At 65.3% G+C, this 56,422-nt stretch carries 53 protein-coding genes and 4 tRNA genes (2 of these 57 only partly in view); 49 read left to right on the forward strand and 8 right to left on the reverse strand.

The window, feature by feature from the left end; all coding sequences use genetic code 11:
• The 5 genes from trpB to glmM form a co-directional block, all read left to right on the forward strand.
• On the forward strand, positions 1–447 hold the end of the coding sequence (gene trpB / locus ACTJI4_RS17640; RefSeq protein ID WP_440870087.1) for a tryptophan synthase subunit beta. The gene continues 780 nt to the left of window position 1, outside the view; only the last 447 of its 1,227 coding nucleotides appear in the window; the start codon falls outside the window, past its left edge; its stop codon occupies positions 445–447.
• The gene (locus tag ACTJI4_RS17645; protein ID WP_392920055.1) at positions 444–1,130 is read left to right on the forward strand and encodes a hypothetical protein; all 687 of its coding nucleotides are present in this window, start codon (positions 444–446) and stop codon (positions 1,128–1,130) included. The genes trpB and ACTJI4_RS17645 overlap by 4 nt, the downstream gene beginning before the upstream one ends.
• 1 nt (position 1,131) lies before the next feature.
• Positions 1,132–1,947 carry a tryptophan synthase subunit alpha gene (trpA, locus tag ACTJI4_RS17650; protein ID WP_440870088.1) on the forward strand — a complete coding sequence of 272 codons (816 nt, stop codon included), beginning with the start codon at positions 1,132–1,134 and terminating at the stop codon, positions 1,945–1,947.
• Positions 1,948–2,170: 223 nt separating this feature from the next.
• Positions 2,171–3,049, forward strand: a complete 879-nt coding sequence (accD, locus tag ACTJI4_RS17655) for an acetyl-CoA carboxylase, carboxyltransferase subunit beta (protein WP_392920049.1) — start codon at positions 2,171–2,173, stop codon at positions 3,047–3,049.
• On the forward strand, positions 3,049–4,416 hold the full coding sequence (gene glmM / locus ACTJI4_RS17660) for a phosphoglucosamine mutase (RefSeq protein ID WP_440870089.1): 1,368 nt from the start codon (positions 3,049–3,051) through the stop codon (positions 4,414–4,416). Before accD ends, glmM begins: the two co-directional genes overlap by 1 nt.
• A 59-nt stretch (positions 4,417–4,475) precedes the next feature.
• Here the strand turns inward: glmM and ACTJI4_RS17665 are convergent, their stop codons facing one another.
• From ACTJI4_RS17665 to ACTJI4_RS17675, 3 genes are read right to left on the reverse strand one after another with little or no spacing between them, the layout of a single operon-like run.
• Positions 4,476–5,330, reverse strand: coding sequence for a polysaccharide deacetylase family protein (locus ACTJI4_RS17665; RefSeq protein ID WP_392920043.1), 855 nt, complete (start codon positions 5,328–5,330; stop codon positions 4,476–4,478).
• Positions 5,317–6,468, reverse strand: a complete 1,152-nt coding sequence (locus ACTJI4_RS17670; protein WP_440870090.1) for a glycosyltransferase family 4 protein — start codon at positions 6,466–6,468, stop codon at positions 5,317–5,319. Before ACTJI4_RS17670 ends, ACTJI4_RS17665 begins: the two co-directional genes overlap by 14 nt.
• 32 nt (positions 6,469–6,500) lie before the next feature.
• Entirely contained in the window at positions 6,501–8,366 is a 1,866-nt protein-coding gene (locus ACTJI4_RS17675) for a DUF3413 domain-containing protein (protein WP_440870091.1), read from the reverse strand.
• Positions 8,367–8,566: 200 nt separating this feature from the next.
• Between ACTJI4_RS17675 and ACTJI4_RS17680 the strand changes: the two genes are divergently transcribed.
• From ACTJI4_RS17680 to ACTJI4_RS17845, 34 genes are all read left to right on the forward strand, one after another.
• The gene (locus ACTJI4_RS17680; protein ID WP_440870092.1) at positions 8,567–9,502 is read left to right on the forward strand and encodes an isopenicillin N synthase family dioxygenase; all 936 of its coding nucleotides are present in this window, start codon (positions 8,567–8,569) and stop codon (positions 9,500–9,502) included.
• A 297-nt stretch (positions 9,503–9,799) separates the two neighbouring features.
• Entirely contained in the window at positions 9,800–10,555 is a 756-nt protein-coding gene (tpiA, locus tag ACTJI4_RS17685; protein ID WP_440870093.1) for a triose-phosphate isomerase, read from the forward strand.
• 22 nt (positions 10,556–10,577) lie between these two features.
• Positions 10,578–11,021, forward strand: coding sequence for a preprotein translocase subunit SecG (secG, locus tag ACTJI4_RS17690; protein ID WP_392920028.1), 444 nt, complete (start codon positions 10,578–10,580; stop codon positions 11,019–11,021).
• Positions 11,022–11,083: 62 nt separating this feature from the next.
• Positions 11,084–11,168 (forward strand) — tRNA-Leu (locus tag ACTJI4_RS17695).
• A gap of 112 nt (positions 11,169–11,280) precedes the next feature.
• Positions 11,281–11,637 carry an NADH-quinone oxidoreductase subunit A gene (locus ACTJI4_RS17700; protein ID WP_026069699.1) on the forward strand — a complete coding sequence of 119 codons (357 nt, stop codon included), beginning with the start codon at positions 11,281–11,283 and terminating at the stop codon, positions 11,635–11,637.
• A complete protein-coding gene (locus ACTJI4_RS17705; protein ID WP_017354657.1) occupies positions 11,628–12,182 on the forward strand; it encodes a NuoB/complex I 20 kDa subunit family protein in 555 nt (184 codons plus the stop codon). Before ACTJI4_RS17700 ends, ACTJI4_RS17705 begins: the two co-directional genes overlap by 10 nt.
• Positions 12,183–12,214: 32 nt before the next feature.
• Positions 12,215–12,964 (forward strand): NADH-quinone oxidoreductase subunit C, encoded by a 750-nt coding sequence (locus tag ACTJI4_RS17710; RefSeq protein WP_068853414.1) that lies wholly within the window; start codon positions 12,215–12,217, stop codon positions 12,962–12,964.
• A complete protein-coding gene (locus ACTJI4_RS17715) occupies positions 12,961–14,268 on the forward strand; it encodes an NADH-quinone oxidoreductase subunit D (RefSeq protein WP_392920022.1) in 1,308 nt (435 codons plus the stop codon). Before ACTJI4_RS17710 ends, ACTJI4_RS17715 begins: the two co-directional genes overlap by 4 nt.
• A gap of 94 nt (positions 14,269–14,362) precedes the next feature.
• Complete coding sequence (gene nuoE / locus ACTJI4_RS17720) at positions 14,363–14,890, forward strand: NADH-quinone oxidoreductase subunit NuoE (protein WP_042614963.1); 528 nt, start codon at positions 14,363–14,365, stop codon at positions 14,888–14,890.
• A gap of 3 nt (positions 14,891–14,893) precedes the next feature.
• Positions 14,894–16,234 (forward strand): NADH-quinone oxidoreductase subunit NuoF, encoded by a 1,341-nt coding sequence (gene nuoF, locus ACTJI4_RS17725; RefSeq protein ID WP_392920017.1) that lies wholly within the window; start codon positions 14,894–14,896, stop codon positions 16,232–16,234.
• Complete coding sequence (nuoG, locus tag ACTJI4_RS17730; protein ID WP_440870094.1) at positions 16,231–18,474, forward strand: NADH-quinone oxidoreductase subunit NuoG; 2,244 nt, start codon at positions 16,231–16,233, stop codon at positions 18,472–18,474. The genes nuoF and nuoG overlap by 4 nt, the downstream gene beginning before the upstream one ends.
• Complete coding sequence (gene nuoH / locus ACTJI4_RS17735; RefSeq protein WP_093532776.1) at positions 18,471–19,562, forward strand: NADH-quinone oxidoreductase subunit NuoH; 1,092 nt, start codon at positions 18,471–18,473, stop codon at positions 19,560–19,562. Before nuoG ends, nuoH begins: the two co-directional genes overlap by 4 nt.
• A gap of 3 nt (positions 19,563–19,565) precedes the next feature.
• Positions 19,566–20,054 carry an NADH-quinone oxidoreductase subunit NuoI gene (gene nuoI, locus ACTJI4_RS17740; protein WP_068853404.1) on the forward strand — a complete coding sequence of 163 codons (489 nt, stop codon included), beginning with the start codon at positions 19,566–19,568 and terminating at the stop codon, positions 20,052–20,054.
• 6 nt (positions 20,055–20,060) lie between these two features.
• Complete coding sequence (locus ACTJI4_RS17745) at positions 20,061–20,720, forward strand: NADH-quinone oxidoreductase subunit J (protein ID WP_176472628.1); 660 nt, start codon at positions 20,061–20,063, stop codon at positions 20,718–20,720.
• Positions 20,717–21,022 (forward strand): NADH-quinone oxidoreductase subunit NuoK, encoded by a 306-nt coding sequence (nuoK, locus tag ACTJI4_RS17750; RefSeq protein WP_440870095.1) that lies wholly within the window; start codon positions 20,717–20,719, stop codon positions 21,020–21,022. Before ACTJI4_RS17745 ends, nuoK begins: the two co-directional genes overlap by 4 nt.
• Positions 21,023–21,029: 7 nt before the next feature.
• On the forward strand, positions 21,030–23,237 hold the full coding sequence (nuoL, locus tag ACTJI4_RS17755) for an NADH-quinone oxidoreductase subunit L (RefSeq protein ID WP_440870096.1): 2,208 nt from the start codon (positions 21,030–21,032) through the stop codon (positions 23,235–23,237).
• 23 nt (positions 23,238–23,260) lie between these two features.
• Positions 23,261–24,769: an NADH-quinone oxidoreductase subunit M gene (locus ACTJI4_RS17760; protein WP_068853397.1), complete on the forward strand. Its 1,509-nt coding sequence runs from the start codon at positions 23,261–23,263 to the stop codon at positions 24,767–24,769.
• Between the two features lie 15 nt (positions 24,770–24,784).
• Positions 24,785–26,245, forward strand: coding sequence for an NADH-quinone oxidoreductase subunit NuoN (gene nuoN, locus ACTJI4_RS17765; RefSeq protein WP_440870097.1), 1,461 nt, complete (start codon positions 24,785–24,787; stop codon positions 26,243–26,245).
• 109 nt (positions 26,246–26,354) lie between these two features.
• Positions 26,355–26,431: transfer RNA gene (locus ACTJI4_RS17770), tRNA-Met, on the forward strand.
• A 206-nt stretch (positions 26,432–26,637) separates the two neighbouring features.
• Positions 26,638–27,435 (forward strand): RHS repeat-associated core domain-containing protein, encoded by a 798-nt coding sequence (locus ACTJI4_RS17775; protein ID WP_440870098.1) that lies wholly within the window; start codon positions 26,638–26,640, stop codon positions 27,433–27,435.
• Between the two features lie 32 nt (positions 27,436–27,467).
• Complete coding sequence (locus tag ACTJI4_RS17780; protein ID WP_440870137.1) at positions 27,468–28,340, forward strand: RHS repeat-associated core domain-containing protein; 873 nt, start codon at positions 27,468–27,470, stop codon at positions 28,338–28,340.
• 61 nt (positions 28,341–28,401) lie between these two features.
• The gene (locus ACTJI4_RS17785) at positions 28,402–29,208 is read left to right on the forward strand and encodes an RHS repeat-associated core domain-containing protein (protein WP_440870099.1); all 807 of its coding nucleotides are present in this window, start codon (positions 28,402–28,404) and stop codon (positions 29,206–29,208) included.
• 3 nt (positions 29,209–29,211) lie between these two features.
• On the forward strand, positions 29,212–30,024 hold the full coding sequence (locus ACTJI4_RS17790) for an RHS repeat-associated core domain-containing protein (RefSeq protein ID WP_440870100.1): 813 nt from the start codon (positions 29,212–29,214) through the stop codon (positions 30,022–30,024).
• A 3-nt stretch (positions 30,025–30,027) separates the two neighbouring features.
• Complete coding sequence (locus tag ACTJI4_RS17795) at positions 30,028–30,909, forward strand: RHS repeat-associated core domain-containing protein (protein ID WP_440870101.1); 882 nt, start codon at positions 30,028–30,030, stop codon at positions 30,907–30,909.
• Between the two features lie 103 nt (positions 30,910–31,012).
• Positions 31,013–31,089, forward strand: a tRNA-Met gene (locus ACTJI4_RS17800).
• A gap of 394 nt (positions 31,090–31,483) precedes the next feature.
• Entirely contained in the window at positions 31,484–32,074 is a 591-nt protein-coding gene (gene rimP, locus ACTJI4_RS17805; RefSeq protein ID WP_392919987.1) for a ribosome maturation factor RimP, read from the forward strand.
• Between the two features lie 7 nt (positions 32,075–32,081).
• The gene (nusA, locus tag ACTJI4_RS17810) at positions 32,082–33,593 is read left to right on the forward strand and encodes a transcription termination factor NusA (RefSeq protein ID WP_339448850.1); all 1,512 of its coding nucleotides are present in this window, start codon (positions 32,082–32,084) and stop codon (positions 33,591–33,593) included.
• A 95-nt stretch (positions 33,594–33,688) separates the two neighbouring features.
• Positions 33,689–36,322 carry a translation initiation factor IF-2 gene (gene infB, locus ACTJI4_RS17815; protein ID WP_440870102.1) on the forward strand — a complete coding sequence of 878 codons (2,634 nt, stop codon included), beginning with the start codon at positions 33,689–33,691 and terminating at the stop codon, positions 36,320–36,322.
• A gap of 129 nt (positions 36,323–36,451) precedes the next feature.
• Positions 36,452–36,850, forward strand: a complete 399-nt coding sequence (gene rbfA, locus ACTJI4_RS17820) for a 30S ribosome-binding factor RbfA (RefSeq protein WP_392919980.1) — start codon at positions 36,452–36,454, stop codon at positions 36,848–36,850.
• A 75-nt stretch (positions 36,851–36,925) separates the two neighbouring features.
• Positions 36,926–37,834 (forward strand): tRNA pseudouridine(55) synthase TruB, encoded by a 909-nt coding sequence (gene truB / locus ACTJI4_RS17825; protein WP_440870103.1) that lies wholly within the window; start codon positions 36,926–36,928, stop codon positions 37,832–37,834.
• A gap of 162 nt (positions 37,835–37,996) precedes the next feature.
• On the forward strand, positions 37,997–38,257 hold the full coding sequence (gene rpsO / locus ACTJI4_RS17830; RefSeq protein ID WP_392919974.1) for a 30S ribosomal protein S15: 261 nt from the start codon (positions 37,997–37,999) through the stop codon (positions 38,255–38,257).
• Positions 38,258–38,407: 150 nt separating this feature from the next.
• Positions 38,408–40,516, forward strand: coding sequence for a polyribonucleotide nucleotidyltransferase (gene pnp / locus ACTJI4_RS17835; RefSeq protein ID WP_440870104.1), 2,109 nt, complete (start codon positions 38,408–38,410; stop codon positions 40,514–40,516).
• Positions 40,517–40,842: 326 nt separating this feature from the next.
• A complete protein-coding gene (locus ACTJI4_RS17840; protein WP_440870105.1) occupies positions 40,843–42,015 on the forward strand; it encodes a glycoside hydrolase family 18 protein in 1,173 nt (390 codons plus the stop codon).
• Between the two features lie 228 nt (positions 42,016–42,243).
• Complete coding sequence (locus tag ACTJI4_RS17845) at positions 42,244–43,836, forward strand: tetratricopeptide repeat protein (RefSeq protein WP_440870106.1); 1,593 nt, start codon at positions 42,244–42,246, stop codon at positions 43,834–43,836.
• Here ACTJI4_RS17845 and ACTJI4_RS17850 read toward each other — a convergent pair.
• The 4 genes from ACTJI4_RS17850 to ACTJI4_RS17865 all read right to left on the reverse strand — a co-directional run bounded on the left by ACTJI4_RS17850 (position 43,805) and on the right by ACTJI4_RS17865 (position 47,301).
• Positions 43,805–44,881, reverse strand: coding sequence for a serine hydrolase domain-containing protein (locus tag ACTJI4_RS17850; RefSeq protein ID WP_440870107.1), 1,077 nt, complete (start codon positions 44,879–44,881; stop codon positions 43,805–43,807). The genes ACTJI4_RS17845 and ACTJI4_RS17850 overlap by 32 nt on opposite strands.
• 278 nt (positions 44,882–45,159) lie before the next feature.
• A complete protein-coding gene (locus tag ACTJI4_RS17855) occupies positions 45,160–46,728 on the reverse strand; it encodes a PepSY-associated TM helix domain-containing protein (protein ID WP_392921015.1) in 1,569 nt (522 codons plus the stop codon).
• Between the two features lie 10 nt (positions 46,729–46,738).
• The gene (locus tag ACTJI4_RS17860) at positions 46,739–47,002 is read right to left on the reverse strand and encodes a hypothetical protein (protein WP_440870108.1); all 264 of its coding nucleotides are present in this window, start codon (positions 47,000–47,002) and stop codon (positions 46,739–46,741) included.
• Positions 47,002–47,301 carry a hypothetical protein gene (locus tag ACTJI4_RS17865; RefSeq protein ID WP_440870109.1) on the reverse strand — a complete coding sequence of 100 codons (300 nt, stop codon included), beginning with the start codon at positions 47,299–47,301 and terminating at the stop codon, positions 47,002–47,004. Before ACTJI4_RS17865 ends, ACTJI4_RS17860 begins: the two co-directional genes overlap by 1 nt.
• Before the next feature lie 421 nt (positions 47,302–47,722).
• Here ACTJI4_RS17865 and thrS point away from each other — a divergent pair, with 421 nt between their 5' ends.
• The 9 genes from thrS (at position 47,723) to ACTJI4_RS17910 (ending at position 55,607) form a co-directional block, all read left to right on the forward strand.
• Positions 47,723–49,627 (forward strand): threonine--tRNA ligase, encoded by a 1,905-nt coding sequence (thrS, locus tag ACTJI4_RS17870; RefSeq protein ID WP_392921023.1) that lies wholly within the window; start codon positions 47,723–47,725, stop codon positions 49,625–49,627.
• 48 nt (positions 49,628–49,675) lie between these two features.
• Positions 49,676–50,215, forward strand: coding sequence for a translation initiation factor IF-3 (gene infC / locus ACTJI4_RS17875; RefSeq protein WP_026070650.1), 540 nt, complete (start codon positions 49,676–49,678; stop codon positions 50,213–50,215).
• 367 nt (positions 50,216–50,582) lie between these two features.
• Positions 50,583–50,780 (forward strand): 50S ribosomal protein L35, encoded by a 198-nt coding sequence (rpmI, locus tag ACTJI4_RS17880; protein WP_017355265.1) that lies wholly within the window; start codon positions 50,583–50,585, stop codon positions 50,778–50,780.
• A gap of 10 nt (positions 50,781–50,790) precedes the next feature.
• Positions 50,791–51,150, forward strand: coding sequence for a 50S ribosomal protein L20 (gene rplT, locus ACTJI4_RS17885; protein WP_003484828.1), 360 nt, complete (start codon positions 50,791–50,793; stop codon positions 51,148–51,150).
• 192 nt (positions 51,151–51,342) lie between these two features.
• The gene (gene pheS, locus ACTJI4_RS17890; RefSeq protein WP_392921071.1) at positions 51,343–52,341 is read left to right on the forward strand and encodes a phenylalanine--tRNA ligase subunit alpha; all 999 of its coding nucleotides are present in this window, start codon (positions 51,343–51,345) and stop codon (positions 52,339–52,341) included.
• A gap of 79 nt (positions 52,342–52,420) precedes the next feature.
• On the forward strand, positions 52,421–54,799 hold the full coding sequence (pheT, locus tag ACTJI4_RS17895) for a phenylalanine--tRNA ligase subunit beta (protein ID WP_440870110.1): 2,379 nt from the start codon (positions 52,421–52,423) through the stop codon (positions 54,797–54,799).
• Between the two features lie 27 nt (positions 54,800–54,826).
• Positions 54,827–55,126 carry an integration host factor subunit alpha gene (locus ACTJI4_RS17900; RefSeq protein ID WP_005410432.1) on the forward strand — a complete coding sequence of 100 codons (300 nt, stop codon included), beginning with the start codon at positions 54,827–54,829 and terminating at the stop codon, positions 55,124–55,126.
• Positions 55,107–55,463, forward strand: coding sequence for a MerR family transcriptional regulator (locus ACTJI4_RS17905; protein WP_068853353.1), 357 nt, complete (start codon positions 55,107–55,109; stop codon positions 55,461–55,463). The genes ACTJI4_RS17900 and ACTJI4_RS17905 overlap by 20 nt, the downstream gene beginning before the upstream one ends.
• Positions 55,464–55,530: 67 nt before the next feature.
• Positions 55,531–55,607 (forward strand) — tRNA-Pro (locus ACTJI4_RS17910).
• Between the two features lie 433 nt (positions 55,608–56,040).
• Here ACTJI4_RS17910 and ACTJI4_RS17915 read toward each other — a convergent pair.
• The gene (locus ACTJI4_RS17915; RefSeq protein ID WP_440870139.1) at positions 56,041–56,229 is read right to left on the reverse strand and encodes a hypothetical protein; all 189 of its coding nucleotides are present in this window, start codon (positions 56,227–56,229) and stop codon (positions 56,041–56,043) included.
• Here ACTJI4_RS17915 and ACTJI4_RS17920 point away from each other — a divergent pair.
• Positions 56,197–56,422, forward strand: partial view of an AAA family ATPase gene (locus ACTJI4_RS17920; RefSeq protein WP_440870138.1) — the 5' portion only. It continues 527 nt past the right edge of the window; 226 of the gene's 753 nt are visible here — the first part of the coding sequence; its start codon is at positions 56,197–56,199; its stop codon lies off the right edge, out of view. The two genes, ACTJI4_RS17915 and ACTJI4_RS17920, sit on opposite strands and share 33 nt — an antisense overlap.

Below are 56,422 nucleotides of genomic sequence, written 5' to 3' on the forward strand. Positions count from 1 at the left end.
GATCGTGACGTGCGCATCGTCGGCGCCGAAGCGGCCGGTGACGGCATCGAGACCGGGCGCCACGCGGCCTCGATCGCTGCGGGGCGCCCCGGCGTGCTGCACGGCAACCGGACCTATGTGATCTGCGATGACGACGGCCAGATCATCGAAACCCACTCGGTCTCGGCCGGGCTGGATTACCCGGGCGTGGGCCCGGAACACGCCTTCCTGGCCGATGCCGGTCGGGCCGAATACGTGGGCATCACCGACGACGAAGCGCTGGCCGCGTTCCACCAGCTGGCACACAGCGAAGGCATCCTGGCCGCGCTGGAGTCCAGCCATGCGGTGGCCCAGGCGATCAAGATCGCGCGCGAGCTGCCCAGCGACAAGCTGGTGCTGTGCAACCTGTCCGGCCGGGGCGACAAGGACGTGCACACCATCGCCGCGCGTGAGGGCCTGGTCCTGTGAATCCGGTGCTGCGCCAGGGAAGTGCGCTGCTGATCGTAGTCGGCCTGGGCGGCTGCAAGCCGCCGGAACCGCCGGTACTGGCCCCGGCCGCGACGCCGATGGCCATTGCGCCCGTTCGGCTGCCGGCAAGTAATGACGATGCGGCGGATCGCCCCATCGAGGATGCGCCGCAGGGCGCAGTGCCCGCCGACGGTGGCACTGCGCCCGCGATTGTCTCGGTCGCGCTGGACCATGCGGGTGATGTACTCGTAGGCCAGCGTTTCAGCGAGGTCGAAGCGGACGGTACATGGCATTCGGCTGGCCTGAGCGACGGCGGGGGCAAGGGCCCGGGCGAATGCGAGTACTACGAGCGCGGCAGCCTGCCCGAAGGCGTGTCGATGATGGTCCAGGATGGCCACGTACAGCGCTTTGACCTGGACACCATCGACGGCTCCTACGAGGCGATTGTCCAGCCGGGGCCGTTCGGCGTGCGCCTGGGCATGTCGCTGGACGAAGCGCTCAAGCGCCTGCCCCCGGGCATCAGCCGCTCGCCGCATGCCGATGACCCGGAGGTGGGTGCGTACCTGACCTGGCAGGACCCCGGTTCGGATCTGGCCATCCGGCTGGAGATCTTCGACGGAGCGATATCGAAGCTGTACTGGGGCGCCAGTGGCGCCGTTGAATTGAAAGAAGGATGTGCCTGAGATGCCTGTTGCCCGTATCGATACCTGTTTCGCCCGCCTGCGTGCCAGCCACCGCAAGGCGCTGATTCCGTTCATCACCGCCGGCGATCCGGGCCTGGATGCAACCGTGCCGGTGATGCACGCGCTGGCGGCCGCCGGTGCCGACGTGATCGAGCTCGGGGTGCCGTTTTCCGACCCGATGGCCGATGGCCCGACCATCCAGCGCAGCTCCGAACGCGCGCTGGCGCGCGGGGCCGGCCTGCGCTACGTACTGGAAACAGTACAGGCCTTCCGCCGTGACGACACCACCACCCCGGTGGTGCTGATGGGGTACCTGAACCCGGTGGAGATCCATGGTACGGCGCGGTTTGCCGAGGCCGCGATCGCTGCAGGGGTGGATGGCGTGCTGCTGGTGGACCTGCCGCCGGAAGAGGCTGCCGAAACCCTGGAGATCTTCAACGCGGCCGGGCTGGCGCTGATCCTGCTCGCGTCGCCGACCACCGCTGACGATCGGTTGGACCTGCTTGCGTCGATGGCCAGGGGCTACCTCTATTACGTGAGCTTTGCCGGTGTCACCGGCGCGTCCGAGCGGCTCGACAGCAGCGCTGCCGGCGCACGCCTGCGCGACCTGCGCAGCCGCTCGACCGCGCCGGTAGTGGCCGGGTTCGGCATCAAGGACGCGCAGAGCGCCGCCGCCATGGCAGCGGAAGCCGATGGGGTGGTGGTCGGCAGTGCGCTGGTCGCGGCGTTGGCCGAGGCGGACGATGCCACCACGGCCGCGCGCGTGGCGCGCAGTTTTCTGCAGCCGCTGCGCGAAGCGCTGGATGGAATTTGCTGACCCGGCCGCCGCACGACCAACGGTCGTGCGCTACCGGTAGGACGCGACCGTTGGTCGTGCCGGGCCGCACGACCAACCCCGCCATCGCCCGGAACGTACGGCCCAGCATGGTTTTCACGCCGGATTTACGCGGCGGGGTGGGGGGTCCCGGCCGTGGAACGGGTGAGCTAGACTGTCGGCCTTTGCGGCCCACGGGCCGCCCTGAACGGAAGTGTCATCCCGCATGAGTTGGCTCAGCAAGTTGATGCCGTCGGGCATCCGCACCGACAACGTCCCCAGCAAGAAGCGCAGTGTCCCCGAGGGCCTGTGGGAAAAGTGCAGCAGCTGCGGCAGCGCGCTTTACGGTCCTGAGCTGGAAGAAAACCTGGAAGTCTGCCCCAAGTGTGGCCACCACATGGCCATCCGCGCGCGGGCGCGCCTGGCGTCGTTGTTCGACGCCGACAGCACCACGGAAATCGCCGCGCGCCTGGGGCCGACCGACCTGCTCAAGTTCAAGGACCAGAAAAAGTACGGCGAGCGCATCAAGGCCTCGCAGAAGAACACCGGCGAGTACGACGCGCTGATTGCCATGCAGGGCCTGCTCAAGGGCCGCCCGCTGGTGGCCTCGGCCTTCGACTTCGCCTTCATGGGCGGCTCGATGGGCTCGGTGGTCGGCGAGCGCTTCTCGCTGGCCGCGGAAAAGGCGCTTGAAATCGGCGCGCCCTACGTGTGCTTCTCCGCCAGCGGCGGCGCGCGCATGCAGGAGGGCCTGTTCTCGCTGATGCAGATGGCCAAGACTTCGGCCGCGCTGGGGCGCCTGCGTGCCGCGGGGCTGCCGTACATTTCGGTATTGACCCATCCCACCACCGGCGGCGTGTCGGCGTCGTTCGCGATGCTGGGCGACATCAACATCGCCGAGCCGCAGGCGCTGATCGGCTTCGCTGGCCCGCGCGTGATCGAGCAGACCGTACGCGAGAAGCTGCCGGAAGGCTTCCAGCGCTCGGAGTTCCTGCTCGAGCACGGCGCCATCGACCAGATCTGCGACCGCCGGGAAATGCGGGACCGTCTATCCGAGCTGCTGGCCATGCTGGGCCGCCAGCCCGCCCCGGGCGCTGCTGCCTGATGGGCGCGCGGAAGTATTTCGGCACCGACGGCATCCGTGGCCGGGTCGGGCAGGGTGTCATCTCGGCGGACTTCGTGCTGCGCCTGGGCAATGCGCTGGGCCGGGTGCTGACCGAGCGCAACGGGCATGGCCCGGGCCGCCGGCCGGTGGTGGTGATCGGCAAGGACACGCGCATTTCGGGCTACATGTTCGAAGCGGCGCTGGAAGCCGGGCTGGTGGCCGCCGGGGCGGATGTGCAGCTGCTTGGGCCGATGCCCACGCCAGCGGTCGCATTCCTGACCCGCACGCTGGGCGCCGACGCCGGCATCGTGATCAGTGCGTCGCACAACCCGCATTACGACAATGGCATCAAGTTCTTCTCTGCCGATGGCGAGAAGCTCGACGATGCCACGGAGCTGGCGCTGGAAGCGGCGCTGGATACCGACTTCACCACGGCCGATTCGGATCGGTTGGGCAAGGCGGCGCGCGGCCGCGATGCGGTGGGCCGTTACATCGAGTTCTGCAAGGCCAGCGTGCCGCGCGGGTTCGACCTGCGCGGATTGAAGATCGTGCTGGACTGCGCGCACGGCGCCACGTACCACATCGCCCCGCTGCTGTTCCGCGAGATGGGGGCGGAGGTGGTGGCCATCGGTGCCGAGCCGAACGGGGTCAACATCAACGATGGCGTCGGGTCCATGCACATCGACAACCTGGCGGCCAAGGTGCGCGAGGTGGGCGCGGACCTGGGCATCGCGTTCGATGGCGATGGTGACCGCGTGCTGATGGCCGATGACCAGGGCAACCCGGTCGATGGCGATGACCTTCTGTATGTGCTGGCCCCGTCGTGGCAGCGCAGTGGGCGCCTGCGCGGTCCGGTGGTCGGCACGCTGATGACCAACTTCGGCCTGGAGCAGGCGCTGGAGCGCCTGGGGCTGCCGTTCCAGCGCAGCAACGTGGGCGACCGCTACGTGCACCAGGCGCTGGTGGAAGGTGGCGGGGTGCTCGGTGGTGAAGCGTCGGGGCACCTGTTGTGCCTGGATCGCGCCACCACGGGCGACGCCATCATCAGTGCGCTGCAGGTGCTGGAAGTGCTGCGTCGCGAAGGCAAGAGCCTGCGCGGATCGCTGGTCGGGCTGACCCGGGTGCCGCAGAAGACGGTCAACGTGCGCCTGGGGGATGTTTCAGCCAAAGCGATCGTGCAGTCCGAAGGCGTGCAGACGGCGCTGGCCGCTGCGCAGCAGGCAGTCAAAGGTCGCGGTCGCGCGTTCCTGCGCCCGTCCGGCACCGAGCCGGTGGTGCGCGTCACCGTCGAGGCCGATACGGCCGAGCTGATGCAGGCGACGCTGGACAGTCTGTCCAGCGCAGTCAAGGCAGCCGCCGCAGCGTAATGAAAAACCTGGCTTCGGCCGGGTTTTTTTGTGCGGGAAGCCAGCCACGCAGGGTTGCCCTACGGCCCCGGCACCATCTTCTTCTGCTTCGCCTTGAACCGGTTGAACACCGGCGCGATTAACGGGTGGTAACTCCACGCGATGCGCTTGCGCAACCAGCTGGCGGGACGGTTGCGGATGGCGAACCGGTAGATGTGTTCCGGATCGCCGCCGACCACGTTGCGGCCGAACGGATGGGTGGTGTGCAGGTAACGGAAGCCCTGAGCGCGTGCGATCGGCAGGTAATCCTCGTCGAAATCGCCGTAGGGCCAGCACAGCGTGTCGGACACTTCGCCCAGCTGTTCCTGCAGCACGCTGCGCGCCATTTCCAGGTCGCGGGCGATGCCGTCGCGCTTCTGTTCGCGGCTGATGTCCTGCTTCATCCAGCGGGTGTGGGTGTGGGTGTGGCAGTGCACTTCGAAGGTGCCGGCCTCGATCATGGCGCGCGCTTCGCTCCAGCGCATCATCACATCGTCGTGGCGGTTCTCGCGCAGGATCGCGGCCTCGCACGCGCGGTGATCGGGCGTGGCCGGGAGCACGGCATCTGGCTGTCCGGCGTGCGGGCGCAGCGGGCCTTCGCCCATCCAGCCGGTGACCACGAACACCACCGCATGCATGCCGTACTTCTGCAGGATGGGGTGGGCGTACACCCAGTTGTCCAAGTAGCCGTCGTCGAAGGTAATCACGATCGATCTGCGTGGCACGGGTTTGCCGGCGAGGAAGCCGGCGTACTGCTCCAGTGTCAGCGAGGTCCAGCCGTTGCGCGCCAGCCAGGCAATCTGGCTTTCGAAGTTCTCCGGCGACACGGTGATCATGCCCGGGGAGGGCGACACGTGGTGGTGCATCAGCACCGGCACTGCTCTAGCGTTGGCCATGGCCCAGTTCCTTCAACCACTGGTGGTAATAGTGTTCGGTAGCTTCGGTATGCCCGGTCGGAGTGAAGCGATGCGCGCTGCGCATCCATTTCCAACCGGCCCTGCCCATCTGCCGACGGCGCTCCGGCTGTTCCACGAGGGCCTGCAGCGCATGGGTGAGCGCAGCCTGGTCGCCGAGTGGGGCGAGCAGGGCATTGCTGCCTTCCACCAGCATCTCCGGCACGCCGCCCACCCGGGTCGCTACGATCGGCACGCCGACATGCGCAGCTTCGAGGAACACCGTACCGGCGGCCTCCTTGTGGGTCGCCAGGGCAAAGATGTCGAAGCCGGTCATCAGCCGGCACGCACCGTGCCGGTAGCCGAGCAGATGGACCTGGGCGGCGATCCCGAGTTCCTCGCGCAGCGCCTGCAATTGGCGGAGCACGGGCTGGCCGTCGCCGACGATCACCAACTGCAGGTTCGGCTGCTTGCGGCACAGCGGGGCCACGGCGTGCAGCAGGTCGGCATGGCCCTTGGCCTCGCGCAGCACCGCGACGCAGCCCACGACGATCTGGTCATCGGTGAAGCCGAGTTCGCGCCGGACCTCGGCGCGGGTTTCCTGGAGGCACTGCCAGGCATCATCACCCTCCACCTGCGACCACTGCGGTGGCACGGCGATCGGCGGAACGATCCCGATCCGGGCGTCGGCAACGCCGCGATGGACCAGCAGCTGCTTCACGAAGCTGCTCACGGTCAGTACCCGGTGCGGCAGGCCCGTATAGGTGAGCAGTGAATTGACTGGACTCATGAGATGGCGTGAGCGCACCACCAGCGGCGCGCCCGCCAGGCGTGCACCTGCGGCGGCAATGAGCGCGTCACGGCGGCTGGTGGTGTTGACCACATCGTAACGATGCCGCCGCACCAGCCGTTTCACCGACCAGATACCGCGCAGCATCCGCAGCAGCCCGCCCATCTTCAGGGTATGCACGGCAAAGCCGGCCTCGCGCGCCAGTTCGCCCAGGCGCGCGTCGGGTTGGCACAGCAGCGACACGTCGTGGCCGCGTTCGCGCATGGCCAGCATGTGGCGGTAGATGTAGATCTCCTGGCCACCGAATCCCTTGGCGGCTTCCGTGTGCAGGATTTTGAGGGGCTTGTTCATCATGAACGTTCCAGGGGGCCGGACAGACAACGTCATTGCCTGCGGAAGTGGGTCAATGCGTGCCAGGCGGCGCGCACTGCGGCCGGGTCTGGCGACTGGTCGGGTACCGGCAGGTACCGCGCGTCGAGGGTGGTGGCGTTGCCGAACTTGTCGAACACATAGGTCCGGTCGCCTTCACGGATGCCGCGCTGCGACCAGCTTTCCACCAGTAGTGGGCGCGGCGGGCGCGTGGCGTCGAACAGGTCCTGGCCGGTGCTGAAATCCGCCAGTGGGTTCTCGCAGCCCAGCCCATGGCGCATCAGCGTGGGCACCCAGTCCTCGTGGCTGCTGGTCGCCTCATGCCGTGCGGGGGCGCGTCCGGGCCAGTGCAGCACGAACGGCACCTGCATCTGGTAGTCGGAAAAGTTGCCGTTGTGGCCCCAGTAGTTCAGGCCCAGGTCGTTGAATTCCTCGGCGTGGTCGCCGGTGACCAGCACGATGGTGCGGTCGGCCTGGCCACTCTCACGCAGGGTCGCCAGCAGCTGGCCGATCAACGCATCGGTGTAATGCACGGCGGTGCGATAGCGATTGCGCTCGGGGGTGGCGTCATGCTCGTTGTCGAAGGCCAGGAAGTTCACCTCCGTGGCCATCGGCGTGGCCAGTGCCGGATAGCCCTCCGGCAGGTGGTAGGGCGCATGCGTGCTGTCCAGGAACACCATGCCGAACCAGTGCTTGTCACGTGGCTGGCGGATGTCCGCATCGAATGCATCGACAATGTGCCGGTCGCGCGCGGCCACCGGCAGCGACGACGGCGCGGTGCGCAGCTGGTCGCGCACCTGGGCAAACACCGTGCGGTCGAACTCGGGGCTGTACAGCGGCGCACTGCCGTACAGGTGCAGGTCGTAGCCCTGCTGCTGCAGCACATCGAACAGGATCGAGCCGCGCTGTTCGCCGAGCATGCTGGGCCAGTAGCCGCCGGGCAGCCCGTAGAGCAGGCCGAACAGCCCATAGCGGGTGGCATTGCCGCTGCTGTAGTGGCGCGCAAACACGTCCGACTGCTGCGCCAGCGCCCAGGTGTTGGGCATGGTGGTGGCATCCAGCGCGTCATGCCGGAGCGATTCCAGCACCACCACCAGGACATTGGGTTGGGTGTGGCTCTGGCAGCGCAGCGGCTGCAGTGGGTACTGCAGCTGGCTGTGGCGTGGGTCGGGCAGGTTGGCCTGGGGCAGGCTGCGCACACCCAGCCGGTGCATCTGGCGCTTGGCGGTGATCGGCTGGGCCCATGGCAGGTAGGCCCATTGGCCGGTTACGGCGCGTTCGCCCAGGGCGTCGTAATAGGCCGTGGCGATCTGGCCGGTGCCCATCAGCGCCACTCCGGCAGCCCACGCCAACAGGAGGGGGCGGCGCCTCGCGTGGTCGGGCAGCAGTTTCCAGCAGGCCCACGCCAGCAGTACTTCGGCCGCAGCCACTGCCGCCAGCACGCCCAGCGACTGCAGCCACGTCTGCCAGGACAGCGCCACCTGGTCCTGCAGCGCGCCCCCGAACACCATGTTCATCACCATGGCATTGAGGTGGAAGCGGTACAGCGCGAAAACCTTGGCATCCACCAACAGCAGGCACAGCCACACGCCCTGCAGCAGCACGGCACTGACCACGAGTGGGCGCGGCGAGCGCGGCCACAGGCCGACGGCCAGGGGCAGCAGCGACACCAGACCGCCGAAGGCGAGGAAGTGACCCGGCAGGGCAAGGGCCAGGTAACCCAGCCCCAACGCGCCACCGGGGTTATCGGCCAGTGGCGTATTGCCCAGCGCGATGGCGATGGCCACGCAGGCATTGATGGCGGTGAACAGGCTCAGCCACGCCAGGCGCGTCCAGCGTGGCGATGCAGGCAAAAGGGCAGGGGTGCGCGGGTCGTCCATGCAGGGTCGGGCGGTAGGGGTGAGTCGGAAGACGTGGCGGCGGCGTCCATGGCCGCGCGGCCGGGTCGAGGCGGCGCGCGGCCGCATTGTATCGGTTTGTATCAACGTATCGGCAGTGTCTATTGTCCGATCTGGCACAATGTTCAGCCGGGCCACAGTCGTGGCCGCGCTTACCCACCTCGAACAAGCCAGGAACCGCAGTGAGCCAGATCCCCACCCTCGACATCACCCGTTTCGACAGTGACCGCGATGCCTTCGTCGCCGAGCTCGGCGCGGCCTACCGTGAATGGGGTTTCGCGGGCATCCGCAACCACGGCATCGCGCAGCAGGACATCGATGCGGCGTATGACGTATTCAAAGCGTTCTTCGCGCTGCCGGAAGCGACCAAGCTGAAGTACCACGTGCCGGGCACCGGCGGTGCGCGCGGCTACACGCCGTTCGGCGTCGAAACGGCCAAGGGCTCCAAGCACTTCGATCTGAAGGAGTTCTGGCACATCGGCCGTGAGATTCCGGACGATTCGAAGTACCGCGAGGTGATGGCGCCGAACCTGTGGCCGAGCGAAGTGCCGGACTTCAAGGAAAAGGGCTATGGGCTGTACCAGGAACTGGACAGGCTGGGCTCGCGCGTGTTGTCGGCATTGGCGCTGCACATCGGCCTGCCGATCGATTTCTTCGCGGACAAGACCAACAACGGCAATTCGATCCTGCGCCCGATCCACTACCCGCCGATCACCGCCGACGACATCCCGAACGTGCGCGCGGGCGCGCATGGCGACATCAACTTCATCACGCTGCTGGTGGGCGCCAGCGCGGCCGGCCTGGAAGTGCAGTCGCACGAGGGCAAGTGGGTGCCGTTCACGTCGGACGCGGACACCATCGTGGTCAACATCGGCGACATGCTGCAACGCCTGACCAACCACGTGTACCCGTCCACGATTCATCGCGTGGTCAACCCCCCGGGCGAGCAGGCCCGCCAGCCGCGCTACTCGGTGCCGTTCTTCCTGCACCCGAACCCGGACTTCCTGATCGACGTGCTGCCGACCTGCATCACCCCGGAAAACCCGAGCCGCTACCCGGAGCCGATCACCGCCCATGGGTTCCTCGAAGAGCGACTGCGTGAGATCAAGCTGAAGTGATTCTTGAAGGCCACCGCTAGGTGGCCTTTTTCTTTGGCGCGTTGTTGTTCGCGCGAACAGCTTGGCTTCTCGTTCCTATCGGCTGGGGCGAGGGCCGGCATGCCCCTCCGCGACACGCCGTGAACCCGTGTCCCGTAACCCCACCCGCCCCGGCCACGCAACCCATACGAGCGGGCAACCCTGATCTGCTCTGGCTCTGGCTCTTGCAATATCCATTTGAAATGTAAGCGTTTTCGGAAAACGCGCATTCGTTACATCCGGTATCATTGGCGGCTGATACCCCAAAGGAGCCCCGCCATGCGCCGCAAGATCGTCGCCGGTAACTGGAAGCTGCATGGCAGCCGTCAATTCGCGACCGAGCTGGTCAGCGATATCGTCGCCAGCCTGCCGAAGGAGGGGGTAGAGGTGGTCATCCTGCCGCCGCTGCCGTACCTGGGCGAGCTGGTCGAGGCCTTCGAGGGCCGTGCTGTCGCGTTTGGCTCACAGGACGTCAGCTCCAACGAGAAGGGGGCCTACACCGGCGAGGTGTGCGCCGCCATGCTGGCCGATGTCGGTGCCCGCTATGGCCTGGTCGGCCATTCCGAACGTCGCCAGTACCACGGTGAAAGCAGTGAGCTGGTGGCGCGCAAGTTCGCCGCCGCCGTGCATGCCGGGCTGGTGCCGGTGCTGTGCGTGGGTGAAACCCTGGAGCAGCGTGAGGCCGGCCAGACCGAAGATGTCATCGCCCGCCAGCTGGCGCCCGTGCTGGAACTGGTCGGCCCGGCCGGCTTCCAGCATGCCGTGGTCGCCTATGAGCCGGTCTGGGCCATCGGTACCGGGCGGACCGCCACCAAGGAGCAGGCCCAGCAGGTCCACGCGTTCATCCGTGGCGAAGTGGCCAGGCTCGATGCTAGAATTGCCGATTCGTTGCCCATCCTGTACGGCGGCAGCGTGAAGCCCGACAACGCAGCGGAACTGTTCGCGCAGCCCGATGTCGATGGTGGGCTGGTGGGCGGCGCCTCGCTGGTGGCCGCGGATTTCCTGGCCATCGCCCATGCGGCGGCCGCTATTTGACATGCCCGAGGGCGGATTCGAAATGCTGATGTTGATCCTCAATGTGGTCTACGTGCTGGTCGCGGTGTCCATGATCGCGCTCATCCTGATGCAGCGTGGTTCCGGCGCGGCCGCAGGCTCGGGTTTCGGTGCCGGCGCCTCGGGTACGGTGTTCGGCGCGCGTGGCGCGTCCAACTTCCTGTCCAAGTCGACCAAGTGGCTGGCCGTTGTGTTCTTCGGCATCAGTCTGTTCATGGCCTGGTACGCCAGCCACGGCGCGCGCCCGGCGGTCCAGCAGGATCTGGGCGTGATGTCCGCCCCGGTGGCGCCTGCCGCGCCGGCGGTCCCTGCCGGCGAGCTGCCGGCCGTGCCGAAGGCCCCGGAAGCCGCTGCCCAGCAGCCGGTTCCGCAGGCAACTGTGCCGGCTCAGGCGGAAACGCCGAAATCGGGTGAAGAAAAGCCTTCGGAAGGCTCCCAGACTCCCTGAAGACGGTTACAATATGCGGCGCGTCGGGGGAATCCGGTTGGAGCTTCCGGCGCGATACGTAAGCCCAGGTGGCGGAATTGGTAGACGCACTACCTTGAGGTGGTAGCGACTTAGGTCGTAGGGGTTCGAGTCCCCTCTTGGGCACCATTTTGTTTGTAAGCGGATACGTCTGGCGCGCAAAGCGCCAGGTGCGTTTTCCGTCCACTCCCCCATGCCAAGACGCCTGCAGGCGTGGCGGCAGAGGCAAGAGAGAATCGCTGTGCTGGCCGAATATTTGCCGTCTCTGCTGTTTCTGATTGTTGCCACCGGTATCGGCGTTGCGCTGATGCTGGTCGGCCGGTTCCTCGGTCCCCGGCGTCCTGATCTGAAAAAGCTCTCGCCGTACGAATGCGGCTTCGAAGCTTTCGAGGACGCGCGCATGAAGTTCGATGTGCGCTACTACCTGATCGCCATCCAGTTCATCGTCTTTGACTTGGAAATCATCTTCATCGTGCCGTGGACCCAGGTCTTCATGGAGCTGGGCGCACGTTCGCTGGTCACGATGGGCCTGTTCGTGGGCATGCTTTTCCTCGGTTTCATTTACGTCTGGAAGAAGGGAGCGCTGGAATGGGAGTGATTCAGACTCTCGATGGCCTGATGAACAATCCGGTCCCGGAAGGGCGGGTCGATGACATCCTGCGCCCCGAAGGCGACAACCCGCTGCTCGAAAAGGGCTACGTGACCACCAGCGTCGACGCGCTGTTGAACTGGGCACGTACCGGCTCGATGTGGCCCATGACCTTCGGTCTGGCCTGCTGTGCGGTTGAAATGATGCATGCCGGTGCCGCGCGCCTGGATCTCGACCGTTATGGCGTGGTGTTCCGCCCGTCACCGCGCCAGTCCGACGTGATGATCGTGGCCGGCACCCTGGTCAACAAGATGGCCCCGGCGCTGCGCAAGGTCTACGACCAGATGCCGGATCCGAAGTGGGTCATCTCCATGGGCAGCTGCGCCAACGGTGGCGGCTACTACCACTACTCGTATGCAGTGGTGCGTGGTTGCGACCGCGTGGTGCCGGTGGACGTATACGTCCCCGGTTGTCCGCCTACCGCCGAAGCGCTGGTGTACGGGATCCTGCAGCTGCAGAAGAAGATCTGGCGTACGCAGACCATCGCCCGCTGACATTCCTCCTGACAAGAGCACGCCAAGCCCCCATGGCAGAGCAAGCATCCTTCATCGACCGACTTTCCGCACGTTTCGCTGGTGCGCAGGTCTTCGTGGTCGAACCCCGCGGCGAAGTGACGCTGGAAGTGCCCGCCGCTGACTGGCATGCCACCGCTCTGGCGCTGCGCGACGAGTTTGGTTTCGAACAGGCCGTTGACCTGTGCGGCCTGGACTACCTCGGCTACGGCAGCGACGAGTGGGACACCTCCGATGTCTCCTCGCAGGGCTTCAGCCGTGGCGTCGAGGGCAAGTCTGTCGGTCGTTTCGCCTGGGGCGAGTTCCCCACCCGCGAAACCAGCGACGGCGCCCAGCCGCAGCCGGTGCCGCTGCAGCGCTACGCCGTGGTCGCCCAGCTGCGTTCCTACCAGCACAACCTCACCATGCGCATCCGCTGCTTCGCGCCGAACGAGGAACTGCCGGTGGTCGCCTCACTGACCAGCGTGTGGCCGGGCCTGAACTGGTTCGAGCGCGAAGCGTTCGACCTGTTCGGCGTGATCTTCGAAGGCCACCCGGACCTGCGCCGCATCCTGACCGACTACGGTTTCGTGGGGCACCCGTTCCGCAAGGACTTCCCGCTGATCGGCAATGTCGAAGTCCGCTACGACGAAGAAAAGAAGCGCGTGGTGTACGAGCCGGTGACCTCGGTGGAGCCGCGTGTCGGCGTGCCGCGCGTGATCCGTGATGACGCCCGTTTCCAGACCGCTGCCGGCGAAAGCGCGCAGACGGAGGCAAGCAAGTGAGCCAGATCCACCAAGCCCAGCAGGCGTTTGCGAGCAACCCGGCCGAACTGCGCCAGGAAATCCGCAACTACACCATGAACTTCGGTCCCCAGCATCCGGCTGCACACGGGGTGCTGCGCCTGATCCTGGAAATGGACGGTGAAACCATCATGCGCGCCGATCCCCATGTCGGCCTGCTGCACCGTGGTACCGAAAAGCTGGCCGAATCCAAGCCGTTCAATCAGTCCATCGGTTACATGGACCGCCTGGATTACGTGTCCATGATGTGCAACGAGCACGCCTACGTGCGCGCCATCGAAACCCTGATGGGGATCGAAGCGCCCGAGCGTGCCCAGTACATCCGCACGATGTTCGATGAAATCACCCGCATCCTGAACCACCTGATGTGGCTGGGTTCCAACGCGCTCGATCTGGGCGCGATGGCGGTGATGCTGTACGCCTTCCGCGAACGCGAAGAGCTGATGGACTGCTACGAAGCGGTCAGCGGCGCGCGCATGCACGCCGCGTACTACCGTCCGGGCGGCGTCTACCGCGACCTGCCGGACCAGATGCCGAAGTACAAGGAATCGCGCTGGCACAAGGGCAAAGCCCTTAAGAACCTCAACGCCGCGCGCGAAGGTTCGTTGCTGGACTTCCTGGAGAACTTCACCGTCGAGTTCCCCAAGCGCGTGGACGAATACGAAACCCTGCTCACCGACAACCGTATCTGGAAGCAGCGTACGGTCGGCATCGGCGTGGTCAGCCCGGAACTGGCGCATGCCTGGGGCATGACCGGTGTGATGCTGCGCGGCTCGGGCGTTGCCTGGGACCTGCGCAAGAAGCAGCCGTACGCCAGGTACGATGCCGTCGATTTCGACATTCCGCTGGGCAAGGAAGGCGACTGCTACGACCGTTACCTGGTCCGCGTGGCCGAGATGCGCGAATCCAACCGCATCATCAAGCAGTGCGTGCAGTGGCTGCGCGCCAATCCCGGCCCGGTCATGGTCAAGAACTTCAAGGTCGCTCCGCCCAGCCGCGAGGACATGAAGGACGACATGGAAGCGCTGATCCATCACTTCAAGCTGTTCAGTGAAGGCTACTGCGTCCCGGTCGGCGAAACCTATGCTGCGGTTGAGGCGCCAAAGGGCGAGTTCGGCTGCTACCTGATGTCCGACGGTGCCAACAAGCCGTTCCGCGTGCACCTGCGCGCGCCGGGCTTCGCCCATCTGTCCTCGATCGACTCGGTCGTGCGCGGGCACATGCTCGCCGACGTGGTGGCCATGATCGGCACCTACGACCTGGTGTTCGGCGAGGTGGACCGGTAATGGCCACCGCATGCACGATGCCTGACACCCGCCGGCTGCTGCCGGCGCTGCAGGTTCTGGTTCTTAACGATTTGGTATTTGCTGAGGTCGGCCGATGAAGGCGACGGGTAATTTCGAGGCGGCGCGCGACGTCGACCCGATGGTGGTGCTGAGCGACAAGACGCGCGCGCACATCGATCACTGGTTGTCCAAGTTCCCGCCGGACCGCAAGCGTTCGGCGGTGCTGCAGGGCCTGCACGCCGCCCAGGAGCAGAATGCCGGTTGGTTGACCGACGAGCTGATCGCCGGCGTGGCCAAGTACCTGGACCTGCCGCCGGTGTGGGCCTACGAGGTTGCCAGCTTCTACTCGATGTTCGAGCTGGAGAAGGTCGGCCGCCACAACGTCGCCTTCTGCACCAACATCAGCTGCTGGTTGAATGGCGCCGAGGACCTGGTCGCGCATGCCGAGAAGAAGCTCGGCTGCAGGACCGGCCAGTCCACCGCCGATGGCCGCATCTACCTCAAGCGTGAAGAAGAATGCCTGGCCGGTTGCGCTGGTGCGCCGATGATGGTCATCAACGGCCATTACCACGAGCGCCTGACCGTCGAGAAAGTCGACGAGCTGCTGGACGGGTTGGAGTAAGACATGGCACATCATCACGCATCCCAGGGTCCGGTCGGTCCCGCACCGCTGCCGCACCAGGTGGTCTACACCACCTTGCACTACGACACCCCTTGGTCGTACGAGAACTATCTCAAGACCGGTGGCTACGCCGCGCTGCGCAAGATCATCGAAGAGAAGATCTCGCCGGAGCAGGTCATCGAGATGGTCAAGCAGTCCAACCTGCGCGGCCGTGGTGGCGCGGGCTTCCCGACCGGCCTGAAGTGGTCCTTCATGCCCAAGGGCAACATGCAGAAGTACATCCTGTGCAACTCGGATGAATCCGAGCCGGGAACCTGCAAGGACCGCGACATCCTGCGTTACAACCCGCATTCGGTGGTGGAAGGCATGGCGATCGCCTGCTATGCCACCGGCAGCACCGTGGGCTACAACTACCTGCGGGGTGAGTTCCACCACGAGCCGTTCGAGAACTTCGAGCAGGCCCTGGCCGATGCGTACGCCAACGGCTGGCTGGGCAAGAACATCCTCGGCAGCGGCGTGGACATCGACATCTACGGCGCCCTCGGCGCTGGCGCCTACATCTGCGGCGAAGAGACCGCGCTGATGGAATCGCTGGAAGGCAAGAAGGGCCAGCCGCGCTACAAGCCGCCGTTCCCGGCCAACTTCGGCCTGTACGGCAAGCCGTCGACGATCAACAACACCGAGACCTATGCCTCGGTGCCGGCGATCATCCGCAACGGCCCGGAATGGTTCCAGGGACTGAGCCTGACCAAGAACGGCGGCCCGAAGATCTTCTCGGTTTCCGGTTGCGTGCAGAAGGGCGGCAACTTCGAGGTGCCGTTGGGCACCACGTTCGACGAACTGCTGGAAATGGCCGGCGGCCTCAAGCCGGGTCGCACCCTGAAGGGCGCGGTGCCCGGCGGCGTGTCGATGCCGGTACTGAAGGCCGAGGAGCTCAAAGGCCTGCAGATGGACTACGACACCCTGCGTGCCCTGGGCACCGGCCTGGGTTCGGGTGCCATCGTGGTGCTGGACGACAGCGTGTGCTGCGTCAAGTTCGCCTGCCGCATCAGCCAGTTCTTCCACAAGGAATCCTGTGGCCAGTGCACCCCGTGCCGGGAAGGCACCGGCTGGATGCACCGCGTGCTCGAGCGCATCGTCGCCGGCAAGGCCACCATGGAAGACCTGCATCAGTTGAAGGCAGTGGCCGGCCAGATCGAAGGCCACACCATCTGCGCGTTCGGTGAAGCGGCGGCATGGCCCATCCAGGGCTTCCTGCGCCAGTTCTGGGACGAATTCGAGTACTACATCGTCAACGGTCATTCGATGGTCGACGGCAAGAAGGTGGAGGCAGCCGCCGCATGAGCGCGCAACCCAACAATCCTGGTGGCACCCCGGCGATCGTGCCGGAAGGGCATGTGACCGTCGAGATCGACGGCCAGTCCCTGGTCGTGCCCAAGGGCTCGATGATCATCCAGGCCGCCGACAAGGCCGGCATTTCGATCCCGCGCTTCTGCTACCACGAGAAGCTGCCGATCGCGGCCAACTGCCGCATGTGCCTGGTCGACGTGGAAAAGTCGCCCAAGCCGGCGCCGGCCTGCGCCACCCCGGTGATGGATGGCATGAAGGTCGCCACCCGCAGCGAGAAGGCGCTGAAGTACCAGCGTTCGGTGATGGAGTTCCTGCTCATCAACCACCCGCTGGACTGCCCGATCTGCGATCAGGGCGGTGAGTGCGAGCTGCAGGACGTCTCGCTCGGCTACGGCCGTTCGGTGAGCCGCTTCAACGAGCGCAAGCGCGTGGTGCCCGACGAGGACATCGGTCCGCTGGTCGCCACCGAGATGACCCGCTGCATCCAGTGCACCCGCTGCGTCCGCTTCACCGCCGACGTTGCCGGTACCTATGAACTGGGCGGCATGTATCGCGGTGAAAACCTGCAGATCGGCACCTACGACGGCAAGCCGCTGACCACCGAGCTGTCGGGCAATGTCGTGGACGTGTGCCCGGTCGGCGCGCTGACCAACAAGGTGTTCCAGTTCCGCGCCCGTCCGTGGGAACTGACCGCGCGCGAGTCGCTGGGCTACCACGACGCCATGGGCTCGAACCTGTTCCTGCACGTGCGCCGTGGCGAAGTGCTGCGTTCGGTGCCGCGCGACAACGAACTGGTCAACGAATGCTGGCTGTCCGACCGTGACCGTTACTCGCACCAGGGCCTGTACAGCGCCGACCGCGCGGTCAAGCCGCTGCGCAAGGTCAACGGCGAATGGCAGGAAGTGAGCTGGGCCGAAGGCCTGGCCGCGGCCAAGGACATCCTCACCGCCAACCGCGGTGACGACCTCGGTGTACTGGTGCACCCGTCCGCCTCGAACGAGGAGGGCGCCCTGCTGGCCCGTCTCGCCAGCGGCCTGGGCACCGGCAACATCGACCACCGCATCAACAACCGCGACTTCTCCGACGCCGCCACGGCCGAGGTATTCGGCCTGTCGCTGGCCGAGATCGAAGGCGCCGACAGCATCGTCGTGCTCGGCAGCAACATCCGCCATGAGCTGCCGCTGCTGCACGCCCGCCTGCGCAAGGCGCAGACCACGCGCAACGCGAAGATCCACGCGATCAACCCGGTGGATTTCGACTTCGCCTTCAAGCTGGCCGGCAAGCAGATCGTGGCCCCGTCGAAGTTCGTCGAGGCCCTGGGCAACGCCGAGCTGCGCCAGGCCGTGACCGGCACCGCCGTGCTGATCGTCGGTGGCATCGCCGAGAACCACCCGCAGGCTGCCGCGATCCGCGCTGCCGCGCGTGACTTCGCCGCCGCCACCGGTGCCAGGCTGTGCCGCATTCCGCAGGGCGCCAACGCCGTGGGCCTGTCCCGCGCCGGCGTGCTGCCGGCCGGCAAGGACGTCAACGCCATGCTGGCCCAGCCGCGCAAGGCCTATGCGCTGTACGGCATCGAGCCGGGCCTGGATTTCGCCGATACCGCCGCCGCCCGCAAGGCGCTGGCCGGTGCCCAGGTAGTGGCCTTCAGCCAGTTCGCCTGCGCCTCGACCCGCGACGTGGCGGACGTGATCCTGCCGATCGGCGCGCTGCCGGAAATCGACGCCACCCTGACCAACCTCGATGGTCGCGAGCAGTCGGCCCGTGCCGGCGGCAAGCTGCCGGGCGAGGCCCGTGAAGGCTGGCGCGTGCTGCGCGCACTGGGCGGCGAGCTGGCCCTGGCCGGTTTCGAGTTCACCGACCTGGCCGGCCTGCGTGCCAGCCTGGCTCCGGTCACGGTCACCGTGTCCACCTCGGCGGCAACGCCGGTAGCCGGCGACGGGCTGGAAGTGGCGTCCACCGCGGCGATCTACCGCACCGACGCGGTGGTCCGCCGCGCCCAGGCGCTGCAGTCGCACCCGCTCAACGTCGCGCCGCGCATCGTGCTCAGTGCCGACGATGCCGCCCGCCTGCAGCTGGTCGAAGGGCAGATGGCCAAGGTCGGCACCGATGCCGGAAAGGCAACGCTGCCGGTGGTGGTCGACGCCCGCGTCGCCGCGGGGTCGGTCTGGATTGAATCGGGCCACGGTGCAACCGCACCGCTGGGTGCCGCACGCGTAACGGTGGTGGCTGCATGAACGAATTGCTGTTGAACGCGGTCGACCCGCTCCACCAATGGCTGCTGGGCCTGGGTGAAATCGGCGCGCTGCTGTGGATCGTGCTGAAGATCCTGGTGATCGCCATGCCGGTGATCATCGCGGTGGCGTTCTTCGTGGTCTGGGAACGCAAGCTGATCGGCTGGATGCACGTCCGCCACGGCCCGATGTACGTGGGCATGGGCATCTTCCAGGCCTTCGCCGACGTCTTCAAGCTGCTGTTCAAGGAGATCATCCAGCCGGCGAGCTCGCACAAGGCGATGTTCGTACTGGCGCCGCTGATCACCCTGGCACCGGCCTTCGCGGCCTGGTCGGTGGTGCCGTTCGATGCGCAGGTGGTGCTGTCCAACGCCAATGCCGGCCTGCTGTACCTGCTGGCGATGACCTCGCTGGGCGTGTACGGCATCATCCTGGCCGGTTGGGCCTCCAACTCCAAGTACGCCTTCCTGGGCGCCATGCGCGCCTCGGCCCAGATGATCAGCTACGAAATCGCCATGGGCTTTGCCCTCGTCGGCGTGATGATCGCTGCCGGCAGCCTGAACCTGAGCAACATCGTGATGGCGCAGGCCGGCAATTCCGGCTTCTTCGACTGGTTCCTGATTCCGCTGTTCCCGCTGTTCATCGTGTACTGGGTGTCCGGCGTTGCCGAAACCAACCGCGCGCCGTTCGACGTGGTGGAAGGCGAATCGGAAATCGTTGCCGGCCACATGGTCGAATACTCCGGTGGTGCGTTCGCGCTGTTCTTCCTGGCCGAATACGCCAACATGATCCTGATCAGCTTCCTGATCTCGATCTTCTTCCTCGGCGGTTGGCTGAGCCCGTTCCAGGGTTGGATCACCGCGGACATTTCGCCGTGGATCGACTGGATCTGGAAGGGCGGTGCCCCGTGGCTGCTGTTGAAGGTGTTCTTCTTCGCCAGCGCCTACATCTGGTTCCGTGCCAGCTTCCCGCGTTTCCGTTACGACCAGATCATGCGTCTGGGCTGGAAGGTCTTCATCCCGCTCACCATCGCGTGGATTGCGGTGACGGCTGTGATGGTGTTCTACGGCGTGATCCAGAAGGGCGTCTAAGTGATGAATCGAATTACCCATTACTTCAAAAGCCTGCTCCTGCTCGAGCTGCTCGGCGGTCTGTGGCTGACCCTGAAGTACACGTTCAAGCCGAAGTACACGCTGATGTACCCGATGGAGAAGTTCCCGCAGTCGCCGCGGTTCCGTGGCCTGCATGCGCTGCGCCGCTACCCCAACGGGGAAGAGCGCTGCATCGCCTGCAAGCTGTGCGAAGCGGTCTGCCCGGCGCTGGCCATCACCATCGATTCGGCCAAGCGCGAAGACGGCACCCGCCGTACCACCCGCTACGACATCGATCTGTTCAAGTGCATCTTCTGCGGCTTCTGTGAAGAAAGCTGCCCGGTGGACTCGATCGTCGAGACCCACATTCTCGAGTACCACTTCGAGAACCGTGGCGAGAACATCGTTACCAAGCCGCAGCTGCTGGCCATCGGTGATCGGCTTGAAGCCGAAATCGCCGAGCGTCGCGCCGCCGATGCCGCTTTCCGCTGAGGTTGAATGATGGATTGGGTAAATATCTTCTTCTGGGTCTTCTCCATCGTGGCGGGCATTTCCGCTGCGGCGGTGATCAGCGTGCGCAATCCGGTCTACGCCGTGCTGTGCCTGATCCTGACCTTCTTCTCCGTGGCCTGCATCTGGATCCTGGTCGGGGCTGAATTCCTCGGCGTGGCGCTGGTGCTGGTCTACGTCGGCGCGGTGATGGTGCTGTTCCTGTTCGTGGTGATGATGCTCGACATCGACGCCTCCAACCTGCGCGAAGGCTGGGTCCGCTACCTGCCGCTTGGCCTGGTGGTCGCGGTCACCATGCTGGTGCAGATGCTGATCCTGATCGGGGTGAAGGGCAGGGCGGTCAACCCGCTGCCGGCCGACAACGCCGCCGCGCTGGCTGCCGACAGCTCCAACATCACCTGGCTGGCCCGCAGCCTGTTCACCGAATACCTGCTGCCGTTCGAGTTCGCCGCCGTCATCCTGACCGTGGCCGTGGTGGCCGCCGTGATGCTGACCCTGCGTCGCCGCACCGGCCTGAAGACCCAGAACCCGACCGAACAGACCATGGTCAAGGGTCGCGACCGCCTGCGCGTGGTCAAGATGGCGTCGGAAACCCCGGTGGTCCACACCAACACCAAGCCGTCCAGCAACGAGGAGGCTGCCCCGTGATCACCCTCGGTCATATCCTGGCACTCGGCGCGCTGCTGTTCTGCATCAGCCTTGCCGGCGTCTTCCTCAACCGCAAGAACATCATCGTGCTGTTGATGTCCATCGAACTGATGCTGCTGTCGGTGAACATCAACTTCGTCGGGTTCTCGCGCGAAATGGGTGACACGGCCGGCCAGCTGTTCGTGTTCTTCATCCTCACCGTGGCCGCGGCCGAGGCCGCGATCGGCCTCGCGATCCTGGTAACCCTGTTCCGTACCCGCCGCACCATCAATGTCGGCGAAGTCGATTCGCTGAAGGGCTGATCCGTAGATGGAAATTACTCTCTCCAAGAGTCTGTTGATCGCCGTGGTGCTTGCACCGCTGGTCGGCAGCATCATCGCTGGCCTGTTCGGTCGTCAGGTAGGGCGCATCGGCGCGCAGACCGTCACCATCCTGGGTGTCGCGGTCAGCTGCGTGCTGTCCAGCTACGTGTTCTACCAGCTGCTGTGGGGCGGCGCGCAGCCGTTCAACCAGAACGTCTACACCTTCTTCGAAGTCGGCCAGTACTCGGCGCATGTCGGTTTCATGATCGACAAGCTGACCGCGATGATGATGGTCGTGGTGACCTTCGTGTCCTTCCTGGTCCACGTGTACACCATCGGGTACATGCAGGATGACCCGGGCTACCAGCGGTTCTTCAGCTACATCTCGCTGTTCACCTTCTCGATGCTCACCCTGGTGATGAGCAACAACTTCCTGCAGCTGTTCTTCGGCTGGGAAGCGGTGGGCCTGGTGTCGTACCTGCTGATCGGATTCTGGTTCAAGCGCCCGACCGCCATCTTCGCCAACATGAAGGCGTTCCTGGTCAACCGCGTGGGCGACTTCGGCTTCATCCTGGGTATCGCCGGCGTGCTGTGGGTGTTCGGGTCGCTGGACTACGCCACCGTGTTCGCCAATGCATCGGACATGCTGGTCAACGGCCAGAACTCGCACCTGCAGGTGTGGTCCGGTGCGATCAGCCTGTTCGGCAGCTCCATCCAGGTCACCGATGCGCCGGTCATCTGGGCGACCGCCACCATCATCTGCATCTGCCTGTTCATCGGTGCCATGGGCAAGTCGGCCCAGGTCCCGCTGCACGTCTGGCTGCCGGACTCGATGGAAGGCCCGACCCCGATTTCGGCGCTGATCCATGCTGCGACGATGGTCACCGCGGGCATCTTCATGGTCACCCGCATGTCGCCGCTGTTCGAGCTGTCGCAGACCGCGCTGAACTTCGTGCTGTTCATCGGTGCCACCACCGCGTTCTTCACCGGCCTGATCGGCATCGTGCAGAACGACATCAAGCGCGTCGTCGCGTACTCCACGCTGTCCCAGCTGGGCTACATGACCGTGGCGCTGGGCGTGTCGGCCTACTCGGCCGCCGTGTTCCACCTGATGACCCACGCCTTCTTCAAGGCGCTGCTGTTCCTCGGCGCGGGTTCGGTGATCATCGCCATGCACCATGAGCAGGACATGCGCAAGATGGGCGGCCTGCGCAAGTACATGCCGATCACCTTCATCACCATGTGGATCGGTACGCTGGCCCTGGTGGGTACGCCGTTCTTCTCCGGCTTCTACTCCAAGGACACCATCATCGAGGCGGCCAAGCATCACGCCGAGTTCTCCTCGAGCTGGGTGGCAACCTATGGCTACTGGGCCGTGCTGGGTGGCGTGATCGTCACCAGCTTCTACAGTTTCCGCCTGCTGTTCCTGACCTTCCATGGCAAGGAACGCTTCCGGGATGCGCATGATGATCACAGCCATGGCCACGGCCATGACGAACAACACGGCGCAGACGCACATGCCGATGCCCACCATGGCGACGCGCACCATGACGACCACGACCACGGCCACGGCCACGGTCCGCATGAGCCGCACGAAACCCCGTGGGTGGTGACGCTGCCGCTGATCCTGCTGGCGATCCCGTCGATCTTCATCGGTTACTTCAGCATCGGTCCGATGCTGTACGGCACCGACTGGGCCGGCCACCATGCCGAGCACGGCATCCCCGGCCAGGTGCATTCGTTCTTCACCGGCGTTGTCGATTTCTACGACCCGGCACGCAACACCATTGGTGCCCTGGCTGAAGAGTTCCATGGCCCGCTTGGTTTCGTTGGCCATGCCATGAAGGGTCCGGCCGTGTGGCTGACCCTGGCAGGCTTCCTGCTGGCAGTCCTGTTCTACCTGTGGAAGCCGGAACTGGCGACCCGCGCACGCAAGACCTTTGCGCCGCTGGTGTCGGTGCTGGAGAACAAGTATGGGTTCGACAAGCTCTGGATCGGCGGTTTCGCCGGTGGCGGCATCAAGCTGGGCAAGGTTTCGCGCGCGATCGACACGAACATCGTCGATGGTGTGGCGGTCAACGGTTCGGCGCGCCTGATCGATCTGGCGGCCAACCTGCTGCGTCGCACCCAATCCGGTTTCCTCTATCACTACGCCTTCGCGATGATCATCGGCCTGATTGCCCTCCTGGGCGTCCTGATGCATTACCTGCGTTGATGACCTGTACGGAATAAGAAGACGTGTCGAACTGGCCTCTACTCAGTGTTCTCATCTGGCTGCCGATCCTCGGCGGTGCCTTGATCCTTGCCATCCGTGATGCACAGACCGCCCGTTGGGCGTCGCTGGGCGTGGCGGTACTGACCTTCGTGATCAGCCTGTCGCTGCTCAGCGGCTACGACGTGGCCAACGACGCACTTCAGTTCGTCGAGACCCGCGCCTGGATCCCCGCCTACGACATCGGCTACAACCTGGGCGTGGATGGCATCGCCATCGCGCTGATCCTGCTGACCACCCTGGTTTCGGTGCTGGCGCTGATCGGCGCCTGGAGCGCCATCGACAAGCGGGTCAACCAGTACGTGGCCGCCTTCCTGATCCTGGAAGGCGTCACCGTGGGCATCTTTGCTGCGACCGACGCGATGCTGTTCTACGTGTTCTTCGAAGCGATGCTGATCCCGATGTTCCTCATCATCGGTGTCTGGGGCGGCCCGCGCCGCATCTACGCCGCGCTGAAGTTCTTCCTGTACACCTTCCTCGGCTCGGTGCTGATGCTGGTGGCGCTGATCTACCTGTACCTGAAGGGCGGCAGCTTCCAGCTGGCCGACCTGTACCAGCTGCAGCTCTCGGCCCAGGAGCAGACCTGGATCTTCTTCGCGTTCCTGATCGCCTTCGCGGTCAAGGTGCCGATGTTCCCGGTCCACACCTGGCTGCCTGACGCCCACGTGGAAGCGCCGACCGCCGGTTCGGTGATCCTGGCCGCCATCGCGTTGAAGATCGGTGGCTACGGCTTCCTGCGCTTCAACCTGCCGATCGTCCCCGATGCCTCGCAGGAATGGGCCTGGCTGGTGATCGCGCTGTCGCTGATCGCGGTGATCTACGTCGGCCTGGTCGCCCTGGTCCAGGACGACATGAAGAAGCTGATCGCCTATTCGTCGATCGCGCACATGGGCTTTGTCACCCTGGGCACCTTCATTGCCCTGTGGCTCGTGCGTGATGCCGGCAACGCCGATGCAGCCCGCCTGGGCCTGCAGGGTGCGATGGTGCAGATGGTCTCGCACGGCTTCGTCTCCGGTGCGATGTTCTCCTGCGTGGGCGTGCTGTACGACCGCATGCACAGCCGCCGCATTGCCGATTACGGCGGCGTGGTCAACGTGATGCCGTGGTTCGCCACCTTCGCCATGTTGTTCTTCATGGCCAATGCCGGCCTGCCGGGCACCAGCGGCTTCGTCGGTGAGTTCATGATCATCATGGCCAGCTTCCAGCGCAATCCGTGGCTGGCCCTGGCTGCTGCAACCACGCTGGTCATCACCGCTGCCTACACGCTGTGGCTGTACAAGCGCGTGTTCTTCGGTGAAGTGGCCAACGCCCACGTTGCCGAACTGAAAGACATCAACGGCCGTGAATGGCTGGTGTTGGGTGTGTTCGCCGTGGGTACGCTGGCGCTGGGTCTGTATCCCAAGCCGCTGACCGACCTGATGGAACCCTCGATCGCGAAGCTGGCGATGCAGATCGCATCCAGCAAGTTGCTGTAATTCCAGGATTTGATGATGACCACCTCGCCGCTGTTGCCCTTGACCGCCGCTGACCTGCCGCCACTCGCGCCCGAGCTGGTGCTGATCGGCAGCGCGTTCACCCTGTTGATCCTCGATCTGTTCATCAGCAAGCAGAACAAGATCTGGACCCACCTGTTCTCGGTTGCCGCACTGGCGGTCGTGCTGTTCATGCTCGCCACCGGCGTGGGCGGGCAGGGCGAGGTCTTCCACGGCATGTTCGTCCGCGACACCGCGGCGGATGTGATGAAAGCCGTGATCGTGCTCTGCAGCGGGCTGACCCTGGTGTACGGCTGGAGCTACCTGCGCGAACGCGATCTGTTCCAGGGCGAAATCCCGGTCCTGATCCTGTTTGCCACCTCCGGCATGATGATCCTGGTTTCCGCCGGCAGCCTGCTGATGGTGTACCTGGGCCTGGAACTGCTGGCACTGTGCTCGTACGCACTGGTGGCCAGCAACCGTGACAACGGCCTGGCCACGGAAGCGGCGATGAAGTACATCGTGCTGGGTTCACTGGCCTCGGGCCTGCTGCTGTACGGCATGTCGCTGGTCTACGGCGCCACCGGCTCGCTGCACCTGGACGCCATCAACGCGGCCATTCCGAACTCTGACGAAAAGATGCTGCTGCTCACCGGCGCGGTGTTCATGATCGCCGGCGTGGCCTTCAAGCTCGGCGCGGCCCCGTTCCACATGTGGCTGCCCGACGTGTACCAGGGCGCCCCGGCACCGGTGGCGCTGTTCATCAGCTCGGCCCCGAAGCTGGCCGCGTTCGGCATGGCCTACCGCCTGCTGGAAGTGGGCGTGGGCCCGCTGTCGGACGAATGGAAGTACCTGATTGGTGGCCTGGCCGCGCTGTCCCTGGTGGTCGGCAACCTGATGGCGATCGCGCAGAGCAACCTCAAGCGCATGCTCGCGTACTCCACCGTCTCGCACATCGGCTTCCTGCTGCTCGGCATCGCCGGTGGTGGCGAGCGTGGCTATGCCGCCGCGCTGTTCTACGCCCTGAGCTACGCGATCATGTCCACCGCTGGCTTCGGCGCGATCATCGCTTTGTCGCGGAATGGGTTCGAGGCCGAGAAGATCGACGACCTGAAGGGCCTGAACGCCCGCAATCCGTGGATGGCAGGCCTGGTCCTGTGCATCCTGGCATCCATGGCCGGCATCCCGCCGTTCCTGGGCTTCTGGACCAAGCTGGCGGTGCTGGGTGCGGCCATCAACGGCGGCATGCTGTGGCTGGCCATCCTGGGTGTGATCTGTGCGGTGATCGGTTGCTTCTACTACCTGCGCGTCATCAAGGTCATGTACTTCGATGAGCCGGTGGGCGAGCCGCTGCCGGCCAACAACGACCGCGTGCTGGGCGTGGTGCTGGGCGTGAATGCCCTGGCGCTGCTGGCGCTGGGCTTGGCCTGGAACCCGATCATGGTGTGGTGCCAGCAGGCTTTTGCGCATCTCGCCTGAAAAGCGATACAAAACTGCGCAATTGGTGTAATATTCGTTTCCTGAGTTGTTGATGCAGCGATTTCGCCAGAACATCGTTGCGGTAGTAGATCAACTCAACCACTTCTGCTGCGGGGTGGAGCAGTCTGGCAGCTCGTCGGGCTCATAACCCGAAGGTCGCAGGTTCAAATCCTGCCCCCGCTACCAAATAGCCCCGGTGCAAACCGGCGGCAGGAACGAAAAGGCGATCCCGGCAACGGGGTCGCTTTTTTCGTTGTGGCGTCCGGTCGGCCGGGCAGGGGTCCGGCTCTACACGTGGGTTTCATCGCGGCGGGCGTATCTCATGACCTGTCGGGGGACACACGCAAGAGACGGCCGTCAGGCCAGGGGTGACCGTGTCCTCCTCATCTTCAATGCTTGGCTACAACGGTGTGCTGCATGAAGTGCATGCGCCCTGGCAGATCCTGGGCAACGGCTACCGTGTGTACAACCCGGTGCTGATGCGCTTCCACAGCCCTGACAGTCTGAGTCCGTTCGGCAAGGGAGGTCTCAACCCCTATGCCTATTGCCATTGCAATCCGGTCAACCTGACCGACCCCAGTGGCCACTGGTCGATCACGGCATTCGCCGCGAACCTGTTTGGCTTCAAGCTGAAGACGCCGCACGTGACGGGGGTAATGGTTGCACTGGGGGGCACTTTTGCGGCCGTGGGCCTGGCGGTGGCCGCCACCAACGATACGCAACGGGGGTTTGCCATCGGCGGCGCTATGGTGATGGGGGCCGCCACCATTCTGGGAAGCCGCTACGCCTGGACGCACCGTAAGATTCTGCCCCGGAGCACGCAATCGGTGGGGACGCCGAGCGCAGCGCCCAGCCTGGCCCCGACCCCGCCGCCTTCCCCAAGTCCCGCTCGAACGCCGACGCCGACGTCCGCAACGGGGGCGGCTCCCAGCACCGTCTCCACGCCGCCGACGGGTGGATCGCCTGCGCCCTCCGCACCGCCGATGTCGCCGCAACCGCGACCGGAAGCACTGCGCGTCAGCGCGCGCCCGCAGCAGCTTTCCCCACGTCCGAATGTGCCGCCCCCGCCGCCGCCCACGGCGGCCCAGATGGGGCGCGACCGGCTGCGCATATCGCAGCGGCTGCGCGTGGCGGACATCCGGAGAGGGTCCGCAGACTGGGAGATCGCCACCGGGTTTTCCTTGGCATGAACGCGTCGTCTTCCAGTTCCCGTCCTGGCGCAATGCGCCGGGACGCCTCCCCTTCACCGTCCATCGCTCGGGGTGGGCTCGGGTATAACGGCGGGCTGCATGAGTCGGGAGCGAGCTGGCAGTTCCTGGGCAACGGGTACCGGGTCTACAGCGCGGTACTGAGGCGCTTTCATAGCCTCGACAGCATGAGTCCCTTCGGCGAAGGAGGAATCAACCCATACGCGTATTGTGGGTGTGACCCCATCAACAACGTTGATCCCAGCGGTCACTTTCTCCTCCCGGTGGCCGCACTGCTTGGACTTGGATCACTGGGCGTGCTCGGTGCAGCAGGTGCCACTGCCTTGTCCGGAAAAAAGGAAGCGGCAACCATTCTTTTGGCGGTGGGTGGCGCTCTGCTCATGGGGGCGTTGGTTGCTGCTGGCGAATATGCGGTTCGCCCCTCCCGCCGGGGAGTACGGATCAGCAACAGTCTTGGACGAGGTGGGGTGAATATCTGGCGCGGCGCTGAGTTGGACGTAGTGCGTGTGCACGGGAACAAGTTTGTCAGCGGCTGGGGGAAGACGCCGATGAATGGCGTAGAACTCGCCAACGCGATCAAGTCGGCCGGAAGCGGCGGGCTCAAGCCTAAGCCGGTCGTCCTGCAGTCCTGCTACGGTGGGTTCGGCGGTAATGCGTCACAGGGCCAGGTGGTAGCCGATACATTGGGCGTTGAGGTGACCTCATACCTCGGAACAACAGCTGGCAGACCGGGGTTGCGGGAGTTGACCGCACAATCCACAGCAGTCGTGTTCACACCGCAGACCGGCGCTGCAAAAGAAGCCTCCCGCATTCGCAACGAGAAGATGAATCGGCGCCTGCACCCGCGTAGACACTCCAGGCGTCAGCGGCTTCAAGTAGACCCATGAGATCACTCCGCGCTGAACCCGCAGGATCAACAACCGGAACCCGATGGAAGGGGACGCGACCATGTGGACGTCTATGGGGTACAACGGTGAGCTTCATGAAGTCGGTGGATCCGTACAGTTGCTCGGAAACGGGTACCGAAGCTACAGCGCGATCCTGATGCGCTTCCACAGCCCTGACAGCATGAGCCCGTTTGGCGAAGGGGGAATCAACCCTTATACGTACTGCAAGGGTGATCCGGCCAACCATATCGACCCCAGTGGACACTTTCTGCTGCCGATGGCGGCCCTGTTCGGCGCTGGAGCAGTGGCATCGTTCGGCGCCTCCGCCGTTACGGGGCTGCTGGGGGAAAGGAAGAGCGCGGAATTCCTGGCCCTGCTTGGCGGCGTCCTCAGCGCGGTGGCGATACTTGCCGGTGGCATTCATGGTTTTACCGTAAGGCATTCGCGACTCAGGATGGGCGAGGTACGCATCCATCGGGGACGCAGGAAAAACATCCTGGACGTGCATGGCCGATCAGACGGATCTCTCGTCGGAAACCAGCCCATGGATGGTACGGAAATGACCGCGCTGCTCCGTTCGGAAGGGCTGGATGACAAGCCGCTGGTGTACCTGTCGTGCAATTCGGGAAGTGGACCCGCCTCACAGGCGCAAGTGGTGGCCAACGGAATCGAGCAACCCGTGATCGGGTTTCTGGGGCCTGTCAGAGTCAACAAATTCACGAACAGGCCCATGGGCGCTTACCGCGCCATCGTCTTTCATCCCCAGGCAGGTCTTGCCAGGGCAGCCACGGCAATACGGAACACGGCCCTGCATCGGAGATCACATTGGCGTAGCGCGCAGCGCCAGCCAAGGTCAGCCGAAAGGTGAACCATGGCGCGCCTGAATGGGTTTGGTTACAACGGAGAACTCCATGAAGCGCACGCCCCCTGGCAGATGCTGGGCAACGGGTACCGTGTCTACAGCGCGCACTTGAGGCGCTTCTATGGTCCCGACAACATGAGCCCGTTTGGCGCCGGTGGCATCAACGCCTACACGTACTGCGGAGGCGACCCTGTAAACAACGCAGATCGGAATGGACACTTCTACATGGCCATTTCGGGGCTGTTGGGGATGGGGGCAGTGGCAATGCTTGCCACTGCGGCTGCAAGCGGAATAGCCGGGGACAGAAAGGCTGCGGGTCTTTTTGCGGCCATTGGTGGAGCACTTGTTCTGGCCGCGTTCGCGGGTGCGGGTGTTCACCGCTTCGATATGCGGCACTCGCCTCTGAAACCGGGCGCGGTGCGGATAATCAAGGGGCGCCGCAGGGATATCGTTGACGTACACGGGTCGGCGAACAGATCCGATGTGAGCGGAAACGCCCTGGACGGAACGCAGATGGCTGAACTCCTCCAGGCTAAGGGAATAGGGAAAAAGCCTGTCACATTCCTGTCCTGCGGATCGGCAGATGGCCCGGCCCCCCAAGCGCAGGTGCTTGCAGACTTCTTCGACCGGCCATTCACCGGCTTTCGAGGCGACGTCGTGGTCAACGACTTCCGACGAAAGCCGATAGGGATCTATGAAGCGGTGGTGTTCCATCCTCAGCCCGGTCCCGCACGCTTATCCACGGCGATTCGCAACACCGCGCTGAATCGGCAATCGCAGACACATCGCGCACAGCGCAGGCCAAGAGCGGGAAGAAGGTGAGCCATGGAGCGTTTGAATCGGCTGGGCTACAACGGAGAACTGCACGAGCCGCATACGCCCTGGCAGATCCTGGGCAACGGGTATCGCGTCTACAACCCGGCGTTGAGGCGCTTCCACAGCCCGGACAGCATGAGTCCGTTTGGGCGGGGAGGCATCAACGCGTATGCGTACTGCAGCGGCGACCCGATCAACCATGCGGATCCAGACGGACATTTCCTGGCTCCGGTCGCGGCGCTCGCGGGCTTGGGCGTACTGGCCATGGGGGGCGTGGCGCTGTCGAAAGGACTGTCTGGCGACCGCAAGGGCGCAATCCTTTTTGGTGCGGTAGCGGGTGGACTGGTGCTGGCAGCGGGATTGGCCATCGGTGCGCGCGCGTATGCGGCGCGACAGGTGGCGGCATCGCCAGTGAAGTCCAGGCTGCCGGTAAAGATTGCAATGGGGTGGGGCATGCGAGGCGAGGTGATCATCCGGCGACGCAATGCCCACGGTGGCGTCAGCATGTCGATCATGGGCCACGGCAGTCCTTATGAAGTGCGTTGGGGCGCGAACTCACTGGACGGGCGGCAGCTGGTCCAACACGTGAAGGCGGCGGGGAGCGGAAAAGCGCCGGTGGACTACATCGAACTGAACGTTTGTTTTGGCGCGGCCGGGGACAGGGCATCCGTTGCGCAGGTGGTGGCCGATGATTTCGGAGTCCGGACATTCGCCTACCCTGAACAGACCTTCCGTGGCTGGGATGCCGGTGCAAAGTTGACCACGCCGAGACTGGCGCAGGTTTTCCTGCCCCAGACGGGAATCCGGCGGGCGGCGTCTGCCATTCGAAATACAGAGATGCATCGCAGGGCTAGGGGGCTCGATACGCGGCGGCAGCTGCAGCTTATTTGACGATGCGCTCGATGCAGTTTGCGGATAGCCCTGCATCGCCAGGCTCTACCGATGGCGGAGGGGTTGCGCAGGTTGTATGTTGCCTCTATAATCCCGCTTCTGCTGCGGGGTGGAGCAGTCTGGCAGCTCGTCGGGCTCATAACCCGAAGGTCGCAGGTTCAAATCCTGCCCCCGCTACCACAGAAAATCTGCAGTGCAGATGCAGTAGACGAAAAGGCGATTCCGGCAACGGGGTCGCTTTTTTCGTTGCGGGCGACCGCAGGTTTTTACAAAGCTGAATGGAGTGGTCGATCACGTCGTTTGACGTCCCGCCCGTTGCACCAGCGCGGTGCAACCGCTATCATCCACGGCTTAGCGGACTACCTGACTGGACCCATTCCCCGGAATGTGGACCGTCCCGCGACCGGCTTCCGGGCCGTGCGACTCCCCATCAGGTAGTCGTGACCCCCCGGAAGGCTGGCCATCCAGCACGACCGGAGTTGTACCGGACATGGGGCCCAGCGGGCCCTTTGTTGTTTCCGGGCCCCAGGCCGCACGCCGGGGCAGCACCTCTTTCAAGGAATCAAGGCCGACTGTGAGCGACAAGGCAACCGAAATCGCGAATCTGCTCGCCCCCACCGTTCAGTCGCTGGGTCTCGAGCTGCTGGGTGTGGAATATCTGACCGCCCCGGGTGGCGCCACGCTGCGCCTGTATATCGACGTGCCGCTGGCCGAACAGCCGGAGCGCGTGGTGAACATCGACGACTGCGAGCGCGTGAGCCGCGAAGTGTCGGCCCAGCTCGACGTGGAAGACCCGATCAGCGCCAACTACACGCTGGAAGTGTCCTCGCCCGGCGTGGATCGTCCGCTGTTCACCTTCGACCATTTCGAACGTGCGGTGGGCGAGTCGGCCAAGGTCACCCTCAAGCTGCCACAGGACGGTCGCCGCCGTCTGCAGGGCGAAATCCTCGGCGTCGATGCCGAGCAGAATACGGTCACCTTCAAGGTCGACAATTCACCGTTTACCGCCGACGTCGAGAATATCGAGAAGGCACGCATCATGCCGGACTGGGCCGCCCTTGGCCTGGCTCCGACCAAACCGACTGGCCCGGCACCCAAGCAGGGTGGCAAGGCGAACAAGAAACCATCCAACGAGCCGGCGGCCAAGAAGCCGCGCGCGGAGTGAGCCAACAATGAGCAAGGAACTTTTGCTGGTAGTGGACGCGGTCGCCAATGAAAAAGGCGTTCCGCGTGAAGTGATCTTCGACGCGATCGAAGCAGCACTGGCGTCGGCCGCGAAGAAGCGCTATCCCGACGAGGAAGTGCTGGCGCGCGTGTCGATCGACCACAAGGACGGCACCTACGAAACCTTCCGCCGCTGGGAAGTGGTGGCCGACGACGTGGTGATGGAGTCGCCCGATCGCCAGATTCGCCTGATGGACGCCATCGACGAAGCTGAAGGCGTGGAAGTGGGCGATTACATCGAAGAGCAGATCGAAAATCCGGATTTCGGCCGCATCGCGGCCCAGGCCGCCAAGCAGGTGATCGTCCAGCGCGTCCGCGAAGCCGAACGCCAGCAGGTGGTCGATGCGTGGAAGGACCGCGTGGGCGAACTGGTCACCGGTGTGGTCAAGCGTGCCGAGCGTGGCAACATCTACGTGGACCTGGGCGGCAACGCCGAGGCCTTCATCCCGAAGGACAAGGGGATTCCGCGCGACGTGCTGCGCGCTGGCGACCGCGTGCGCGGTTACCTGGCCGAAGTCCGCTCGGAACCGCGTGGCCCGCAGCTGTTCATCAGCCGCGCGGCGCCGGAATTCATGATCGAGCTGTTCAAGCTTGAAGTACCGGAAGTGGGCCAGGGCCTGGTCGAGATCAAGGCCTGTGCACGCGACCCGGGCGATCGCGCCAAGATCGCCGTGCTTGCCCACGACGCGCGCACCGATCCGATCGGCGCCTGCATCGGCATGCGCGGTTCGCGCGTGCAGGCGGTGTCCAACGAGCTCAATGGCGAGCGCGTGGATATCGTGCTGTGGAATGACAACCCCGCCAACTTCGTCATCAATGCGATGGCGCCGGCGGAAGTGCAGTCCATCATCGTCGATGAGGACAAGCACTCCATGGACCTGGCCGTCGCTGAAGAGCGCCTGGCCCAGGCGATCGGCAAGGGCGGCCAGAACGTGCGCCTGGCCAGCCGCCTGACCGGTTGGCAGCTCAATGTGATGACCCAGGACCAGGTGACCGCCAAGTCCGAGGCAGAGCAGGGCGTTGCCCGCCAGCTGTTCATGGACAAGCTGGAAGTGGATGAGGAAATCGCCGCCATCCTGGTGACCGAAGGCTTCAACACCGTGGAAGAAATCGCCTACGTCCCGGTCGGCGAACTGCTGGCCGTGGAAGGCTTCGACGAAGACATCGTCGAAGAGCTGCGTGCCCGTGCCCGCGATGCGCTGCTCAATGAAGCGCTCGCGGTGGAAGAGGGTCTGGAAGACGGTTCGCCGTCCGAAGACCTGCTCGCTCTGGAAGGCATGGACGAGGCTACCGCCTACGCCCTGGCCGGCCATGGCGTGCGTACGAGTGAGGACCTGTCGGACCTGGCCGCCGATGAGATCCTCGAGTTCGGTATCGAGGACATGGACCAGGAGCGCGCCGCCGCCCTGATCCTTGCCGCCCGAGCCGAGGAGATCGCCCGCCTGGAGCGCGGCGAATGAGCCAGCGATGAACAGTGCCCTGACCCGATCAGGGCTTAGACTCCGCGCTGCCTTCGCCCGTTTCGGAGGAGCGCCAACCAGATCATAGGATCCGAATGTCGCAGCAAACCACCATCCGCAAGCTTGCCGAACTGGTCAATACGCCGGTCGAAAAACTGCTTGAACAGCTTGCCGAAGCCGGCATGAAGTTCAGTGGTCCCGACCAGGTCGTGACCAGCACCGAGAAGGTGAAGCTCCTGGGCTTCCTTCGCCGTTCGCATGGCAAGACCGAGCAGCCCGTCGAAAGTGCCGACGAAGCTGCGAAGAAGATCACCCTCAACCGTCGCAAGTTGCAGGAAGTGACCGTCAGCGCCGGCCGCAGCAAGACCACCGTCAATGTTGAAGTGCGCCAGAAGCGCACCTACACCAAGGACGCCAGTGGCAAGGCAATGACGCCGGATGAGGAGCGCGCCGACATCCTGCGCAAGCTGGAGGAATCCCGCCAGCGCAATCTGGACGAGCAGCGCGCACTGGCCGAGAAGGACCGCGCGCGCGATGAGGAAATCGCACGCAAGCGCCAGGAAGAGATCGATGCAAAGGAGCGCGCCGAAGCTGAGCGCAAGGCGGCCGAAGCCGCTGCTGAAGCGGCAAGGAACGCCCCGCCGGCACCGGTAGCGCCGCCGCGACCGGCTGCCAGCGAAGCGCCGGCCCGGGCCGCGCGCCCGTCCGCGCCGGCACCGGCGCGTCCGGCTGCGCGTGCGGACGACCGCAACTCGAACAACAACCGTCCGGGCGCCAAGCGCGACGACGATGGTGGCAACCGTTTCGCCGGTCAGCTGCATCTGTCGGCCGCCGATCGCGCGCGCCGTGGCAACAACAGCAATTCGCGTGGTCGCCCCACCGGCCGCGCGCAGCACGGCGGTCGCCGCGACAGCAACCAGTCGCGCAGCGGCGGTGGCGCCCATGGTTTCGAACGGCCGGTCGCACCGATCGTGCGTGATGTCACCATCGGCGACACCATCACCGTGGCCGACCTGGCGCAGAAGCTGGCCCTGAAGGGCGGCGATGTGGTCAAGGCATTGTTCAAGATGGGCGTGATGGCCACCATCACCCAGACCATCGACCACGATACCGCTGCGCTTGTCACCGAAGAGCTCGGTCACAACGTGACCCGTGCCAACACCAACGACGCCGAAGACGCGCTGCTGGCGTTGAACGATACCGAACAGGGCGAAGCGGTTGCGCGTCCGCCGGTGGTCACCATCATGGGCCACGTCGACCACGGCAAGACCTCGCTGCTGGATTACATCCGCCGCACCAAGGTCGCCACCGGTGAAGCCGGCGGCATCACCCAGCACATCGGTGCGTACCACGTTGAAACGCCGAAGGGCGTCATCAGCTTCCTGGACACCCCGGGCCACGCCGCGTTCACCTCGATGCGCGCGCGCGGTGCCAAGCTGACCGACATCGTGGTGTTGGTCGTGGCGGCCGACGATGGCGTCATGCCGCAGACCAAGGAAGCGATCCAGCACGCCCGCTCCGCCGGTGTGCCGCTGATCGTGGCGATCAACAAGATCGACAAGTCCGGTGCCGACCCGATGCGCGTCAAGAACGAACTGCTCACCGAGCAGGTCGTGTCCGAAGACTTCGGCGGCGACGTGCAGATGGTGGAGATCTCGGCCAAGGCCGGTCTCGGTATCGACGACCTGCTCGATGCGATCTCGATCCAGGCCGAACTGCTGGAACTGAAGGCCGTGGCCGATGGCCGCGCCAGCGGCGTGGTCATCGAGTCCTCGCTGGACAAGGGCCGTGGCCCGATCGCCACCGTGCTGGTGCAGCAGGGTTCGCTGAAGAAGGGCGACTACCTGGTCTGCGGTATCCAGTACGGCCGTGTGCGTGCGCTGTTCGATGAGACCGGCAAGCAGCCCGACCAGGCTGGCCCGTCCATCCCGGTGCAGGTGCTGGGTCTGTCCGGCGTGCCGGATGCAGGCGATGACTTCGTCGTGGTCGAGGACGAGCGCCTGGCCAAGGACGTCGCGCAGCAGCGCGAAACCAAGCGCCGTGAATCGCGCCTGGTGCAGTCTGCCGGCAGCCGCATGGAGGACATCATGGCAACCCTGGGCAAGGGCGATGGCCAGCAGGTGCTGAACCTGGTGATCAAGGCCGACGTGCAGGGTTCGGTGCAGGCGCTGAGCCAGGCACTGGTCGCGCTGTCCAACGATGACATCCGCATCAACGTGATCCACTCCGGCGTGGGCGGCATCACCGAATCGGATGCCAACTCGGCCGTTGCCTCCAAGGCCACTGTGATCGGCTTCAACGTACGTGCGGATGCTTCGGCCCGCCGCATCATTGAATCCAACGGCGTGGACCTGCGTTACTTCTCGATCATCTATGACGTGATCGATCAGGTGAAGCAGGTGGCATCCGGCTTGCTCGGCGTGGAAATCCGCGAAGAGATCATCGGTATCGCCCAGGTCCGCGATGTGTTCCGCAGCTCCAAGTTCGGTGCCGTGGCCGGCTGTATGGTCATCGAGGGCACGGTCAAGCGCAGCAAGCCGATCCGCGTCCTGCGCGACAGCGTGGTGGTGTTCGAAGGCGAGCTGGAGTCGCTGCGCCGCTTCAAGGAAAATGTCGAGGAAGTCCGCAACGGTACCGAATGCGGTATTGGCGTGAAGGCTTACAACGATGTGAAGCCGGGCGACCAGATCGAGTGCTTCGAGCGTATCGAAGTGCCGCGCACCCTGTAATGTAAAAGGGGGCCCGACCAGCGGTTGGGCCCTGCCAGGATTCCGGAGCCCTGCCTGCGGGTCCGGAACCCCCCGGTAGGTCACGACCGTTGGTCGTGACCCGTCCACCCGAACACTGAAGAGCTCCTCGTGCCGAAAACCTTCCATCGAACCGACCGTGTTTCCGCCCAGATCCGCCGTGAGCTGGGTACGCTCGTGCATAACCTCGTGCGTGTACACGGCTTGCCCTCGGTGAGCGTTTCCGACGTCGAAATCACCCGTGACATGGCCCACGCCAAGATCTTCGTCACCGCGTTGATGCCGGAGCGTGCGGCCGAAGCGATGAAGGGACTCAAAGAGCTTGCCTGGGAGCTGCGCATGGACCTGGCCAAGGCCATGAAGTTGCGCCACGTGCCGGAGCTGCACTTCCACTACGACGATTCGGTCGATCGTGGTGAGCACATCGACAATCTCCTGCGCGACCTGCCCGACACGCTCGCGGCTGAAAAGAGCCGCAACGCCAAAGACGGCGAAGACAAACCCGAATAGACCAACAGCCCGAAAGGGCTGTTGTCCTGTATGGCACGGCACCCGTGCCTGCACGACCAATCCCGGCGAAACACCATGACCCGAATCACCTTCCGTCGCCTGGACGGCATTCTCCTGCTCGACAAGCCCACCGGCATGAGCTCCAACGCCGCGCTGCAGGTGGCCCGCCGACTGTACCGCGCCGAGAAGGGTGGCCACACCGGCAGCCTGGACCCGTTGGCCACCGGCCTGCTGCCGCTGTGCTTCGGCGAAGCCACCAAGATCGCCGGCCTGCTGCTGGGTTCGGCCAAGGCCTACGACGCCGACGTCGTCCTCGGCCAGACCACCGATAGCGACGATTCCGACGGCAGCGTGCTGCTGGAACGCCCCGTGCCCGCGATCAGCCGCGACCAGCTCGAGGCGGCGCTGAGGCCGCTGAACGGCCACATACGACAGCGCGCCCCGATTTTTTCCGCGCTCAAGCAGGGGGGTGAACCGCTGTACCTGAAGGCGCGCCGCGGAGAGACCATCGACGCGCCCGAACGCGATGTCGAGGTTCATTCCATCGAGGTTCTGGATCAGCAGCCGACCCGGCTGTCGCTGCGCGTGACCTGCGGTTCAGGCACCTACATCCGCAGCCTGGCCCGCGACCTGGGCGAAGCCCTGGGCTGCGGCGCGCACATCGCTGGCCTGCGCCGGCTGTGGGTGGACCCGTTCCGCGACGCCCCCATGGTCACCCTGGATACCCTGCGCGCCCTGGCGGAGCAGGGCGACGAGCCGGCCATGGAGGCGCTGCTGCTGCCGCTGGCGGCCGGGTTGGTCGACTACCCGCGTGTCGATCTGGATGCTGAACAGGCGCCTCGGTTCTGCGTGGGCCAGCGCCTGCGCGACCCGGCCTGGCCGCCCGGCACCGTGGCTGTGTACGGCCCCGACGCCCGTATCCAGGGGCTTGGCGAGGTCGACCAGACCGGTCGGCTGTCCCCGCAGCGCCGCTTCAACCTCTGACCCGTACCCACCCGGCGCTTGTTCCGGGAGGCTGCGGCCGTTACAATTTCGCGGCCTTTTCAGGCTTTCCCGCGTCTGCGGGTTCATCCTTTCGTTAACGGCGAGTCGCGCGGTACGCCAATGGGGCGTTTCTGCGGGCCACGCATCCAAGAGAAAACAGACATGTCGATCGACACCCAGAAGGTCATTGAAGACAACAAGCGCAGCGCTGCCGATACCGGCTCCCCGGAAGTGCAGGTCGCCCTGCTGACCGCGCGTATCGAGTTGCTGACCGGTCACTTCAAGACCCACAAGAAGGATCACCACAGCCGCCGCGGCCTGCTGCAGATGGTCAACCGCCGCCGCAGCCTGCTGGACTACCTGAAGAAGAAAGACGCCGTACGTTACAAGGCCCTGATCGAAAAGCTCGGCCTGCGTCGCTAAGCAGGAATCCCGACCGCGGCGCAGGAATGCGCCGCGGTTTTGTTTTGGTAGTACCGCATCAATCGCCAGGACCGGACTTCCGGTCACCCGTCGGCGGCAAGGGTCGCCCGCGGTCCATTCGAAGACAGCATTTCCCCAAGGACATCCCCCGTGGCAAAAATCACCAAAACCTTCCAGTACGGCAAGCACACCGTCACGCTTGAAACCGGCGAAATCGCCCGTCAGGCCGGTGGCGCCGTCATCGTCAAGTTCGACGACACCGTGCTGCTGGTCTCCGCCGTCGCCGCCAAGAGCGCACGTGAGGGCCAGGACTTCTTCCCGCTGACCTGTGATTACCAGGAGAAGTTCTACGCCGGTGGCCGTATCCCGGGTGGCTTCTTCAAGCGCGAAGGCCGCGCGACCGAGAAGGAAACGCTGATCTCGCGCCTGATCGATCGTCCGATCCGTCCGCTGTTCCCGGAAGACTACAAGAACGAAGTGCAGATCATCGCCACGGTCATGTCGTTGAACCCGGACATCGACGGCGACATTCCCGCGCTGATCGGTGCCTCGGCGGCGCTGTCGCTGGCCGGTACCCCGTTCAAGGGCCCGATCGCCGCTGCCAAGGTCGGTTACAGGAACGGCGAGTACATCCTCAACCCGACCGTGACCGAGCTGAAGGATTCGGAGCTGGAACTGGTTGTGGCCGGTACCGCCAACGCCGTGCTGATGGTCGAATCCGAAGCCGCGCTGCTCTCCGAAGACGTGATGCTGGGCGCTGTGACCTTCGGTCACCGCGAGATGCAGAAGGTCATCAACGCCATCAACGAGCTGACCGTGGAAGCCGGCACCAAGCCGTCGACCTGGGTCGCCCCGGCCAAGAACGACGTGCTGATCAGCGCCCTGCAGGAAGCCATCGGCCCGCGTCTGGGCGAAGCCTTCCAGGTGCGCGACAAGCTGCAGCGCCGCGACGCCATCGCGGCGATCAAGAAGGACGTGATGGAATCACTGGCGGGCCGTGTTGCTGCTGAAGGCTGGAACCCGGCTGAACTGTCCAAGGAATTCGGCGAGCTGGAATACAGCACGATGCGCAACTCGGTGCTGGACACCAAGGTCCGCATCGACGGCCGCGCACTGGACACCGTCCGCCCGATCGCGGTCAAGACCGGCATCCTGCCGCGCGTGCACGGCTCGTCGCTGTTCACCCGTGGTGAGACCCAGGCCATCGTGACCATCACGCTGGGTACCGCCCGCGACGGCCAGGTGATCGACGCCGTGTCCGGCGAGTACAAGGACAACTTCCTGTTCCATTACAACTTCCCCCCCTACTCGGTGGGTGAGACCGGCCGCATGATGGGCCCGAAGCGTCGCGAAATCGGCCACGGCCGCCTCGCCAAGCGCGGCGTGCTGGCAGTGATGCCGTCCCTGGAAGCCTTCCCGTACACCATCCGCGTCGTGTCGGAGATCACCGAGTCGAACGGTTCCTCGTCGATGGCGTCGGTCTGCGGTTCCTCGCTGGCCCTGATGGACGCCGGCGTGCCGGTGAAGTCGCCGGTCGCGGGTATCGCGATGGGCCTGGTCAAGGAAGGCGAGCGCTTCGTGGTCCTGTCCGACATCCTGGGTGACGAAGACCACCTGGGCGACATGGACTTCAAGGTGGCCGGTACCGCTGAGGGCATCTCCGCCCTGCAGATGGACATCAAGATCGAAGGCATCACCGAAGAGATCATGAAGCAGGCACTGCAGCAGGCCAAGGCTGGCCGTCTGCACATCCTGGGTGAAATGGCCCACGGCCTGACCGCCCCTCGCCAGGAGCTGTCGGACTACGCGCCGCGCCTGCTGACCATCAAGATCCACCCGGACAAGATCCGCGAAGTGATCGGCAAGGGGGGTTCCACCATCCAGGCCATCACCAAGGAAACCGGCACCCAGATCGACATCCAGGACGACGGCACCATCGTCATCGCGTCGGTCAATGCCATCGCTGCGCAGGCGGCCAAGGCCCGCATCGAGCAGATCACCTCGGACGTCGAGCCGGGCCGCATCTACGAAGGCAAGGTCGCCAAGATCATGGACTTCGGTGCGTTCGTCACCATCCTGCCGGGCAAGGACGGCCTGGTCCACGTCTCGCAGATCTCCAGCGAGCGCGTTGAAAAGGTCGGCGACAAGCTGAAGGAAGGCGACGTGGTCAAGGTCAAGGTGCTGGAAGTCGACAAGCAGGGCCGCATCCGCCTGTCGATGAAGGCCGTCGAGGAAGGCGAAGGCGCCTCGGCCGAGTAATCCGCCAACGGCGGATTACGAGGGTAGGTGACGACCGTTGGTCGTCACTCCTTGGAAAAAGACGGGCCTTCGGGCCCGTTTTTTTTGTTTGGCGCACGATCTTCGATCAGGGGCGTCGCGAGCGTCCAGAGCCCCGCCGCGGCCGGTAGGCCCCTGTGCAGATGTCCCCCGGCAGCCGCGTCTGCTTTGCCCCGAGGGCCCCTGTGCAGTCATTGCGTTTCCCGTCCACGGCTACAGGACGTGTCCGCCGGACAGATTCGCAGGACATCCGGCCATGACGGCCTGCGCCTTGTTAACGTTGGCCCATTCCTCTCCACGGAGTCTCCATGTACCGCCTGTCTGCTTCCCTGTTGGCTGCTGCCCTTGCGGTCGCGCTTCCGCTCGCCAGCCATGCCGCCCCGGCGTCGAATGCGGTGATCGGTGCCTACTATCCGGGCGGTTCGGCCGGGCGCTATCCGGTGGCGTCCATTCCCGCCGATACGCTGACCCATCTGTTCTACGCGTTCGCGCGGATTGATGATGGAAAGTGCGTGGTGGACGACGGCGCTGCCGCGCACTTCAAGGCACTGGCCGCGCTCAAGCGCGACCACCCGCAGCTGCACACCCTGATCTCCATCGGCGGCTGGAGCGCCGGCGGCTTCTCCGATGCCGCGCTCACCGCACAGAGCCGCGAACGTTTCGTGCGTTCGTGCGTGGCGATGTTCTTCGAGCAGCATCGCGGCAGTTTCGACGGCGTGGATATCGACTGGGAATTCCCGGTCTCCGGCGGCCCGCTGAACATCACCGACCGCCCGCAGGACCGTCGCAACATGACGCTGCTGGTGCAGGAATTCCGCCGCCAGCTCGATGCGCTGGATGGCGGCCGGGGGCCGCACCGGCTGTTGACCGCCGCACTGCCGGCCGGTCGCGTACAGACCGACGGCCCTTACGATCCCGCGCTGAGCTATGAGTTGAAGGAACTGGGCAAGGCGCTCGATTTCATCAACCTGATGAGCTACGACATGGGCACCGGCTTCTCCAAGGTGTCCACCTTCAACGCGCCGCTGCGCGCGGTACCGCAGGACCCGCTCGCACCGGAACAGCGCCGCTGGAACAGCGTGGAAGGCGCGGTGCAGTATTACCGCCAGCACGGCGTGCCCAACGACAAGCTGGTGCTGGGCGTGCCGTTCTACGGGCGCGGCTTCAAGGTCACCACCGAATCTGCCGATGGCCTGTACCAGCCCTACAGCGCCCCGTTCGATGCCGGCGACTGGCGCCGCATCAAGCAGGAATTCCTCGGCACGCCTGGTTGGCAGCGGCACTGGCACCCGGTGGCGCAGGCGCCGTGGTTGTACAACGCCGCCGACAAGGTCTTCATCAGCTATGAAGACCCGACCTCGATTGCGTTACGTGCGGACTACGCCAAAGACCAGAAGCTGCGCGGCGTGTTCACCTGGGAACTGACCGGCGATGACGACCAGGCCAGCCTGCTGAAGGCCATGGCCGCGCCGTTCAAGTGAAGCCGACTACACGCAGGTAGAGTCGGTTCCCAAACGACTGCCGTGGACGCGTAGACATTCGGTGACGCATGACCGTAAGCGAAGCAGAAGCCTTTTCCGCCAGCGCTCATGCCGTCACCGAATGTGGGTAGTGCAATGGCGGTCGATGGGGATGCGACCCTACCGCGGGAATGCTGCCCGGATTATCGGGCTCTAACGCTCCGGCCGGGCCTGCACTATGCTTCCCGCATGAGTACTGTCCGGCTGCTGGACCTGCATATCGACCGTGCCGCGCAGCAGGTGCGGCGCGGTGAGGTGGTGTTGCCGGTCAGCGGGCTGAGCTGGCGGTTGCTGGACTGCCTGCTGGAGCACGGCGCCGAGGTGGTCGACTTCGATACGTTGGCCGAGCAGGTCTGGGCACCGGCGGTGGTGGGCGAGGACGCGATCAGCCAGCGGGTGAAGCTGCTGCGCCAGGCTTTGGGGGATGACAGCCGCCAGCCGCGCTACGTACGCTCGGTGCGGGGGCGTGGTTACCAGTTGTGCGCGCCGCTGCAGGCGTGCGCAGCGGAGGCACCGACAGCGACGCCGACGGAAGGATCGCAACGACGCCTGCATCGGCGTTGGGCTTGGCCGGTAGCAGGCGTGGCGGCGGTCGGCGCCATCGTCGCAGTCGTCGTTACGCGGCCGGGCAGCTCGCCGCGGGCCCCGGCAGACCCGGTGCTGGAGCGTGCCGGTTATTACGCCAGCATTGGGCAGGCCAGCAACAACGATCGTGCCATTGCGCTGTATCGTCAGGCCCTGCAGATCGACCCGGATTCCAGCGCCGCACGGCGTGGCCTGGCGCGCGCGTTGGCGGCCGATGCCTGTTTGTTCAACGGCGAGCCAGCGAGTGCGCAGGAGGCACTTCAGCTTGCCGGGCAGGTGCTGCAGGCGGCGCCTGATGATGCCGCCGCGCATGCGTTGCGTGGTTATGCCCACGACTGCATGGGCGCGATGCCGCTGGCGATTGCCGATTACGAGCAGGCGTTGCGGCGCGATCCCGACGATGAACGCACCCGCGCCTCGCTGGCCTACCTGCAGCAGGAACAGGGCCACCTGGCGCAGGCGCTGAAAGCCAACCTCACGCTGCGCGCGCCCGAGCGGATCCGCTTCCGCGACGTGCAGGTCGCGCGCGAACTGGAACTGCTCGGCTTCACCGACGCCGCCGCACGCCGCCACGCGCGCAACTTCCAGCTGTACCCGGACAACGTCTTCAGCAACATCGCCTGGCCACGTGCGCTGATGAACATGGGCGAGCTGGACAAGGCTCGCCAGGCACTCGACCAGGCGCTCGCACGTGGCACCCCGCATCCGCAGCTGCTGCGCCTGCAGGGCGAACTGCTGCTGATGGGCGACGACCCGCAGGGGGCGGCGCAGGCCTTCGAGCAGGGTCGCCGGCTGCGCCCGTTGCAGTCGCTGGGCACAACCCTGGCCGGCCTGCAGCAGCCGGACGGCGGGCCATCCCCGGAGTGGATTGCCGCCCGGCTGGGTGAGGTCTCCGCGCAGGCTGACGACGGCTGGTCGGATGCCGCCGTGGAACGCGCGCTGCTGCACCAGGCCCAGGGCGATGCAGCGGCGGCAATCGCCGACCTGCACCGTGCGGTGGACGCCGGCTTCCGCGACGCCGCGTGGTTGCGCGTCACCCCGTTGTTCGCCCCGCTGCGGCAGGCGCCCGGCTGGGAGCGCCTGCTGGCCCGGATCGAGGCGGACGTGGCCACACAGCGTGCCCAGGTGCTGGCCGCGCCCTGGCGCCCCGATGACCTGAACGGCCTCAGCGCAGCGCCGGCAACAGGAATTCGGTAAGCACCCGGCGCGACTGCGGGTGGGCATAGCTGCGGTTGTAGGCCGTGCTGGTGACCACCGCGACCAGCTTCTTCTCCGGCATCACGAACACGTAGTTGCCGCCGTTGCCCGACATCGCCCACACCGTGGTTTCCTTGCCGTCCACCGGCAGCTTCAGGCCCCACCACTGGTAGCCGTAGTCGCTGCCGTCGTCGGTCTCGGCCTGTGCGCTCACCATGGCAGAAACGTACGCGGCGGGAACGAGCTGCTGTCCCTGCCATTTGCCGCCGGCCAGCACCAGCTCGCCCAGCCGGGCCAGGTCGCGGCTGCGGTAGCGGGTGCCGCCGCCCCCCATGCCGATGCCTTCGGGGGAACGGTTCCAGTGGCTGCGGGTAATGCCCAGTGGGCGTTCCAGGGCCTGCGCGGCGTAGTCGGCCAGCGGCAGTTTCGTGGCCCGTTCCAGCACCGCGCCCAGCACGAACGAATCGGCGGTGCAGTAGGCATGCGCGCGGCCGTGCGGGCTGTCCTCGGGGCGGCGCATCCAGGGCGCGAAGCCCTTGACCGGCAGCGCCAGCGCGAAGTCCAGCCAGCGCTCGGTCACGTACATGCGCTCTTCGTTGCCGCTGGAAAACTGGTTCTGGTCATCGCACTCCCACAGGCTGCTCATGGTGAGCAGGTCTTCCAGCGTGGTGCCGCGCAGGCGGGGGTCGACCGGGTGCTGCGCGGTGAATTCCGGGAAGTAGTCGTAGACGCGGGCCTGCACACCTGGCAGGTGCCCGGCGCCGATGGCCGCCCCCACCAGCAGCGAGGTCACGCTTTTGCTGGCCGAGCGTACATCGTTGAGGGTTTCGGCATCGGCACCGTTGAAATAGCGTTCGTAGGCCACCGTGCCATCGACCAGCAACAACACGCTGGTGACCTGTTTGATGTCCTCGCGGGCGATGCCCGCCTCGAGCGCGGCGACCGGGGCGGGGTCCAGCTTCGGCGGGGCGGCCAAGGCCGCAAAAGGCAGGCAGGCGGTGATGGAAATAACCAGTACGATGAATCGACGGACGGGGTGGGGCATGGTGGCGCTCCTCGGAAGTGAGGCTCCACTAAGCCAGCACCGCGTCTGAAGTGCTGGAAGAACGTCTGAAGAATTCTGAAAGCAGCACGCCGGCCTGCATCGGGCGATGCAATCGTCGGTAGGGTCGGTTCCCGAACGACTGCCGGTAACGGCGCAACGTCCGGTAACGCATGACCTCGAACGGGGCGACGCATTTCGCGCGCATCTCCGTTGCAGGTCATGCGTTACCGAACCGATCACCGTTATCGGCAGTCGTTTGGGCTCCGGGGCCAGAGCTCTTACGCCCGCGCGTGCGCCCACACGCTGTTGGGGTCACCGTATACGGCTCGTCGCCGGGTGGCGCGTGCCATCGCGGCAAACCCCAGCGCCATTGCCAGCGCCACGCCGTCCACCCAGAACAGCGGCCAATAGCCGCGCGCGGCGCTGGACCACAGCCACAGCCCGCTCATCGCGCCGTGCACCACCGGGATCAGCGCGGTCACCGCCGCCGCTGCCCACAGCAGCTCCACCGCGGCCTTGGACGGCGCGCGCAGCGCCGCCCACAGGGCGCAGCCGCCCCAGACCAGGAAGCAGGTCCAGCGCATGCCTGCATCGGCATGCGCCGGGGCCAGGTGCTCCAGCAGCTGCACGCTCACGAACGCGGCCGACACCGCCACGCACAGCCCGATGCACACGCCCACCGTGGCCCGCGCCATGTTGACCTGGGCGCGCCCCTGCGTGACCTGGCGGCGCTTGCGGCGCGACTCGATCCACAGCAGGTTGCCCGAATAGAACAGGAACGCCCCGCCCAGGCCGAGCACGAAGTAGAGCCACGGCACCAGCCCGTTGCCGAATTCGCCGAAGTGCAGCGCATAGGCCGCCGCCAACGTGGCGTGGTTGGCATCGCGATGCCCGGGCAGCTGGGTGTGCAGCACATCGCCGGTATTGGCATCCATCGCTACCGCGCCCAGCGGGCCCAGCGACACGCCGCCATCGCCGGTGATCTCGATCACCGCGTTGCGGTCACCGGCATTGGCCAGCTTCAGGTAGGCCGGCTCAAACACCGCCTGGCCCTTGTCGTTGGCTACCGCGATCGCCCGCGCATGCAGCATCGCCAGGCTGCCGGCACGCACCGGCTCGTTGGCCGGCGCGCGGATCGGCGCGGTATCGGTCGCCCCCGGCAGCGCCGCCAGCAGCTTGCCGTCGTAGATCAGCGGGTTGAGCGCGGCCATCTGCAGGAACATCAGGCACAGCAGCGCACCGGTGACCGCGAACAACAGGTGGAAGGGCAGGCTGAGCACGCCGATCACGTTGTGCGCGTCCTGCCACATCTGCTTGAAGTTCCGGCCCGGGCGCAGCGCGAACAGATCGCCCACCAGTTTGGGCAGGTGGATCACCAGCCCGGACAGCAGTGCCAGCCCGTACAGCAGGCTGACCACGCCCATCAGGTAGATGCCGGCCACCGGCAGGCCCAGCGTGTAGTGCAGCTCGTTGATCAGCTCGGCCAACCCGGCCTGCGGCGGGGTGGGGCTGCCATCGACATGGTCGGCCCAGGCAAACAGCCAGGTGCCCTTGGCATCCTGCCAGTACGCGATGGACTGCGGCGTTTCCGCGCCGGGGAAGGTCATGCCCACATGCTTCCGCGCGTCAGGGTGTCTGGCGAGCACGCCATCGAGCAGCCGCTGCGCATCGTCCAGGGTCTGCGCCGGCTGGTCCATGCCCTGCGGCGACTGCCACAGCGGCAGGTCATGGTGGAACACGGTAATGGCGCCGGCATAGAACGCCACGAACAGCGCAAAGCCGGCCACCAGGCCTACCCAGGTGTGCACGGTGGTGAAGGTACGCAGGGTAAGCGAACTGAATTTCATCGAAGAGGCCTCACTGCACCCAATGGAAGTGGCGCAGCAGCCACAGCAGGCCGAAGCCGAACGCGGCGCAGGCGCTCAGCCACCCCCACGCGCGCAGCCCGGTGCGGAACGCGAACGCCCACAGCGCGGCCAGCATCCACAGCGGAATGAAGGCGATCATGCCGGGCACGATCACCGACTGCCACGGACCCGGCGGCAGCCAGGTGATCAACCCGGTGACGGCCGCGGCCACGAAGAAGCCTGCCAGCAGGCCGGCCAGTGCACGTGCCCACATCAGCGCCGCGCCTCCGCATCCGGCCGCGTCCAGGCGGCCAGGTAGGGCAGCGCCATGGCGGTGAGCATCCAGCCGCCCAGGGTGACGCAGAACCCAGTGGCAAAGCCGAGCTGGCCCATCCACAGCCACAGCGAGGTGGCCGCGGCCACCAGCCCGAGCTGGCGGCCCAAGCGGCCGGCCCGGCGCAGGCGCGGCCAGCGGCAGTGCGGTGAGGCAGCATAGAAGGCCAGCGCTGAAAAGGCCGACGCCGCGCCGGCCAGCGCGCAATACAGCAGGGCCAGGGCATCTGCACTCAGCATGGGCGTGCCGCGCAGGGCTGGGGCGTGCGGGCCGAAGGGGCGGCGCAGGGCATGGAAATCCTTGGAAACGAAGACCGTTCGAACAATGCGGCAACCTGCGCATGGTAATCATTGCCGTTTTCAATCGCCACAACGCCCCGTTCAGTAGTGGCGGCCTCCGCTCTGCCGGCGGCGGGATTGGGCTTCCCCACCCGTTTGGTTTAAGATCGGTGCATCCACCTCGAGGCAACAAGGTGACCCGCGCCCAGCGCCGGTCCAGCGTGCGACATGAGCACTACCACCGCCCAGCGCTGAACGTCATGACGGCCCCTTGCCCAGGCGCCTTCATGGCGCTTTTCTTTTATCCGGCCGCGCGCCCCGGACACCCTCGACCCCGTTTCCCTGGCCTGCGCCGCAGGCCCACCAGCACAAAGCCCCAGCCATGATTGCGATCACGCTTCCCGACGGCAGCCGCCGTGAGTTCGAAAACCCCGTCAGTGTCATGGACGTCGCCCAGTCGATCGGCGCCGGCCTGGCCAAGGCCACCATCGCCGGTTCGGTGGACGGCACGCTGGTCGATGCCAGTGACGTCATCGACCATGACGCCAGTCTGCGCATCATCACCGCCAAGGACGAGGAAGGCGTGGAGATCATCCGCCACTCCTGCGCCCACCTGGTGGGCCATGCGGTCAAGCAGCTGTACCCGGACGTGAAGATGGTGATCGGCCCGGTCATCGCCGAAGGCTTCTATTACGACATCTACTCCGAGCGCCCGTTCACCCCGGACGACATGGCCGCCATTGAAAAGCGCATGGGCGAGCTGATCGCGCAGGACTACGACGTGGTCAAGAAGATGACCCCGCGCGCGGAAGTGGTGGAGATTTTCAAGGCCCGTGGCGAAGACTACAAACTGCGCCTGATCGAAGACATGCCGGCCGATATCCAGGCCATGGGCATGTACTACCACCAGGAATACGTGGACATGTGCCGCGGCCCGCACGTGCCCAACACGCGCTTCCTGAAGGCCTTCAAGCTGACCCGCATTTCCGGCGCCTACTGGCGTGGCGATGCGCAGAACGAACAGCTGCAGCGCATCTACGGCACCGCCTGGGCCGACAAGAAGCAGCTTGAGGCCTACATCAAGCGCATCGAAGAAGCCGAAATGCGCGACCACCGCCGCATCGGCAAGCAGCAGGACCTGTTCCACCTGCAGGAAGAGGCCCCGGGCCTGGTGTTCTGGCACCCCAAGGGCTGGGCGCTGTGGCAGGTGGTCGAGCAGTACATGCGCAAGGTCTACCAGAAGAGCGGCTACGGCGAAGTGCGCTGCCCGCAGATCCTGGACGTGAGCCTGTGGAAGAAGTCCGGCCATTGGGACAACTACCAGGACAACATGTTCTTCACCGAATCGGAGAAGCGCACCTACGCGGTCAAGCCGATGAACTGCCCGGGCCACGTGCAGGTATTCAACCAGGGCCTGCACAGCTACCGCGACCTGCCGATCCGCTATGGCGAGTTCGGCTCCTGTCACCGCAACGAGCCGTCGGGCGCGCTGCACGGCATCCTGCGCGTGCGTGGCTTCACCCAGGACGACGGCCACGTGTTCTGCACCGAATCGCAGATCGAATCGGAAGTGACCGCCTTCCACCAGCAGGCGCTGGCGGTGTACCAGCACTTCGGCTTTGAAGAAATCCAGATCAAGATCGCCCTGCGTCCCGAATCACGCCTGGGCGACGATGCCACCTGGGACAAGGCCGAAGCCGCGCTGCGTTCGGCGCTGTCCAGCTGTGGCGTGGAATGGCAGGAGCTGCCGGGCGAGGGCGCCTTCTATGGCCCGAAGATCGAGTACCACCTGAAGGACGCCATCGGCCGCACCTGGCAGCTGGGCACCATGCAGGTCGATTTCATGATGCCCGGCCGCCTGGGCGCCGAGTACGTGGACGAAAACAGCCAGAAGAAGCACCCGGTCATGCTGCACCGGGCCATCGTCGGCTCCATGGAACGCTTCATCGGCATCCTGATCGAGCACCATGCCGGCCAGTTCCCGGCCTGGCTGGCCCCGACCCAGGCGGTGGTGGCCAATATCACCGACGCCCAGGCTGAATACGTGCAGGAAGTGACGAAAACCCTTGCAGATCAAGGGTTCCGCGTGACGTCGGATTTGCGCAACGAGAAGATCGGTTATAAGATTCGCGAGCATACGCTGCAGCGGGTCCCGTACCTGCTGGTGGTGGGCGACCGTGAGAAGGAAAATGGCGCCGTAGCCGTGCGTACGCGCTCGGGCGAGGATCTGGGCAGCATGTCCGTCCAGGCCTTCATCGAGCGGCTGCAGGCAGAACAGTCCGTGTAAGAATGTCCCGGCCCTGCGGATGATCCGCTCTGGGCCGGTTTGATTCCTCTGGGAGATTGCAATATCAGTACCCCTGACAACAAACAGAACCGCAAGAATCAGGAAATCCGGGTGCCGCGCGTACGCGTGATCGGCAGTGACGGTGAAATGATTGGCGTGTTGACGCGTGACGAAGCGCTGTCGATGGCCGAAGACGAAGGTCTGGACCTGGTCGAGATTCAGCCGCAGGCTGATCCGCCGGTGTGCAAGATCATGGACTTCGGCAAGTTCAAGTTCGAAGCGCAGAAGAAGGCCAACGAGGCCAAGAAGAAGACCAAGCAGGTCGAGATCAAGGAAGTGAAGTTCCGCCCGGTCACCGATGAAGGCGACTACCAGATCAAGCTGCGCAAGATGCGCGGTTTCCTGGAAGAGGGTGACAAGATCAAGGTGAACATCCGCTTCCGTGGTCGTGAAATGAGCCATCAGGAACTGGGTCGCGAAATGGCCAACCGGATCGAGGCCGATCTGGGCGAGGACATCGTGATCGAGTCCCGCCCGCGCCTGGAAGGCCGGCAGATGGTCATGATGATCGCGCCGAAGAAGAAGTAACCGCGCTGGCCCGGCGCGCGCCACCTCGCACGTGGCGCTGCAGGCCATCCGCGTAGCGACACGCCACGCGTGTCCCAGACGGTGCCCGGATCCGGGCGCCGTTCAGGTTTGTGCTCGCCTGCAACCCCTCGGCGCACCAAACCCCGCCCAATCAAAGGTTTGCAACCCTCACAGTTCCCATGCATAATGGGCGACCCCGTTTTTTCGCGGGGCTGCTGTTTTGAACGGTTTCACGCTTTTCAACGGCAACAGGACCGGCCTGGCTCCCAATGGGGATCCCGGGCTTACAAGCAGGCAAGGGCACGGACGGAAAGTGTGGCAATGCCACCGCCCTGGTCAGTGACAAAACATCATCAAGGACATTGCAATGCCCAAGATCAAGACCAACCGGGCGGCGGCCAAGCGTTTCCGCAAGACCGCCTCCGGCAAGTTCAAGGCTGGCCACGCCAACCGCAGCCACATCCTCACGAAGAAGTCGACCAAGCGGAAGCGCAATCTGCGTCAGACGAACCATGTTCGTGCAGAAGACGCAGGCCGTTTGAACCGTATGCTTCCCTACCTCTGAGGACTGACCCATGGCACGAGTAAAGCGTGGCGTACAGGCGCGTCGCCGCCACAAGAAGATTCTGACCCTGGCCAAGGGCTACTACAACGCACGCCGCAAGGTCTTCCGCGTTGCCAAGCAGGCCGTCATCAAGGCCCAGCAGTACGCCTACATCGGTCGTAAGCAGAAGAAGCGTAATTTCCGTTCGCTGTGGATCACCCGCATCAACGCGGCTGCCCGCATCAATGGTCTGAGCTACAGCCGTTTCATGAACGGCCTGCTCAAGGCAGGTATCACCCTGGACCGCAAGGTTCTGGCCGATATCGCCGTGCACGACGCAGCTGGTTTTGCAGCACTGGCCGAAAAGGCCAAGGGCGCGCTGGCGGCATAAGTCCATTCCCCGCCGTTGCCGTGCAAACGCAACGGCTGCGGGTAAGGCAATGCATGGGGAAGGGCGCAAGTCCTTCCCCATTCTTTTTTGTGGCGGCGGCAGCCCAACCGGGTGCCGTCCCGACAGCGGTGGCGACGGGGGTCGGCCCGGCGCGCATCGCGAAGGCATACCGACGCGAGGTCCAGGCTATCCATGAGTGACATCCAATCCCTGACCACCCAGGCGCTGGCCGACGTGGCCGCCGCCCAGAGTCCCGATGCGCTGGAAGCCCTGCGCGTGGCGCTGCTTGGCAAGAGCGGCAGCATCACCGCACAGCTCAAGCAGCTGGGTGCACTCCCGGCCGATGAGCGCAAGGCCGCCGGCGAAGCCATCAACCAGGCCCGTGACGCGCTGACCAGCGCGCTGGGTGAACGCAAGGCCGTGCTCGAGAGTGCGGCGCTGGACGCCCGCCTGGCCGCCGAAGCAATCGACATCACCCTGCCTGGGCGCCGCGCCGAACGCGGTGGCCTGCACCCGGTGACCCGGACCCTGGAGCGCATCACCGACATCTTCGGCCGCCTCGGTTACGAGCTCTCCGAAGGCCCTGAAATCGAAGACGACTGGCACAACTTCGAAGCCCTGAACTTCCCGCCGCATCACCCGGCGCGTGCCATGCATGACACCTTCTACTTCGGCGATGGCCGCCTGCTGCGCACGCATACCTCTGGTGTGCAGGTGCGCTACATGGGCGACCACGCACCGCCGCTGCGCATGATCGCGGCCGGCAAGGTGTACCGCAGCGACAGCGACCAGACCCATTCGCCGATGTTCCACCAGGTGGAAGGCCTGCTGGTGGATGAGCATTCGACCTTCGCCGACCTCAAGGGCACGCTGTCCGAGTTCGTGCGCGCGTTCTTCGAACGCGATTTCGAGATGCGTTTCCGCCCCAGCTATTTCCCGTTCGTGGAACCGGGTGCGGAAGTGGACATTGCCTGGCAGCAGCCCGACGGCAGCACCCGGTGGCTGGAAGTGCTTGGTTGCGGCATGGTGCACCCCAATGTGCTGCGCAACGTGGGCATCGACCCGGAGCGCTATACCGGCTTTGCCTTCGGCCTGGGCGTGGAGCGCTTTGCCATGCTGCGTTACGGCGTGAACGACCTGCGCGCGTTCTTCGAGAACGACGTGCGCTTCCTCAAGCAATTCGCCGGATGACCGGATGCCGGGCAGCGCCCGGCACTACGATTGTTGAATTACGGCCCAGGCGCGTGCGCCGGCCCACCAGGGTGACACCATGAAATTCTCTGAAAACTGGCTGCGCAGCCACGTCCCCACCACCGCCTCGCGCGACGAGCTGAGCGCGGTGCTGACCGCCATCGGCCTGGAAGTCGAAGAGGTCACCAACCTCGGCGCCAGCCTGGACCACGTGGTGGTGGCACGTATCGTCACCGCCGAGCGCCACCCCGAAGCCGATCGCCTCCAGATCTGCCAGGTCGATGCCGGGCAGGGCGAGCAGCTGCAGATCGTGTGCGGCGCGCCCAACGCGCGCCCGGGCCTGGTGGCGCCGCTGGCGATGATCGGCGCGAAGATCGGCGACTTCAACATCAAGGCGGCCAAGCTGCGCGGCGTGGATTCCAACGGCATGCTGTGTTCGGCCAAGGAACTGGGCCTGGACAGCGACGCCTCGGGCCTGTTCGAGCTGCCCGATGACGCCCCGGTGGGCCAGTCGCTGGTGGAGTACCTGGGCCTGCCCGACGCCAGCATCGAGATCAAGCTCACCCCCAACCGCGCCGACTGCTTCAGCGTGCGCGGCATCGCCTTCGACGTGGCCGCCGCGTGCGCCAGTGAAGTGGTGCCGTTCAATGCCGCGCCGATCGCCGCCGTGGGCAGCCGCGAACTCACCATCGCGCTGGACGCCGGCGCCGAAGCGCCGCGTTACCTGGGGCGTGTGATCGAGGGCGTGAACCCGCGTGCCGCCACCCCGTTGTGGATGGCCGAGCGCCTGCGCCGCAGCGGCGTGCGCCCGGTGTCGCTGCTGGTGGACATCACCCAGTACGTGATGCTGGAACTGGGCCAGCCGATGCACGCCTACGACCTGGGCACCCTGCAGGGCAGCATCGCCGTGCGCCGCGCGCGCGCCGGTGAAACCCTGAAGCTGCTGGACGGCCGCGACGCCGCGCTGGACGACGGCTTCCTCGTCATCACCGACGTCGACCGCCCGGTGGGCCTGGCCGGCATCATGGGCGGCTACGACACCCGCGTCACCGACGACACCACCGCCGTGTTCCTGGAGGCCGCGCACTTCGCGCCGGCCGCCATCATGGGCCGTGGCCGCAAGCTGGGCCTGCACACCGACGCCGGCCACCGCTTCGAGCGTGGCGTGGACCCGGCGCTGCCGCGCACCGCGATCGAGTACGCCACCCGGCTGGTGCTGGACCTGGCCGGCGGCACCCCCGCGCCGGTGACTGAAGCCCTGCGCGAGGCCGACCTGCCGGCCACCGCGACCATCGGCCTGCGCCGCGCGCGTATCGCCCGCGTGCTGGGCATCCAGATTGCCGACACCGACGTGGAGCGCATCCTGCGCGCGCTGGGCATGGACGTGGCAGCCGCTGCCGACGGCTGGCAGGTCACCGCGCCCAGCCGCCGCTTCGATATCGCCATCGAAGAAGACCTGATCGAAGAGCTGGCCCGCATCCACGGCTACGAGCGCATTCCCACCACCCTGCCCGGCGGTGCTGCGCGCATCGCCATGCCCAGCGAGACCCGCCTGGACGATCTGGGCACGCGCCGCCAGCTGGTGGCCCGCGACCTGCAGGAAACCATCAACTACGCCTTCGTCGACGCCGGCCTGCTGGCCCAGTGGCAGCTGCAGGACAACGTGGTGGCCCTGGCCAACCCGCTGTCGGCCGAGCTGGCGGTGATGCGCCCGGCGCTGCTGCCGGGCCTGGTGGCCACCCTGGGCCGCAATGCCGCTCGCCAGCAGGGCACCGTGCGCCTGTTCGAACTGGGCCGCGTGTTCCACCCGCAGGCCGGGCAGGGCGCCGCCCCGCTGGAAACCCAGCGCGTGGCCGTGGCCGTGTGTGGCGATGCCACCCCGCAGCAGTGGGGACTGGCCACCCGCAAGGTCGATTTCCATGACCTCAAGGGCGACCTGGAATCGCTGGCCGCCGCCTCCGGCGCCGCACTCAGCTTCGTGCCCTCCACCCGCCCGTACGGCCACCCGGCGCGTTCGGCCGAGGTGCTGCGCGAGGGCGCCAGCATCGGCTGGATCGGCCAGATCCACCCACGGTTGGCCAAGGCCATGGACATCGACGTGGACGTGTTCGGCCTGGAGCTGGACCTGGCCCCGCTGGCCGCCCGCAGCCTGCCGCGCGCCACCGAGCTGTCCCGCTTCCCGTCCGTGCGCCGCGACCTGGCCTTCCTGGTACCCGAAGCGGTCGCCTGGGCGGACCTGGAAGCCACCCTGCGCCGCGCCGTGGGCCCGCTGCTGCGCCAGGTGACCCTGTTCGACCGTTACGTCGGCCAGGGGGTCGAGCCGGGCTTCAAGAGTCTCGCTATGGGCTTGATTTTGCAGGACAAGTCGCGCACTCTGACGGACCGCGACGTGGATGCGGTGGTCACCGAGGCGGTGGCCGCAATGGAGCGTGAACACCACGCCCGGATCCGCGGTTGAGCGGGCAGCATGGGGGGGTAGCAGGCAATGGCATTGACCAAGGCTGAGATGGCCGAAAAGCTGTTCGACGAAGTGGGTCTGAACAAGCGCGAAGCCAAGGAATTTGTCGACGCGTTCTTCGATGTACTGCGTGAAGCGTTGGAACAGGGACGTCAGGTGAAGCTTTCCGGCTTCGGCAACTTCGACCTGCGGCGCAAGAACCAGCGCCCGGGCCGCAACCCGAAGACCGGCGAGGAAATTCCGATTTCCGCCCGTACGGTGGTCACCTTCCGTCCGGGCCAGAAGCTCAAGGAAAGGGTAGAGGCATATGCTGGATCCGGGCAGTAACCGCGAACTTCCGCCGATACCGGCCAAGCGCTACTTCACCATTGGTGAAGTCAGCGAGCTGTGCGATGTAAAGCCGCACGTGCTGCGCTACTGGGAAACCGAATTTCCCAGCCTGGAACCGGCCAAGCGCCGTGGCAACCGCCGCTACTACCAGCGCCACGACGTGCTGATGGTGCGCCAGATCCGCGGCCTGCTCTACGAACAGGGCTACACCATCGGCGGTGCCCGCCTGCGCCTGGAAGGTGCCGGCGCGCGCGACGAATCGGCGCTGAGCAACCAGATCATCAAGCAGACGCGGATGGAGCTGGAAGAAGTGCTCCAGCTGCTGCGCCGCTGAACCATTTTCCGATCAAACCGGTTATACTCGTCGGCCCGCTGAGAGGCGGGGACAACACCAGCAACATCGGGGCGTAGCGCAGCCTGGTAGCGCATCTGCCTGGGGGGCAGAGGGTCGTCGGTTCAAATCCGGCCGTCCCGACCATTGTTGGTTGTAGATCAAGGGCTTGTACCAAACGGTGCTGGCCCTTTTTCGTTTCCCCCCTTTCGCCCCATGCCAACCAAAAGACTGCCCGGGTTTGTGACGACCCCCGAGAATCTCAGAACTAGACCTGGCCAGTCAGGCCCTCGTCTCAGCCCATGACACTCGACGGTGTATGCTCCAGCTGCACGCTGCAGGGAAATCGCTAGCGGAGCTGTGCGCTTCAGGGATGTGGGTGAGTCATGGCTGATATCGATAGGTGAGTATTCAAATGGCCAGAAGCGATCTTCTAGTATCACTAGTGCGGGCTGCGGCTAGCGGTGACCAGACTTCTGTTCGAACCACCGCAGAGGCACTGGCCGCAGATGAGCGCGCCAAGAATCACCACGTGGTGGCTGATCGGCTAGAGCGCGCTTTGTCGTCCGTGGCTGTGACTTCAAGCAGCTTGCTTTCTGTCGCTGACAAAGAGCAGAAGGGAGGGCGTGACGCGGTTCTCGAGCTTGAACCACGAATGCGGATGGACCAGCTTGTTCTCCCACTGCCAGTCCAGGAGGCTGGACGACAGATCGTGGAAGAACATGTTCGGGCCGGTGTGCTCCGGGCGCACGGGTACGAACCGCGACATCGCATACTCTTGTCCGGGCCCCCTGGTAATGGGAAAACCTCATTTGCCGAATCCGTGGCAGAGGCACTGTCGCTTCCTTATTTCATCGTACGTTACGACGCTCTGATCGGGAGCTATTTGGGTGAAACCAATGCTCGGCTTCGGAAGTTGTTTGACTTTGTGCGTTCACGACCCTGCGTTCTGTTCTTCGATG

The sequence above is a fragment of the Stenotrophomonas sp. 22385 genome, assembly GCF_052045085.1.
Taxonomy (GTDB): Bacteria; Pseudomonadota; Gammaproteobacteria; order Xanthomonadales; family Xanthomonadaceae; genus Stenotrophomonas.

What these genes read in the sequence shown, in the direction of transcription:
- rpmI (WP_017355265.1), top strand. Translation starts at nt 50,583, where the DNA reads ATGCCCAAGATCAAGACCAACCGGGCGGCGGCCAAGCGTTTCCGCAAG.
- truB (WP_440870103.1), top strand. Translation starts at nt 36,926, where the DNA reads ATGACCCGAATCACCTTCCGTCGCCTGGACGGCATTCTCCTGCTCGAC.
- ACTJI4_RS17780 (WP_440870137.1), top strand. Translation starts at nt 27,468, where the DNA reads ATGCGCCGGGACGCCTCCCCTTCACCGTCCATCGCTCGGGGTGGGCTC.
- trpA (WP_440870088.1), top strand. Translation starts at nt 1,132, where the DNA reads ATGCCTGTTGCCCGTATCGATACCTGTTTCGCCCGCCTGCGTGCCAGC.
- ACTJI4_RS17795 (WP_440870101.1), top strand. Translation starts at nt 30,028, where the DNA reads ATGGAGCGTTTGAATCGGCTGGGCTACAACGGAGAACTGCACGAGCCG.
- ACTJI4_RS17865 (WP_440870109.1), bottom strand. Translation starts at nt 47,301, where the DNA reads ATGCTGAGTGCAGATGCCCTGGCCCTGCTGTATTGCGCGCTGGCCGGC.
- nuoH (WP_093532776.1), top strand. Translation starts at nt 18,471, where the DNA reads ATGAACGAATTGCTGTTGAACGCGGTCGACCCGCTCCACCAATGGCTG.
- ACTJI4_RS17675 (WP_440870091.1), bottom strand. Translation starts at nt 8,366, where the DNA reads ATGGACGACCCGCGCACCCCTGCCCTTTTGCCTGCATCGCCACGCTGG.
- ACTJI4_RS17860 (WP_440870108.1), bottom strand. Translation starts at nt 47,002, where the DNA reads ATGTGGGCACGTGCACTGGCCGGCCTGCTGGCAGGCTTCTTCGTGGCC.
- ACTJI4_RS17710 (WP_068853414.1), top strand. Translation starts at nt 12,215, where the DNA reads ATGGCAGAGCAAGCATCCTTCATCGACCGACTTTCCGCACGTTTCGCT.
- ACTJI4_RS17915 (WP_440870139.1), bottom strand. Translation starts at nt 56,229, where the DNA reads ATGTCGCGGTTCGTACCCGTGCGCCCGGAGCACACCGGCCCGAACATG.
- secG (WP_392920028.1), top strand. Translation starts at nt 10,578, where the DNA reads ATGCTGATGTTGATCCTCAATGTGGTCTACGTGCTGGTCGCGGTGTCC.
- pheS (WP_392921071.1), top strand. Translation starts at nt 51,343, where the DNA reads ATGAGTGACATCCAATCCCTGACCACCCAGGCGCTGGCCGACGTGGCC.
- ACTJI4_RS17665 (WP_392920043.1), bottom strand. Translation starts at nt 5,330, where the DNA reads ATGGCCAACGCTAGAGCAGTGCCGGTGCTGATGCACCACCACGTGTCG.
- nuoG (WP_440870094.1), top strand. Translation starts at nt 16,231, where the DNA reads ATGAGCGCGCAACCCAACAATCCTGGTGGCACCCCGGCGATCGTGCCG.
- ACTJI4_RS17745 (WP_176472628.1), top strand. Translation starts at nt 20,061, where the DNA reads ATGATGGATTGGGTAAATATCTTCTTCTGGGTCTTCTCCATCGTGGCG.
- ACTJI4_RS17705 (WP_017354657.1), top strand. Translation starts at nt 11,628, where the DNA reads ATGGGAGTGATTCAGACTCTCGATGGCCTGATGAACAATCCGGTCCCG.
- thrS (WP_392921023.1), top strand. Translation starts at nt 47,723, where the DNA reads ATGATTGCGATCACGCTTCCCGACGGCAGCCGCCGTGAGTTCGAAAAC.
- glmM (WP_440870089.1), top strand. Translation starts at nt 3,049, where the DNA reads ATGGGCGCGCGGAAGTATTTCGGCACCGACGGCATCCGTGGCCGGGTC.
- ACTJI4_RS17855 (WP_392921015.1), bottom strand. Translation starts at nt 46,728, where the DNA reads ATGAAATTCAGTTCGCTTACCCTGCGTACCTTCACCACCGTGCACACC.
- ACTJI4_RS17905 (WP_068853353.1), top strand. Translation starts at nt 55,107, where the DNA reads ATGCTGGATCCGGGCAGTAACCGCGAACTTCCGCCGATACCGGCCAAG.
- nuoL (WP_440870096.1), top strand. Translation starts at nt 21,030, where the DNA reads ATGGAAATTACTCTCTCCAAGAGTCTGTTGATCGCCGTGGTGCTTGCA.
- ACTJI4_RS17790 (WP_440870100.1), top strand. Translation starts at nt 29,212, where the DNA reads ATGGCGCGCCTGAATGGGTTTGGTTACAACGGAGAACTCCATGAAGCG.
- ACTJI4_RS17670 (WP_440870090.1), bottom strand. Translation starts at nt 6,468, where the DNA reads ATGAACAAGCCCCTCAAAATCCTGCACACGGAAGCCGCCAAGGGATTC.
- nusA (WP_339448850.1), top strand. Translation starts at nt 32,082, where the DNA reads ATGAGCAAGGAACTTTTGCTGGTAGTGGACGCGGTCGCCAATGAAAAA.
- ACTJI4_RS17900 (WP_005410432.1), top strand. Translation starts at nt 54,827, where the DNA reads ATGGCATTGACCAAGGCTGAGATGGCCGAAAAGCTGTTCGACGAAGTG.
- infB (WP_440870102.1), top strand. Translation starts at nt 33,689, where the DNA reads ATGTCGCAGCAAACCACCATCCGCAAGCTTGCCGAACTGGTCAATACG.
- nuoF (WP_392920017.1), top strand. Translation starts at nt 14,894, where the DNA reads ATGGCACATCATCACGCATCCCAGGGTCCGGTCGGTCCCGCACCGCTG.
- ACTJI4_RS17840 (WP_440870105.1), top strand. Translation starts at nt 40,843, where the DNA reads ATGTACCGCCTGTCTGCTTCCCTGTTGGCTGCTGCCCTTGCGGTCGCG.
- pheT (WP_440870110.1), top strand. Translation starts at nt 52,421, where the DNA reads ATGAAATTCTCTGAAAACTGGCTGCGCAGCCACGTCCCCACCACCGCC.
- nuoI (WP_068853404.1), top strand. Translation starts at nt 19,566, where the DNA reads ATGAATCGAATTACCCATTACTTCAAAAGCCTGCTCCTGCTCGAGCTG.
- ACTJI4_RS17775 (WP_440870098.1), top strand. Translation starts at nt 26,638, where the DNA reads ATGCTTGGCTACAACGGTGTGCTGCATGAAGTGCATGCGCCCTGGCAG.
- accD (WP_392920049.1), top strand. Translation starts at nt 2,171, where the DNA reads ATGAGTTGGCTCAGCAAGTTGATGCCGTCGGGCATCCGCACCGACAAC.
- ACTJI4_RS17850 (WP_440870107.1), bottom strand. Translation starts at nt 44,881, where the DNA reads ATGCCCCACCCCGTCCGTCGATTCATCGTACTGGTTATTTCCATCACC.
- tpiA (WP_440870093.1), top strand. Translation starts at nt 9,800, where the DNA reads ATGCGCCGCAAGATCGTCGCCGGTAACTGGAAGCTGCATGGCAGCCGT.
- nuoN (WP_440870097.1), top strand. Translation starts at nt 24,785, where the DNA reads ATGACCACCTCGCCGCTGTTGCCCTTGACCGCCGCTGACCTGCCGCCA.
- ACTJI4_RS17845 (WP_440870106.1), top strand. Translation starts at nt 42,244, where the DNA reads ATGAGTACTGTCCGGCTGCTGGACCTGCATATCGACCGTGCCGCGCAG.
- ACTJI4_RS17785 (WP_440870099.1), top strand. Translation starts at nt 28,402, where the DNA reads ATGTGGACGTCTATGGGGTACAACGGTGAGCTTCATGAAGTCGGTGGA.
- rplT (WP_003484828.1), top strand. Translation starts at nt 50,791, where the DNA reads ATGGCACGAGTAAAGCGTGGCGTACAGGCGCGTCGCCGCCACAAGAAG.
- rpsO (WP_392919974.1), top strand. Translation starts at nt 37,997, where the DNA reads ATGTCGATCGACACCCAGAAGGTCATTGAAGACAACAAGCGCAGCGCT.
- nuoE (WP_042614963.1), top strand. Translation starts at nt 14,363, where the DNA reads ATGAAGGCGACGGGTAATTTCGAGGCGGCGCGCGACGTCGACCCGATG.